53 protein-coding genes and 1 tRNA gene (1 of these 54 only partly in view) are annotated in these 57,671 nt (G+C 65.4%); 35 read left to right on the top strand and 19 right to left on the bottom strand.

The annotated features are described in order from the left end of the window. The 3 genes from ACK4R0_RS05475 to ACK4R0_RS05465 all read right to left on the bottom strand — a co-directional run. On the bottom strand, positions 1-781 hold the 5' portion of the coding sequence (locus ACK4R0_RS05475) for an MFS transporter (protein WP_409671418.1). It extends 437 nt beyond the left edge of the window; 781 of the gene's 1,218 nt are visible here — the first part of the coding sequence; it begins with the start codon at positions 779-781; the stop codon falls past the left edge of the window. 223 nt (positions 782-1,004) lie between these two features. After that, a complete protein-coding gene (locus ACK4R0_RS05470) occupies positions 1,005-1,676 on the bottom strand; it encodes an RlmE family RNA methyltransferase (RefSeq protein ID WP_409671640.1) in 672 nt (223 codons plus the stop codon). A 215-nt stretch (positions 1,677-1,891) separates the two neighbouring features. Beyond that, positions 1,892-3,091, bottom strand: coding sequence for a Ppx/GppA phosphatase family protein (locus tag ACK4R0_RS05465; protein ID WP_409671415.1), 1,200 nt, complete (start codon positions 3,089-3,091; stop codon positions 1,892-1,894). 177 nt (positions 3,092-3,268) lie between these two features. Here ACK4R0_RS05465 and ACK4R0_RS05460 point away from each other — a divergent pair. Then, positions 3,269-3,342 (top strand) — tRNA-Gln (locus tag ACK4R0_RS05460). An 82-nt stretch (positions 3,343-3,424) separates the two neighbouring features. After that, positions 3,425-3,943 (top strand): DNA-deoxyinosine glycosylase, encoded by a 519-nt coding sequence (locus ACK4R0_RS05455; RefSeq protein WP_409671412.1) that lies wholly within the window; start codon positions 3,425-3,427, stop codon positions 3,941-3,943. Positions 3,944-3,945: 2 nt separating this feature from the next. On the opposite strand, the gene ACK4R0_RS05450 is transcribed toward ACK4R0_RS05455, so the two are convergent. Continuing rightward, a complete protein-coding gene (locus ACK4R0_RS05450) occupies positions 3,946-5,784 on the bottom strand; it encodes a cyclic nucleotide-binding and patatin-like phospholipase domain-containing protein (RefSeq protein WP_409671410.1) in 1,839 nt (612 codons plus the stop codon). Between the two features lie 261 nt (positions 5,785-6,045). Here ACK4R0_RS05450 and ACK4R0_RS05445 point away from each other — a divergent pair, with 261 nt between their 5' ends. Next, entirely contained in the window at positions 6,046-6,420 is a 375-nt protein-coding gene (locus tag ACK4R0_RS05445; RefSeq protein ID WP_409671407.1) for a PRC-barrel domain-containing protein, read from the top strand. A gap of 183 nt (positions 6,421-6,603) precedes the next feature. Continuing rightward, positions 6,604-7,185, top strand: coding sequence for a YqaA family protein (locus tag ACK4R0_RS05440; protein ID WP_409671405.1), 582 nt, complete (start codon positions 6,604-6,606; stop codon positions 7,183-7,185). A gap of 10 nt (positions 7,186-7,195) precedes the next feature. On the opposite strand, the gene ACK4R0_RS05435 is transcribed toward ACK4R0_RS05440, so the two are convergent. Next, complete coding sequence (locus ACK4R0_RS05435; protein WP_409671402.1) at positions 7,196-7,630, bottom strand: acyl-CoA thioesterase; 435 nt, start codon at positions 7,628-7,630, stop codon at positions 7,196-7,198. Positions 7,631-7,649: 19 nt separating this feature from the next. Next, positions 7,650-8,804 carry an acyl-CoA dehydrogenase family protein gene (locus ACK4R0_RS05430; RefSeq protein WP_409671399.1) on the bottom strand — a complete coding sequence of 385 codons (1,155 nt, stop codon included), beginning with the start codon at positions 8,802-8,804 and terminating at the stop codon, positions 7,650-7,652. Between the two features lie 266 nt (positions 8,805-9,070). On the opposite strand from ACK4R0_RS05430, the gene ACK4R0_RS05425 reads away from it, so the two are divergent. Continuing rightward, positions 9,071-10,255: a hypothetical protein gene (locus ACK4R0_RS05425; protein ID WP_409671396.1), complete on the top strand. Its 1,185-nt coding sequence runs from the start codon at positions 9,071-9,073 to the stop codon at positions 10,253-10,255. Between the two features lie 230 nt (positions 10,256-10,485). Further along, positions 10,486-12,750 (top strand): NADP-dependent malic enzyme, encoded by a 2,265-nt coding sequence (locus tag ACK4R0_RS05420; protein WP_409671394.1) that lies wholly within the window; start codon positions 10,486-10,488, stop codon positions 12,748-12,750. 75 nt (positions 12,751-12,825) lie between these two features. Here ACK4R0_RS05420 and ACK4R0_RS05415 read toward each other — a convergent pair whose 3' ends face one another. After that, positions 12,826-14,850: an ATP-binding protein gene (locus tag ACK4R0_RS05415; protein WP_409671391.1), complete on the bottom strand. Its 2,025-nt coding sequence runs from the start codon at positions 14,848-14,850 to the stop codon at positions 12,826-12,828. A 178-nt stretch (positions 14,851-15,028) separates the two neighbouring features. Here ACK4R0_RS05415 and ACK4R0_RS05410 point away from each other — a divergent pair, with 178 nt between their 5' ends. The 4 genes from ACK4R0_RS05410 (at position 15,029) to fghA (ending at position 20,051) form a co-directional block, all read left to right on the top strand. Continuing rightward, a complete protein-coding gene (locus ACK4R0_RS05410) occupies positions 15,029-16,867 on the top strand; it encodes a copper resistance system multicopper oxidase (protein ID WP_409671388.1) in 1,839 nt (612 codons plus the stop codon). Then, positions 16,864-17,907: a copper resistance protein B gene (locus ACK4R0_RS05405; protein ID WP_409671385.1), complete on the top strand. Its 1,044-nt coding sequence runs from the start codon at positions 16,864-16,866 to the stop codon at positions 17,905-17,907. Before ACK4R0_RS05410 ends, ACK4R0_RS05405 begins: the two co-directional genes overlap by 4 nt. A 180-nt stretch (positions 17,908-18,087) precedes the next feature. Further along, entirely contained in the window at positions 18,088-19,200 is a 1,113-nt protein-coding gene (locus ACK4R0_RS05400) for an S-(hydroxymethyl)glutathione dehydrogenase/class III alcohol dehydrogenase (RefSeq protein ID WP_409671382.1), read from the top strand. After that, on the top strand, positions 19,200-20,051 hold the full coding sequence (gene fghA, locus ACK4R0_RS05395; RefSeq protein WP_409671379.1) for an S-formylglutathione hydrolase: 852 nt from the start codon (positions 19,200-19,202) through the stop codon (positions 20,049-20,051). The genes ACK4R0_RS05400 and fghA overlap by 1 nt, the downstream gene beginning before the upstream one ends. A gap of 7 nt (positions 20,052-20,058) precedes the next feature. On the opposite strand, the gene ACK4R0_RS05390 is transcribed toward fghA, so the two are convergent. From ACK4R0_RS05390 to ACK4R0_RS05375, 4 genes are all read right to left on the bottom strand, one after another. Then, positions 20,059-21,558 (bottom strand): DUF4403 family protein, encoded by a 1,500-nt coding sequence (locus tag ACK4R0_RS05390; RefSeq protein ID WP_409671376.1) that lies wholly within the window; start codon positions 21,556-21,558, stop codon positions 20,059-20,061. 3 nt (positions 21,559-21,561) lie between these two features. Further along, positions 21,562-22,908, bottom strand: coding sequence for a TldD/PmbA family protein (locus ACK4R0_RS05385; RefSeq protein WP_409671373.1), 1,347 nt, complete (start codon positions 22,906-22,908; stop codon positions 21,562-21,564). A gap of 49 nt (positions 22,909-22,957) precedes the next feature. Next, positions 22,958-23,356, bottom strand: a complete 399-nt coding sequence (locus ACK4R0_RS05380) for a hypothetical protein (protein ID WP_409671370.1) — start codon at positions 23,354-23,356, stop codon at positions 22,958-22,960. A gap of 107 nt (positions 23,357-23,463) precedes the next feature. Then, on the bottom strand, positions 23,464-25,251 hold the full coding sequence (locus tag ACK4R0_RS05375; RefSeq protein ID WP_409671367.1) for an AMP-binding protein: 1,788 nt from the start codon (positions 25,249-25,251) through the stop codon (positions 23,464-23,466). A gap of 147 nt (positions 25,252-25,398) precedes the next feature. On the opposite strand from ACK4R0_RS05375, the gene ACK4R0_RS05370 reads away from it, so the two are divergent. After that, positions 25,399-26,094: a tRNA (guanine(46)-N(7))-methyltransferase TrmB gene (locus ACK4R0_RS05370; protein WP_409671365.1), complete on the top strand. Its 696-nt coding sequence runs from the start codon at positions 25,399-25,401 to the stop codon at positions 26,092-26,094. Positions 26,095-26,305: 211 nt separating this feature from the next. After that, complete coding sequence (locus ACK4R0_RS05365) at positions 26,306-27,799, top strand: hypothetical protein (RefSeq protein WP_409671362.1); 1,494 nt, start codon at positions 26,306-26,308, stop codon at positions 27,797-27,799. A gap of 52 nt (positions 27,800-27,851) precedes the next feature. On the opposite strand, the gene ACK4R0_RS05360 is transcribed toward ACK4R0_RS05365, so the two are convergent. Next, positions 27,852-29,363, bottom strand: coding sequence for a YifB family Mg chelatase-like AAA ATPase (locus ACK4R0_RS05360; protein WP_409671359.1), 1,512 nt, complete (start codon positions 29,361-29,363; stop codon positions 27,852-27,854). Between the two features lie 75 nt (positions 29,364-29,438). Continuing rightward, positions 29,439-30,107 (bottom strand): winged helix-turn-helix transcriptional regulator, encoded by a 669-nt coding sequence (locus ACK4R0_RS05355; RefSeq protein ID WP_409671356.1) that lies wholly within the window; start codon positions 30,105-30,107, stop codon positions 29,439-29,441. A gap of 123 nt (positions 30,108-30,230) precedes the next feature. Here ACK4R0_RS05355 and ACK4R0_RS05350 point away from each other — a divergent pair, with 123 nt between their 5' ends. The 9 genes from ACK4R0_RS05350 (at position 30,231) to ACK4R0_RS05310 (ending at position 35,977) form a co-directional block, all read left to right on the top strand. Beyond that, positions 30,231-30,380: a hypothetical protein gene (locus ACK4R0_RS05350; protein WP_409671353.1), complete on the top strand. Its 150-nt coding sequence runs from the start codon at positions 30,231-30,233 to the stop codon at positions 30,378-30,380. Further along, positions 30,377-30,748: a DUF1428 domain-containing protein gene (locus ACK4R0_RS05345; RefSeq protein WP_409671350.1), complete on the top strand. Its 372-nt coding sequence runs from the start codon at positions 30,377-30,379 to the stop codon at positions 30,746-30,748. Before ACK4R0_RS05350 ends, ACK4R0_RS05345 begins: the two co-directional genes overlap by 4 nt. 12 nt (positions 30,749-30,760) lie before the next feature. Then, entirely contained in the window at positions 30,761-31,552 is a 792-nt protein-coding gene (locus ACK4R0_RS05340) for a VOC family protein (protein WP_409671347.1), read from the top strand. An 80-nt stretch (positions 31,553-31,632) separates the two neighbouring features. Continuing rightward, complete coding sequence (locus ACK4R0_RS05335) at positions 31,633-32,100, top strand: SRPBCC domain-containing protein (RefSeq protein ID WP_409671345.1); 468 nt, start codon at positions 31,633-31,635, stop codon at positions 32,098-32,100. Between the two features lie 290 nt (positions 32,101-32,390). After that, the gene (locus tag ACK4R0_RS05330; protein WP_409671637.1) at positions 32,391-32,570 is read left to right on the top strand and encodes a hypothetical protein; all 180 of its coding nucleotides are present in this window, start codon (positions 32,391-32,393) and stop codon (positions 32,568-32,570) included. Between the two features lie 171 nt (positions 32,571-32,741). Then, entirely contained in the window at positions 32,742-33,629 is an 888-nt protein-coding gene (gene yghU, locus ACK4R0_RS05325; RefSeq protein ID WP_409671340.1) for a glutathione-dependent disulfide-bond oxidoreductase, read from the top strand. Between the two features lie 98 nt (positions 33,630-33,727). Further along, positions 33,728-34,486 carry a head GIN domain-containing protein gene (locus ACK4R0_RS05320; RefSeq protein WP_409671337.1) on the top strand — a complete coding sequence of 253 codons (759 nt, stop codon included), beginning with the start codon at positions 33,728-33,730 and terminating at the stop codon, positions 34,484-34,486. 109 nt (positions 34,487-34,595) lie between these two features. Further along, positions 34,596-35,252, top strand: a complete 657-nt coding sequence (locus tag ACK4R0_RS05315; RefSeq protein WP_409671335.1) for a class I SAM-dependent methyltransferase — start codon at positions 34,596-34,598, stop codon at positions 35,250-35,252. Further along, a complete protein-coding gene (locus ACK4R0_RS05310; protein ID WP_409671332.1) occupies positions 35,249-35,977 on the top strand; it encodes a GIN domain-containing protein in 729 nt (242 codons plus the stop codon). Before ACK4R0_RS05315 ends, ACK4R0_RS05310 begins: the two co-directional genes overlap by 4 nt. A 35-nt stretch (positions 35,978-36,012) precedes the next feature. Here the strand turns inward: ACK4R0_RS05310 and ACK4R0_RS05305 are convergent, their stop codons facing one another. Further along, positions 36,013-36,225 (bottom strand): hypothetical protein, encoded by a 213-nt coding sequence (locus ACK4R0_RS05305; protein WP_409671329.1) that lies wholly within the window; start codon positions 36,223-36,225, stop codon positions 36,013-36,015. 89 nt (positions 36,226-36,314) lie between these two features. Next, entirely contained in the window at positions 36,315-37,904 is a 1,590-nt protein-coding gene (locus ACK4R0_RS05300) for a M23 family metallopeptidase (protein WP_409671326.1), read from the bottom strand. 281 nt (positions 37,905-38,185) lie between these two features. Between ACK4R0_RS05300 and ACK4R0_RS05295 the strand changes: the two genes are divergently transcribed. From ACK4R0_RS05295 to ACK4R0_RS05280, 4 genes are all read left to right on the top strand, one after another. After that, complete coding sequence (locus ACK4R0_RS05295; protein WP_409671323.1) at positions 38,186-40,768, top strand: helicase-related protein; 2,583 nt, start codon at positions 38,186-38,188, stop codon at positions 40,766-40,768. Next, positions 40,761-41,075 (top strand): RNA-binding S4 domain-containing protein, encoded by a 315-nt coding sequence (locus ACK4R0_RS05290; RefSeq protein ID WP_409671320.1) that lies wholly within the window; start codon positions 40,761-40,763, stop codon positions 41,073-41,075. Before ACK4R0_RS05295 ends, ACK4R0_RS05290 begins: the two co-directional genes overlap by 8 nt. Before the next feature lie 157 nt (positions 41,076-41,232). After that, the gene (fdxA, locus tag ACK4R0_RS05285; RefSeq protein WP_409671317.1) at positions 41,233-41,571 is read left to right on the top strand and encodes a ferredoxin FdxA; all 339 of its coding nucleotides are present in this window, start codon (positions 41,233-41,235) and stop codon (positions 41,569-41,571) included. Positions 41,572-41,899: 328 nt separating this feature from the next. Then, positions 41,900-42,427: a CarD family transcriptional regulator gene (locus ACK4R0_RS05280; protein ID WP_017672703.1), complete on the top strand. Its 528-nt coding sequence runs from the start codon at positions 41,900-41,902 to the stop codon at positions 42,425-42,427. A 301-nt stretch (positions 42,428-42,728) separates the two neighbouring features. Here ACK4R0_RS05280 and ACK4R0_RS05275 read toward each other — a convergent pair whose 3' ends face one another. The 4 genes from ACK4R0_RS05275 to ACK4R0_RS05260 all read right to left on the bottom strand — a co-directional run bounded on the left by ACK4R0_RS05275 (position 42,729) and on the right by ACK4R0_RS05260 (position 48,537). After that, complete coding sequence (locus ACK4R0_RS05275; protein ID WP_409671634.1) at positions 42,729-44,498, bottom strand: AMP-dependent synthetase/ligase; 1,770 nt, start codon at positions 44,496-44,498, stop codon at positions 42,729-42,731. Positions 44,499-44,663: 165 nt separating this feature from the next. Continuing rightward, positions 44,664-46,208, bottom strand: a complete 1,545-nt coding sequence (locus tag ACK4R0_RS05270; RefSeq protein ID WP_409671313.1) for a lipopolysaccharide biosynthesis protein — start codon at positions 46,206-46,208, stop codon at positions 44,664-44,666. A 9-nt stretch (positions 46,209-46,217) separates the two neighbouring features. Continuing rightward, entirely contained in the window at positions 46,218-47,315 is a 1,098-nt protein-coding gene (lptG, locus tag ACK4R0_RS05265) for an LPS export ABC transporter permease LptG (protein WP_409671310.1), read from the bottom strand. Between the two features lie 10 nt (positions 47,316-47,325). Next, the gene (locus ACK4R0_RS05260) at positions 47,326-48,537 is read right to left on the bottom strand and encodes an LptF/LptG family permease (RefSeq protein WP_409671305.1); all 1,212 of its coding nucleotides are present in this window, start codon (positions 48,535-48,537) and stop codon (positions 47,326-47,328) included. Positions 48,538-48,665: 128 nt separating this feature from the next. On the opposite strand from ACK4R0_RS05260, the gene ACK4R0_RS05255 reads away from it, so the two are divergent. The 10 genes from ACK4R0_RS05255 to ACK4R0_RS05210 all read left to right on the top strand — a co-directional run bounded on the left by ACK4R0_RS05255 (position 48,666) and on the right by ACK4R0_RS05210 (position 57,558). Next, on the top strand, positions 48,666-49,193 hold the full coding sequence (locus ACK4R0_RS05255; RefSeq protein WP_409671302.1) for a DUF2141 domain-containing protein: 528 nt from the start codon (positions 48,666-48,668) through the stop codon (positions 49,191-49,193). 6 nt (positions 49,194-49,199) lie between these two features. Next, positions 49,200-50,177, top strand: coding sequence for a diacylglycerol/lipid kinase family protein (locus tag ACK4R0_RS05250; protein WP_409671299.1), 978 nt, complete (start codon positions 49,200-49,202; stop codon positions 50,175-50,177). Positions 50,178-50,381: 204 nt separating this feature from the next. After that, complete coding sequence (locus tag ACK4R0_RS05245) at positions 50,382-51,281, top strand: hypothetical protein (protein WP_409671296.1); 900 nt, start codon at positions 50,382-50,384, stop codon at positions 51,279-51,281. A 328-nt stretch (positions 51,282-51,609) separates the two neighbouring features. Next, a complete protein-coding gene (locus ACK4R0_RS05240) occupies positions 51,610-52,080 on the top strand; it encodes an SUF system Fe-S cluster assembly regulator (RefSeq protein ID WP_409671294.1) in 471 nt (156 codons plus the stop codon). Then, positions 52,077-53,573, top strand: a complete 1,497-nt coding sequence (sufB, locus tag ACK4R0_RS05235; protein ID WP_409671291.1) for a Fe-S cluster assembly protein SufB — start codon at positions 52,077-52,079, stop codon at positions 53,571-53,573. The genes ACK4R0_RS05240 and sufB overlap by 4 nt, the downstream gene beginning before the upstream one ends. A gap of 154 nt (positions 53,574-53,727) precedes the next feature. Then, complete coding sequence (locus ACK4R0_RS05230; RefSeq protein ID WP_409671288.1) at positions 53,728-54,015, top strand: hypothetical protein; 288 nt, start codon at positions 53,728-53,730, stop codon at positions 54,013-54,015. Between the two features lies 1 nt (position 54,016). Then, the gene (gene sufC / locus ACK4R0_RS05225) at positions 54,017-54,757 is read left to right on the top strand and encodes a Fe-S cluster assembly ATPase SufC (protein ID WP_409671285.1); all 741 of its coding nucleotides are present in this window, start codon (positions 54,017-54,019) and stop codon (positions 54,755-54,757) included. 223 nt (positions 54,758-54,980) lie between these two features. Then, positions 54,981-55,739 (top strand): SufD family Fe-S cluster assembly protein, encoded by a 759-nt coding sequence (locus ACK4R0_RS05220; protein ID WP_409671631.1) that lies wholly within the window; start codon positions 54,981-54,983, stop codon positions 55,737-55,739. Next, on the top strand, positions 55,739-57,064 hold the full coding sequence (locus ACK4R0_RS05215) for an aminotransferase class V-fold PLP-dependent enzyme (protein ID WP_409671282.1): 1,326 nt from the start codon (positions 55,739-55,741) through the stop codon (positions 57,062-57,064). Before ACK4R0_RS05220 ends, ACK4R0_RS05215 begins: the two co-directional genes overlap by 1 nt. A gap of 5 nt (positions 57,065-57,069) precedes the next feature. Continuing rightward, complete coding sequence (locus tag ACK4R0_RS05210) at positions 57,070-57,558, top strand: DUF59 domain-containing protein (protein WP_409671628.1); 489 nt, start codon at positions 57,070-57,072, stop codon at positions 57,556-57,558. The last annotated feature ends 113 nt before the right edge of the window (positions 57,559-57,671 follow it).

Here is a 57,671-nt window from a genome sequence, read left to right as displayed (position 1 = left end):
GCAACGTTCCGAACAGCGCCACCGTCATCCCCGTGATGGCAGGCGTCCAGCCGAACTTGAGCGTGCCGTAATAGGCCCAGACCGAAAGCTGCGACTGGCTGGCGAGCTGCATCAGGAAGATCGCCGCCAGGCAGCCGATGACCAGCGGGATCCGGGCCATGCGAACAAGCGTTCCAAAGGGGTTGGAGCGGAAGGGATCGAAGCGCCGCCGCCTCGCGACATCGAGCGTCTCCCTGAAATTGAACCAGCCGAACGCCACGCCCAGCGCGCACAGCACCGCTGCGGCGATGAAGGGCAGACGGTCCCCGTACTGGCCGATCAGCCCACCGATCGCCGGGCCGAGCACGAATCCCGCAGCGCCTGCGCCGCCCAGCATTCCGAACGCTGCGCCGCGCCGATCGGGCGCTATGCTGTCGGCGATGCAGCTGTTGGCAGCGGCAAAGCTTGCCCCCATGATGCCCGACACCAGCCGTCCGACGAACAGCCAGGCGAGGCTGGGGGCTGCAGCCATCAGCGCATAATCGATGCCCAGCAGCGCCAGCGTCGCCAGCAGCACGGGCCGCCTGCCGAATCGGTCGCTCAGGCCCCCGATGACGGGCGCGAACAGGAACTGCATGGCGGCATATGTGAACAGCAGCCAGCCACCCCAGGTCGCGGCCCGATCAATGCCCTCGCCGGTCAGGGTCTGGATCAGCGACGGCATGACCGGCACGATCAGACCTATGCCGGCCATGTCGATGAATACAATGGAGGCCAGCACGACGAGGTTGCGATTGATCACGGCGGGCCTTCCTGGTGAAAGACAACACAGGAGCGTGATGGCATCACGCGCTCAAGATCCCGGCAACACCCCAGGCAAAGCCCCGGATTGAGGCGAAATTTCTGCTCAATTCTACTGAATTGCCCCCGGCTATTTGCTGGTCGTACTCGCTTTAAGTATCGCGATCAAGAATGACTTGCTGCAGAGCGCTGAGTGTCGATGCCAGTTAGTACCAGGAAGGGCGTTATTCGGAATCGCAAGTAGCCGCTGCGGCAACGCGCGGCTTGCGGCCCTGGGCGATGACGTACCATTCGCTGCTGCCCTTGCGGCTGGCGGGTGGCTTGGCGTGCTTGACCGACTTGAAGTGCTGCTTGAGCAGGGCAAGCAGCTCGTTGTCGGTCCCGCCGGCCAGCACCTTGGCGACGAACGCGCCGCCCTCGGCGAGATGATCGACCGCGAAGTGCGCCGCCGCCTCGACCAGCCCCATCGTGCGCAGATGGTCGGTCTGCTTGTGGCCCACGGTGTTGGCCGCCATGTCGGACAGGACGAGGTCGGGCTGGGCGCCCAGCGCCTCGATCAATGTGTCGGGCGCATGATCGGCCATGAAGTCCATCTCGAAGATGGTGACGCCCTCGATCGGATCGACCGGCAGCAGGTCGATCCCTACCACGGCGGCCTTGGGGTTGATCCGCCGGATCAGCTGTGCCCAGCCGCCCGGGGCTATGCCCAGATCGATGATGTGCCGCGCCTTGCGCACCAGCGAGAACTTTTCGTCAAGCTCGACCAATTTGTACGCGGCGCGGCTGCGATAGCCATCGGCCTTGGCCTTGCGCACATAGGGGTCGTTGAGCTGGCGCGAGAGCCAACGGTTGGACGATGCGGTGCGCCCCTTGGCGGTCTTGACCCGCTGGTGCAGCGCATCGCCATATCGGCCGACGGGCTTGCGCGCGCTCGAGCCGGGGACCTTCTTGGTGCTGTCGCTGGCAGGGCTGGCGCCATCCTTGCCGGCAGCATCGCTGCCGGTGCCATCCTTGCCGCCGCTATTCTTGGCACCACCTGTCTTGTTGCTGCCCTTTCCACCGCTTTTGGCGCCACCGCTCTTGGTGCCGCCACGCTTGCTGTCGCTACCGCTCATGTCGTGCTTCCGTGCTGTGGCGGTGCCGCCGGGGTGGGTGCCGGTGCGTCGCGGCCCATCAACGCGCGCAAGATGCCCTCGCGGATGCCGCGGTCGGCAACGCCCAGCCGTACCGCAGGCCAGATGTCGAGAATTGATTCGAGGATGGCGCAGCCCGCCACCACCAGATCGGCGCGCTCCTTGCCGATGCACGGCAGTTCGCGGCGCTGCTGCAGGCTGAGCTCGGCAAGGCGCGTGCTGATCGCGCGCATCGAATCGGATGGAACAATCAGCCCGTCGATCGCGTCGCGGTTATAGCAGGGCAGGTCGAGATGCAGGCTGGCCAGCGTGGTCACGGTGCCGCTGGTGCCCAGCAGCCGCCGGTCCTCGTTGGCCATCATCGGCAGCCGCGCGGCAAACGGGGCGAAACCTGCCATCACCCGGTCGCGCATCCGCTGATAGGCCGCCGCGCGCGCGTCGGCATCGTCGGGATCGAACTGCTCGCTCTCGGTCAGCGTCACCACGCCCCACGGCACGCTCATCCAGTCGAGGATGTCGGGCACCGGGCCAGAGCTGTCGACCAGCACCAGTTCGGTCGATCCGCCGCCGATGTCGAAGATCAAGGCGGGGCCGTCACCGGGCTCGAGCAGGATATGGCAGCCCAGCACCGCCAGCCGCGCCTCTTCCTCGGCGGTGATGATGTCGAGCACGATTCCGGTTTCGCGGCGGACGCGTTCGATGAAATCGGGGCCGTTGCTCGCCTTGCGGCACGCCTCGGTCGCGACCGAACGCGCCAATGCGACATGGCGGCGGCGCAATTTGTCGGCGCAGATCGACAGCGCGGCCACCGCGCGGTCCATCGCCGCATCGCTCAGCCGTCCCGACTGGCCCAGCCCCTCGCCCAGCCGCACCACGCGCGAAAACGCATCGACGACGACGAAGCCGTCGGCTGCCGGTTTGGCGATCAAAAGCCTGCAGTTGTTGGTGCCAAGATCGATCGCGGCATAGGCCCGCCTGGCGTTCCAGTTGCTGCGGTCGGCGGCGCGCCCGCGTGCGCCGCTGCCCTGGCCGGAACCTGCCTGTTTTCTGTTGTGATGTTCTGCCGCATGCCGGCCGCTGTTGGCGGTTTCCGCCAATTCGCCCGAGCCTGACGCTGGTTCGGCAGAGTGCGACGCCAACGGGTCAGCCTGCGGCAACGGTGTCGATCGCTCCACCATGCCAAAATGCTCTTTTTTCTCATCCGGTGTTCCCGCGCAGCCAAAACGCCCACGCATCGCCGGTACTTGGCGGCAAGGTTAGCCATTTTGCGACAAACGCGCAAGCATCGCTCCATAGGACGGCGTTTTGGGTCTTGACCGGTTTTGCCGACACGCCTAATTGGCACCCCTTCGTGTTGCCCCTTCGTCTAATGGTAAGACCACGGACTCTGACTCCGTTAATCAAGGTTCGAATCCTTGGGGGGCATCCAACCTTCTCCTTTCAGCATCGCAATACGCCGCGCGCCGGGCTTGAGTGTGGCGCCTCGGCGCGATCGGGCGCATGGTTGCGCAGTGAACACCGCGCCTGTCCCTTTCGTCACCGGACTGCCCCCGGTCATCCCCCAGACCTGCCGGTTGCTGGTGCTCGGCAGCCTGCCGGGCAACCGCTCGCTGGCGGCGCGGCAATATTATGCGCATCCGCAAAACCATTTCTGGCGGCTGATGGACCGCGTGACAGGTGATTCGCTGGCCGGGCTTCCCTATGACGAGCGGCTGGTGCGGCTGGGTCGGCACCACATCGGCCTGTGGGATGTGATCGCCACCGCGCGGCGGGCATCGAGCCTTGATGGCGACATCAAGCAGGCGGTGAGCAACCCGCTGGCCGGTCTGGTGGCGACGCTGCCCGATTTGCGCGCGGTGGCCTGCAACGGCGCATTGGCGACCAAGCTGGCGACGCGCCAGCTGGCGGACCAGCTGGCGGATACGGGGCTTCCCGTTATCGCGCTGCCGTCAACCAGCCCGGCCTATACGCTGGCATTCGCCGCCAAGGCCGAGCGCTGGCAGGTGCTGCGGGACTATCTCGAGCCCTGATCTCAGGCCCGATCGGCGCCTGGCGCGCGCAGCGCCGCTAGCGCAGGATTGGCCGCCACCTGCTCGGCAACATAGCGCGCGGCTTCTTCGGCCTGTTTGCGGCCCAGATGCCAGTCGAGAATCTGCATCCCCTGGACGATCGGCGGGCTGAGCAGGATGTCGCCGTCGCGCAGCATCGATCGCGAGGCGATCCGGCTGGCGACCACCATCGATCGCTGCATGATCTCGACGATCGAGGGGAAATCGCTGTCCGACTTGCGCCGCAGCAGCAGGTCGCGGATCAGCTGTCCGCGCCGGCGCAGCGTCGCATACGCCGCCTTGATCCGCCAGGTCTGGCCTGCTTCTCCCAAGGTCACGACGATGTTTGGGCCGGATTTGAGCGCGCGCATCGTCACCACCGGAACGTTGTCGAGCACGCCGCCATCGACCAGGATATTGCCCTCGGTATCGATGAACGGCGGCAGGATCGTCGGCAGCGAACCCGACGCGCGCACCGCGTGCCACAACGGCCCGCGCCGGTGGACGTGCAGGTCGTTGGTCGACAGGTTGGTCGAGATCGCAAAGAAATTGATCGGCTGGTCGGCAATGTCGGCATTGCCATAGCGGACTTCGAGCTCGGCATCGAACACCGCAGGGTCGAGCAGCGAATGGATCGGCACGGTGAAACGCCGCATCGCCTTGGCATCGATGAACATCGCTTCCATCTGGTCGAGCGTGCGTGGCACGGTTAACCCCTGTGCGATCGCACCGCCCATCGCCGCGCCCGCGCTGGTGCCACCGATCAGGTCGATCGGTATGCCCGCCTCCTGCAGCCCGCGCACGATGCCCAGATGCGCGCAGCCCAGCGCGCCGCCGCCCGCCAGCACCAGCCCGACCGCGCGGCCGGTGAGGAACCGGGCGACCCGCTCGAAGTCGCCTTCGGCGTCGCGCGCGACATGATGGTGCAGATGCGGATCGCGCCCCGCAAGCCAGGCCGCGGTGCCGCCGATCGGCTGCTCGGCCTGCTCGCGCACCACCAGCAGCGTCCGGTTGGGCGATTCGATCGCGGCGCACCCGGCGATCTCCAAAGGTGCCAGCGCCGGGCTCGCCCCGGCTTCGGCGATCATCAGCAGCCCGTCGGCGTTGCGGCAGACCAGCGCCCCCCATTCGGCATCGCCGCTGGCATCGATCAGCAGATAGCCGCGCCGGGCCTCGTGTTCGCGCAGCCACGCCTGATAGGCGCTGGCCGCGCCGGGCGGCACGTCGCTCTCGCGCACCAGCATCACCTGGCGATCATCGGGAATGGTGCGCCGGATGGCACTGGCGAGCCGCTCGAGCAGCGCCGGATCGAGCCGGCTGCTGCCGCACGGTACCACCGCGATCACGCGCGGAAGCCGCGCCTCCATCGGCGGGGTCTTGGCGGTGACGGCGGCAAGCCGCTGGGTGACCGCCGTCAGGATGGCGGGCACGAGCTGCGGATAGGCGCTGACGACGGCATCGTAGCTCTCCCGGTCGAGCGCCATCACCACGCTGTCGCGGCTGGCCTGCAGCGTCGCGGTGCGGGCTCCGCCGCCGAAAAACGCGAGCTCGCCCACCGGCTCGCCCGCTTCGATCTGTGCGACCGCCTTGCTGCCCGTCGGAGTCTCGATCAGCACGCGCAGGCGACCCGTCTCGAGGAAATACAGCGTATCGGCGGTGTCGCCTTGCCTGACCAGAGTGGCGCCGGCGGGGACTTCCTGGCGGCGCGCCTGGTGGCTCAGCGCATCGATCGCAGCCTGATCGACATTGGCAAACAGCCCGGCCTGCATCCAGTCGCGCAACACGCCCTCGGCCTCTTGCTCTTCGGGTGACCCCATTCCCATCGCTGTCGCTCCGTGTGCTGCATCTCGCCGCTCAGCCGGTCAGGCGGTTCGTCGGTCTAGCGCAGCGATCGGCAAAACAGAAGCCTGTCGGCAGGACCGCCCGGCTTTGCGACCAGCCGAGCAACCCTTTGCCGGTTCATCCCTTGGTGAGGGGCTGGCCGGGCCGCCCCCCAAACCGCCTCTTGGCTCGGTCAGCACGCCCCTCGACATCTACAAGAATGCAAGCGGGGCGCGAGGCGGACAGGCAGAAGGAACATTATCATGAACATGCAGGATTCCACCCTCGCGAGCGGCAATGAGACGATTTCCAGCGACCAGGTCGATGGTACCGCTGTCTATGGCAGCGACCGCGAAAAGATCGGTTCGGTGACCAACATGCTGATCAGCAAGCGTCAGGGCAATGTCACCGACGTTATCGTTTCGGTCGGCGGCTTTCTTGGCATCGGCAGCGAACTGCACAGTCTGCCCTGGTCCAAGTTCAGCTATGACACCGAGCTTGGCGGCTATGTCGTCAACGTGACCGCAGACCAGCTGAAGAACGCACCGAGCTTCTCGGATTCGGATCGCGACCGCGCGACCAACCGCGAATACCAGACCAGCGTCTACGACTATTGGGCCGTGAAGCCCTATTGGTGATCGCTTGAGCGACCACGACGTGACCAATGCCGGGCCGGGAAGCACACGCTTTCCGGCCCGGCTGCGTTCGGGCGATCGCAATCTGTGTCTAGGGTACCGGTAAAGGGCTTGCGTTCGCCAAGTGGCTGGTCCTAAGCGGCGCGGTGCCAGTTTGGCGCGACTTGCAGGATCGGCTATTTCCGGATGCTCAAACGGCTTTACCACTGGACGCTCGCCAAGGCAGCGCATGACAAGGCGCCCCGCTGGCTGGCCGCCATCAGCTTCATCGAATCGAGCTTCTTCCCGATCCCGCCCGATGTGATGCTCGCGCCGATGTGTCTGGCGAGGCCGCAAAAGGCGTTCCAGTACGCGCTGATCTGCACCGTCGCCTCTGTGTTCGGCGCGTTGCTGGGCTATGCGATCGGCTTTTTCCTGTTCGAAACCGTGGGCCGCGCCATCCTCGATTTTTACGGACTCGCCGGGCCGTTCGAAGAGTTCAAGACGAGCTTCAACGAACAGGGCTGGCTGATCGTGCTGCTGGCAGGATTTACCCCGCTGCCGTTCAAGGTGATCACCATCGCGGCCGGCGCGACCGCGATGCCGCTGTACGTGCTTGTCGCCGCGTCGATCATCGCACGCTCGGCGAGGTTCTTCGTGGTCGCGACCCTGTTATGGAAGTTCGGCCAGCCGATGCAGGACTGGATCGACCGCAACTTCGCGCTCGCCACGACGCTGGTCGGCGTGCTGTTCGTCGGCGGTTTCGTGGCGCTCAAGTTCGTATTCTGACCCTTTAGGGTCAGCTGCGGCGCACCATCAGCGATTCATAGCGCTTACGCAGCGCGGCAGGGATCGGCTGCGGTCCGGCCTTGTCGGTCAGCACCAGAGTGGTGGTGCAGGTCGCGACGCACACCCCGTTCTGGAACGCAGCCGAACAGATGTCCCAGCTCGACGTGCCGAGCCGCCCGATACCGCTCATCACCTCGACCGGATCGGGAAAATGCGCCTCGGCGACATAATCGATCGCGACCGCAGCGATCAGCCAGCGTTCGCCCTTCTGGCGGCGTTCGAGACCCAGGCTGTGGTTGAACCGCACCCGGCCATTCTCGAACAAGGCCGCCATCGCGACATTGTTGATATGGCCGAGCGGGTCGAGGTCCTGGAACCGGGTTTCGGTGACAGTGCTGAACGGATAGCTTTCCGGATCGCGCTGCCAGGCTTCGGATTTGGGCATAAGGGTTTCCGGGTGCCGCTCAGAGCGAGCGCCCGATCAGCTCCTTCATGATCTCGCTGGTGCCGCCGAAAATGCGCGTCACGCGCGCGCCGCGCCATGCCCGGGCGATGGGATATTCGTTCATGTAACCCGCGCCGCCGTGCAGCTGCAGGCACTTGTCCATGACTTCCCACTGCAGTTCGGTGTGCCACAATTTGGCGGCAGCGCCTTCGACGGCGGTCAGTTCCTTGGTCGCATGGCGGTTCAGCGCCCAGTCGAGATGCGCCCAGCCGACCTGCAGCTTGGTCTTGAGGTCGGCGAGCACGAAGCGGGTGTTCTGGAAATCGAACACGGTCTTGCCGAACGCCTTGCGGTCCTTCACGAATTCGACGGTGTCGTCATAGGCCTTCTGCGCCGAAGCCTGGGCCGAGACCGCGATCGACAGACGTTCCTGCGGAAGCTCGCTCATCAGATAGATGAAGCCCTTGCCTTCTTCGCCCAGGCAGTTGGTCATCGGCACGCGCACGTCGTTGAAGAACAGCTCCGAGGTATCGGCAGCATCCTGGCCGATCTTGTCGAGGTTGCGACCCCGGCTAAAGCCTTCGCGGTCGCCTTCGACGAGGATGATCGACACGCCCTTCCAGGCGGGCTGGATCTCGGTGTCGGTCTTGGCGCAGACCAGGATCAGGTCGGCGTTCTGGCCGTTGGTGATATAGGTCTTCGATCCGTTGATGACGTAGTGGTTGCCGTCCTTCTTGGCGGTGGTGCGGATGCCCTGAAGGTCCGATCCCGTGCCCGGCTCGGTCATCGCGATCGCGGTGATCGTTTCGCCCGAAACCAGACGCGGCAGCCACTTTTGCTTCTGCTCTTCCGAACCGTACTGGACGAGATAGTTGACCACGATGTCCGACTGCAGCGAGAAGCCGAGCGGCGATCCGCCGAAATAGGCCGCTTCCTCGTTGACGATGGCGTTGTAGCCGAAGTCGAGACCAAGCCCGCCATATTCTTCCGGAACGGTGGGGCACAGCATGCCAAGCTCACCGGCCTTGGGCCAGATTTCACGTGGAACAATCTTTTCCTCGTCCCACTTCACCGCATTGGGCGCGACCTCTTCCTGCATGAAGCGGCGGACGGTCTGGCGGAACGCCTCGTGATCGGCATTGTAGGCGGTGCGAGCAAGGGCATCGAGCGACATGAGCATCTCTCCGGTATGATTTGGCGCGCGATTCATGCCGCGCAGCACGTCAGCGGGTCTAGCGCCGCGTTGACGCGAACGTCAATCAGTATTTAATCGACCGGTTAAAAGGGCGGAGCCATCCAGCGCCAGGGCGGCCCATGCTGCAGCTGGCGGCCCGGTCGCGATGTCGCACAACCCTGCTACGAGATGCCCGTGGCGGCCGATTGATTTCGCGCGAAGCTGTGATAGTCTTGCTGCTGGCGCTGCTTTTTGCGGAGTGTGCGATGAACAATCTTCTGTTTGCCGGTGCAGCAGCGCTGCTGCTGGCGTCTCCCGCCTTGGCCCAGACGCCGCGCCCGCTCGATCGTGACGAGATCGTCGTCGTTGGCGCACGGCTTTCCGATCTCGAGGCCGATCTGGCGCGCTGCGTCGCCGGCGAGTGCGGCGTGCGCGAGGATGTCATCGCTTCGGTCCGCTATGCCGAGGCGATGTTCCGCAACGGCGATTACAGGACCGCGCGATCGGTGCTGGCGCGTTCGGTCTCGCGGACCAGAAAGGGCGCGGACAGCGATCCGTTCGCCGTAGCCGAACTCCACACCGCGCGCGCCACCATCGCCTGGCATTATGGCGACCAGCGCGAGGCGCTGCGCGCCACTTCAGCGAGCACCCGGTTGCTCAACAAGCATGTGCCCGATTCGCCCAATGCGCTGATGGCGCGGATGCGGATGATCAGCGCGCAGGCGCAGAACTTCAGTGCCGGGCACACCCGCGACCGGCTCAAGGCCCTGTCCGATGACGCCCAAAGCGCTGGCCAGCCGCTGATCGCGCTGCGTGCCGATCTGGGGCGGGCGTCGATGCTCCACAACCAGGGCCAACCGAAAGAGGCGCAGATGCTGCTCGATGCGGTGGCCGCGAGCACCGCGCCCAACAGCCAGGCCCTTCGGCTGGCGGCGCAGATCCTGCAGATGCGGCTGGCCGCGCGCGGCGGTGACCCCCAGGCCATCGAAACTTTGATCGCCAGCCTGACCGAAAGCCAGAAGCAGCTTGGGCCGGTGCTGGTCTGGTCGCCCGAATTCCCCACCCCCGATGGCGGCGGCAACATCCCGCTCGCTTCGCCCCGCGGGCTCGACGCGCGCTCATCCGATCTGCTGGGGCTGCGCTGGGTGGACATCGGCTTTGCTGTCGGTGCCGACGGGCGGGTCGAGGATGTCGAGGTCCTGCGCGGGTCGCCGCGACCCGACTGGTCCAAGCCGTTGCAGCGCATGATCGCACAGCGACGTTACACGCCATCGGCGAACTTCGACGATATCGCCGGGCGCTACCGCGTCGAACGCTTCACGCTCACCGGCGATTTCCAGGTTCCGACAGGATCGCTCATCCGGCGCCGTGGAGGCCCGGCGCGGTTCGAGCAGATGGACCTTACCGCAGCAGCGCCATTGCCCACCAAGGCGTCTGCGCCGGCCGGCTGACCCACCCCCGCCGCATCGATCCGATGGCGGCCGCATTCGCGCAGAACGTAGCGGCATGACCGGCGATGCTGCGCAACATAAAATGGCGCAAATGCTTGCCCAACCCGGTTCGGCAAGGCTATGCACCTGCGGCAGGGGCGTCTTCAACCAACCAGGCCGGATCCCGGCGCGAAGATAGCGGAAAACCACCAGCGGCCGCAGCTGCGCGTCCGCCAGCCAAGGGCCTGTCGATGACCGATAAGATCAACGTCCAGTTCACCGAGCGCGAGGCGCTGCATTTCCATTCTGCGGGGCGGCCCGGCAAGATCGAGATCATCGCCTCAAAGCCGATGGCGACCCAGCGCGACCTCAGCCTGGCGTATTCGCCCGGCGTCGCGGTGCCGGTACGCGCCATCGCCGAGGACCCGGCCACGGCATATGATTACACCGCCAAGGGCAATCTGGTCGCGGTGATTTCCAACGGCACCGCGATCCTGGGGCTGGGCAATCTGGGCGCGCTGGCCTCCAAGCCGGTGATGGAAGGCAAGGCGGTGCTGTTCAAGCGCTTCGCCGACGTCGATTCGATCGATATCGAGGTCAACACCGAGGACGTCCAGCGTTTCATCGAGTGCGTCGAACTGCTCGAGCCTACCTTCGGCGGCATCAATCTCGAGGACATCGGCGCGCCTGCCTGCTTCATCATCGAACAGGCGCTGAAAGAGCGGATGAACATCCCGGTGATGCACGACGACCAGCATGGCACCGCGATCATCTCGGCGGCCGGGCTGCTCAACGCCTGCTTCCTGACGGGCCGCGATTTTGCCGACGTCAAGATGGTGGTCAACGGCGCAGGCGCAGCGGCGATCGCGTGCACCGAGCTGATCAAGGCGATGGGCGTACGCCACGACAACGTGCTGATGTGCGACCGTTCGGGCGTGATCTATCAGGGCCGCGACGACCTTGACCAGTGGAAGTCGGCGCATGCCGCCAAGACCGACCGCCGGACGCTCGAAGAGGCATTGGACGGCGCGGATATCTTCCTGGGCCTGTCGGCGGCAGGGGCATTGAAGCCCGAGATGGTGATGAAGATGGCGCCGCAGCCGATCATCTTCGCGATGGCCAACCCCGATCCCGAAATCACCCCGCCCGATGCCAAGGCGGCGCGCCCCGATGCGATCATCGCCACCGGCCGGTCGGATTATCCCAACCAGGTCAACAACGTGCTGGGCTTCCCGTTCATCTTCCGCGGCGCGCTCGACGTGCGCGCGACCGCGATCAACGAGGAGATGAAGATCGCGGCTGCCAAGGCGATCGCCGAACTGGCGCGCGAACAGGTGCCCGAGGAGGTCGCTGCGGCCTATGGCGGCGCGACCCAGAAATTCGGCGTCGACTACATCATCCCCGCGCCGTTCGATCCGCGGCTGATGGAGCGCGTGTCGGCTGCGGTCGCACAGGCGGCGATGGACACCGGGGTGGCGCAAAAGCCGATCCTCGACATGGACGAATATCGCCACTCGCTCAAAAGCCGGCTCAACCCGACGACCGCCGTGCTCACCCAGGTCTATGAGGACGCCCGCGCCAATCCCAAGCGCGTGGTGTTTGCCGAGGCCGAGGAAGAGGTGGTGCTGCGCGCCGCGATCCAGTTCCGCGATGGCGGCTACGGCACGCCGGTGCTGGTCGGGCGCGAACACCGCGTGCGCGACAAGCTCAAGGAACTTGCGGTCGACGATCCGATGGCGTTCGAGGTGCACAACAGCGTCAACTCGCCATTGGTCCCGCAGATGGTCGAGATGCTCTACGAGCGGCTGCAGCGGCGGGGCTATCTCAAGCGCGACGTCAAGCGCATGGTCAATCAGGATCGCAACATTTTCGGTTCGGCGCTGCTGCAGCTGGGCGAGGCCGATGCGATGCTCACCGGCATCACCCGCACCTTCGGCCAGTCGATGCGCGAGATCCTGCGCGTGCTCGATCCCAAGCCGGGCGAAACGCCGTTCGGCATCCATCTGATGGTGGGCAAGAGCCACACCGTGTTCCTCGCCGACACCACGGTCAACGAGCGGCCGAGCGCCGAGGAACTGGCGTGCATCGCCGAGAACACCGCGCAGGTCGCCAAACGGCTGGGGCATGAGCCTCGCGTCGCGTTCCTGTCCTATTCCAACTTCGGCAACCCGCCGGGACGCTGGCTCGACAACATCCGCGATGCGGTGACGATCCTCGACCAGAAGGGCGCGAACTTCGAATATGAAGGCGAAATGTCGCCCGACGTTGCGCTGAACCCCAGGCTGATGGCGAAATATCCGTTCTGCCGCCTGTCGGCGCCGGCGAACATCCTGATCATGCCAGGCCTGCAATCGGCCAACCTGTCGGCCAAGCTGCTGCGCGAACTGGGCGGCGATGCGATGATCGGCCCGATGCTGATCGGCATGGAAAAGCCGGTGCAGATCGCCGCGATGTCATCGACCGCAGGCGAGCTGCTGACGCTGGCGCTGCTGGCATCGTCGGGCGTGGTGGGCTGATAGATCGGCAGTACGGCACTCACCCCTCCCGCCTGCGGGAGGGGTGATCAGGTTACCGCTGCGTCGTCGGCCCGATCAGGTCGCCGGCGCTCCAGCCAGGGTCTTGCGGATCAGCGCGATCAGGTCGTCGGGCGCGAATGGCTTGGTGATCAGCAGGTCGTGCGGGCAATCGCTGGTCAGCGCACCGCCGGCATAGCCGGTCATCAGCACGATCGGAATGCCGGGCCAGCTCTTGCGGACTTCGGCTGCCAGCATCTTGCCATCCATGCGCGGCATGGTGATGTCGCTCAGCAGCAGGTCGGGCTGGATGCCACAGGCCGCGACCCGATCGAGCGCCGCCTGGCCGTCCTCGGCCTCGATCACGGTGAAGCCCGCCTCCTGCAGCACGTCGCTGACATGCGCCCGCAGCGCGGCGTTGTCCTCGGCCAGCAGGATGGTGCAATCGTCGCGGCATGCAGGTTCGGTGCCCTCGGTCGCAGTGCTCTCGTCGCGGTCCTGTGGCACTTCCTCTGCGGCCGGCAGCCACAAGATCACCGTGGTGCCTTCGCCCAGCGTCGTGTCGAGCGTCACGAAACCGCCCGATTGCGCGACGAAGCCCTGGACCTGGCTCAAGCCCAGCCCCGTCCCCTTGCCGACATCCTTGGTGGTGAAGAACGGCTCGAAAATGTGCTTGGCAACCTCGGGCGGGATGCCGCTGCCGGTGTCGTTGACGCAAAAGCGGACATAGCGGCCCGGCGGTGCGTCATGCCCGTCGCCTGCATCCTCGGCGGTCCGCTCGGCATTGGTGGCGTGGACGGTGATCTCGCCGCGCTCTTCCATCGCATCGCGCGCATTGACAACCAGGTTGAGCAACGCGTTTTCCAGCTGGCTGGCATCGACCGTGATCGGCCAGAGGCTGTCGGGGCACTCCACCTTGAGCGAATGGCGATCGTCCAGCGCCTGCGAGGCGAGCGGCTCAAGATCGCGGATCAGGTCCGCAGGCTTGATCCGCGTCGGGGTGAGCGACTGGCGGCGCGCATAGGCCAGCAGCCGCTGGGTCAGGTTGGCGGCGCGGTTGGCGCCGTCGCGGGCATTGGCGATCGACAGTTCGGCACGGTCGATCTGGCCTGCGGAAATCCGCTTTTGCGCGATATCGAGGTTGCCCGAGATGATCGTGAGCAGGTTGTTGAAATCGTGCGCGATCCCGCCGGTGAGCTGGCCGATCGATTCGACCCGCTGGACCTGCGCCAGCTGCGCTTCTGCGGCGCGGGCGCGGGTGATGTCGCGGGCGATGCCGAAGATCAGGTCGCCCTCGCGCGCCAGGCTCCAGCTGGCATAGATGGAGCCGCCATCGCGTCCGCGCATCTCGCGCTCGACCTGGACATCGCTCTGGCCGTTCGGCACCTCGATATGCACGCCGTCTTCGGGGTTGGCGAAATAATGGCTGATATGCGCCGAACCATCGGTGGGAACGGTGCCGAACGCCTTTTCCCATGCCGGATTGCCCGCCACCAGCAGGCCATCGGCGGTGGTGATCAGCATCATGTCGAGCGTGGAATCCCACAGCCGGTCGCGCTGGTCGGCGGCAAGATCGGCCGCAAGCTGCTGGTGGATCAGCTGCTTGCGCAATTCGAGCAGCGCAGCAACCTGCCGCGCCAGCGCGGCGAGCAATGCGGCGTGGTCGAAATGGTCGCGCGGGGTGCTGTCGGACAGGCACAGGGTGCCCAGCGCATAGCCATCGGCGTTGATGATCGGCGCGCCGGCATAAAAGCGGATGTGCGGCGGGCCGGTGACCAGCGGATTGTCGGCAAAGCGGGGGTCGGCGGTGGTATCGAGCACCACCATCACCTCGGGCGAGCGGATCGCGTAATCGCACAAGGCGATCGAACGCGGGGTGTGGGTCAGCGCTAGGCCATGCGAGGCCTTGAACCATTGCTGCTCCTCCTCGACGATCGAGATGAAGGCGGATTCGCAGTTCCCTAGCGCCTGCGCGATGGCCACCAGATCGGCATACAGGCTGTTGTCGCCGTCGTCGGGCGAGAGCTGATAGGCGCGCAGCGCTATCAGCCGCGCGGCGTCATCATCGCCCCTGAAATTCGTCGTGCCAAGATTGAGCAGCATGCGCCTGTCCGGTTGCGTGGCGGCAGTCCTCCCCGCCGTTCGAGGGAGTATATAGGCGCCTGTTCCACCAAAGCCAGCACGTCGCGGCCATTGTCGCCGCCAAAAGGGTCGCGCCTGGCCGACATCGACCCTATATGCCGCAGCACGATGCTTGAGCCACGGGATATTCAGGGCGCACATGACTTACACCGTTGATCGGCGAAGGCTTCTGGCTGGCGCGGCTGCAGCCGGTACCGGAATTGCGCTGGCGCCGCTGTTTCCCGCCTGGGCACAAAGCGGCACGGCTGGTCTGGCGCACACGTTGCCCGAGGTTTCCGGCGAGGATATCCGTCTGCGGATCGCGCATCAGATGATCCGTATCGATGGCAAGCCTGCCCACGCGATCGGGATCAACGGCACCGTGCCCGGACCGCTGATCCGGCTGAAGGAAGGGCAGAACGTCCGGCTGCATGTCGAAAACACGCTCGACGAGGACAGCTCGATCCACTGGCACGGGCTGATCCTGCCGTTCCATATGGATGGCGTTCCGGGCATCAGTTTCCCGGGCATCAGGCCGCGTTCGACCTTCACCTATGAATTCCCGATCCGCCAGGCGGGGACATATTGGTACCACAGCCATTCGGGGCTGCAGGAGCAGATGGGGCATTACGGGCCGATCGTGATCGATCCTGTGGGCGTCGACCCGGTGCGGGCCGACCGCGAGCATGTCATCGTGCTGTCCGATTACAGCCCGCTCCACCCGCATACCATCTTCAGGAAGCTCAAGCAGATGGGGGGGTATTTCAACTTCCAGAAGCAGACGCTCGCCGATCAGCTGCGCGGGCAGAACCAGTCGGCCAGCCAGCGTGCCGAATGGGGGGCGATGCGGATGGACCCGACCGACATCGCCGATGTCACCGGATCGACCTATACCTATCTGGTCAACGGCCATGGCCCGCGCGACAACTGGACCGCGCTGTTCGCGCCGGGCGAAAAGGTACGGCTGCGCTTCGTCAACGCATCGGCGATGACGACGTTCAACGTGCGCATCCCGGGGCTCAGGATCACCATCGTCCAGGCGGACGGACTGCCGGTGCGCCCGGTGGCGATCGACGAGTTCCAGATCGCGGTCGCCGAAACCTATGATGCGATCATCGAGCCTGCCGACGACCGGGCCTACACGCTGGTCGCCGAAAGCGTCGATCGTTCAGGGATGGCGGTGGCGACGCTGGCGCCGCGCATCGGGATGGTCGCCGAGGTTCCACCCTTACGCAAACGCCCGCTTGCCGACATGAAGGATATGGGCATGGGCGAGATGGATGGCGCGATGGCCGGGATGGACCATGGCGCGCCGGACGCGTGCACCGCCGAACATGCCGCGATGGGGCATTGCACCCCTGCCGCCGCGATGGACCATGGCGCGATGGATCATGGTGCAATGAATCATGGTGCAATGAACCACGGCGCTGCTGCCATGGACCATTCGATGCGCGATTTTTCGGTGGTGCCCGATAGCGTCAAGAAGACCCCGACGGTGCAGACCATCTCGCCGATGCCGGTCGATCGTACCGGCGAGCCGGGGCAGGGACTCGACAATGCCGGGCACGACGTTCTGGTCTATCGCGATCTGGTCGCGCTGACCCGAAACCCCGATGTCCGCGCGCCGTCCAGAGAGCTCGAGCTGCACCTCACCGGTAATATGGAGCGCTATATGTGGGCGTTCGATGGCGTGAAGTTCTCGCAAGTGAAGGACCCGATTGCGTTCATCGAGGGCGAGCGGGTGCGGGTGAAACTGGTCAACGACACGATGATGGCGCACCCGATCCACCTGCACGGACATTTCTTCGAGCTGGTCACCGGGCATGGCGACCACGCGCCGCGCAAGCACACCGTCAACGTCCAGCCCGGCGGCACCGCGACCTTCGATTTCACCGCCGATGCTCTCGGCGACTGGGCGTTTCACTGCCATATGCTCTATCACATGCACGCCGGGATGATGCAGACCGTGACGGTGCGTCCGCGCGGGGAACAGGCGTGATCGCGCGGATGGCGCTCGCCGCGCTGATAGGGGCGGGGATGGCAGGTCCCGCGCTGGCGCAGCATGCGGGCCATACGGACCACACGGACCACACCGCGACCGATCCTGCGCCGCAGATGCAGTGCACGCCAGAGCACGCGGCGATGGGTCATTGTGCGATGCCGACCGAGGAGCCGCCCGCCGTCTCCACTCCAGCCGCCGCCACAGATCCTGCCTGTCCGCCCGAGCATGCGGCGATGGGTCATTGCACGCCAGCGCCCGCACCGCCCGCCGATCCCACGGCCTCGGGCACGGCGCTTCCTGCTGGTGATTCCCCGCCGCCTCCGCCCCCGCGCGCGGACTATGCCGACCGCATCTGGGGGGCAGAGGCGATGGCGCCGGTGCGCGATGCGCTGCGCCGCGAGCATGGCGGGATGAGCTTCAGCCAGATCATGATCGATATCGCCGAGTTGCAGGTGCGGCAGGGACGCGAAGGCTATCGCTGGGAGGCCGAAGGCTGGTTCGGCGGCGACATTAACCGGCTGGTGATCAAGACCGAGGGCGAGGGCAGCTTCGGCGAGCGAATTGAGGATGCCGAACTGCAGGCGCTCTACAGCCGGGCGATCGGGCCGTATTTCAACCTGCAGGCAGGGGTGCGGCAGGATTTCGAGCCGGCATCGCGCACTTATGCCGCGTTCGGCATCGAGGGGCTGGCGCCGTACTGGTTCGAGGTCGAGGCGCATGGTTTCGTCTCGACGCACGGCGATGTGCTCGCGCGGCTGTCGGCGAGCTATGACCAGCGCATCACCCAGCGGCTGATCCTGCAGCCACGCGCAGAGTTCAACCTCGCCGCGCAGGACGTGCGCGCCAGCGGCATCGGATCGGGGCTGTCGGATGCCGAATTCGACCTGCGGCTGCGCTACGAGATCGTCCGCGAATTCGCGCCTTATGTCGGTATCTCGCACAGCGCCAAGCTTGGCCGCACCGCCGATTTCGCGCGCGCGGCCGGCGAGGATCCGACCGTCACCAGCTTCGTGGTCGGCGTAAGGGCGTGGTTTTGATGCGCTCAGCCATATGCCATTTTTCGTCACCCCCGCGCACGCGGGGGTCCCGCTTTCTTCTAGCGTTTGCGTACAAGCGGGATTCCCGCGTTCGCAGGAATGACGAACTTCAGCCTTAACGTGCCCTCGCCAAGCTGCTAGACCCGTTCATCCCCGCTCCATCACGAAAGCCTCCGCCCCATGAAGACCCGCGCCGCCGTTGCCTTTGAAGCCAAGAAGCCGCTCGAAATCGTCGAACTCGACCTGGAAGGCCCCAAGCAAGGCGAGGTTCTGGTCGAGATCATGGCGACCGGCGTGTGCCATACCGATGCCTATACGCTCAACGGCCTCGACAGCGAGGGGCTGTTCCCCAGCGTGCTGGGGCATGAGGGTGCTGGCATCGTGCGCGAGGTTGGCGCGGGCGTGACCTCGGTCAAGCCCGGCGATCATGTCATCCCGCTCTACACCCCCGAATGCGGAAAGTGCAAAACCTGCCTTTCGGGCAAGTCGAACCTGTGCACCGCGATCCGCGCGACGCAGGGCAAGGGCTTGATGCCCGACGGCACCACGCGGTTCAGCTACAAGGGTCAGCCGATCTATCACTATATGGGCTGCTCGACGTTCAGCAACTTCACCGTGCTGCCCGAAATCGCGGTCGCGAAAATCCGCGAGGACGCGCCGTTCCAATCGGCCTGCTATATCGGCTGCGGCGTCACCACCGGGGTCGGCGCGGTGACCAAGACCGCCAAGGTCCAGCCGGGCGACAACATCGTGGTCTTCGGGCTGGGCGGCATCGGCCTCAACGTGCTGCAAGGGGCAAAGCTCGCCGGCGCCAACAAGATCATCGGCGTCGACATCAACCCCGACCGCGAGGAATGGGGCCGCAGGTTCGGCATGACCGACTTCCTCAACACCAAGGGCATGAGCCGCGAGGACACCGTCGCCAGGATCGTCGAAATGACCGATGGCGGCGCGGACTACACCTTCGATGCCACCGGCAACACCGAGGTGATGCGCACCGCGCTCGAGGCGTGCCATCGCGGCTGGGGCACCTCGATCATCATCGGCGTGGCAGAAGCCGGCAAGGAAATCGCCACCCGTCCGTTCCAGCTCGTCACCGGGCGCAACTGGCGCGGCACTGCGTTCGGCGGCGCCAAGGGCCGCACCGATGTTCCCGAGATCGTCGACATGTACATGACCGGCAAGATCGAGATCGACCCGATGATCACCCATGTGATGGGGCTCGAAGAGATCAACACCGCGTTCGACCTGATGCACGCGGGCAAGTCGATCCGCAGCGTGGTGGTGTTCTGATGCCGGTCGCTGTGGAAACCGTCTCGTCGGTCAGGAGCTTTGGCGGCGAGCAGGCGGTGCTGCGGCACGCGTCCGAGGTCACCGGCACCGACATGACCTTCTCGGTGTTCGTCCCCGATCATGCCGAGGGCACGACGATGCCGGTCGTCTGGTATCTTTCGGGCCTCACCTGCACCCAGGCCAATGTCACCGAAAAGGGCGAGTTTCGCCGTGCGTGTGCCGAGCTCGGGCTGATCTTCGTCGCGCCCGATACCAGCCCGCGCGGCGAAGGCGTGGCCGATGATCCCGATGGCGCCTACGACTTCGGCCTCGGCGCGGGCTTCTATGTCGATGCGACGCGCGAACCGTTCGCGCAGCACTATAAGATGTGGAGCTATGTCACCGAGGAGCTTCCCGAGATCATCGCCGACTGCTTCCCTGCGGACATGGACCGCCAGTCGATCATGGGCCATTCGATGGGTGGCCATGGCGCGCTGACCATAGGGCTGAGCCTGCCCGAGCGCTTCAAGGCGGTGTCGGCGTTCGCGCCGATCGTCGCGCCCTCGCAGGTGCCCTGGGGCCACAAGGCGCTGGGCGGTTATCTGGGCGAGGACCGCGCGGCGTGGCGCGCGCATGATGCGGTCGCGCTGATCGAGGATGGCGCACGGCTGCCCGAACTGCTGGTCGATCAGGGCGAGGCGGACAATTTCCTGAGCGAACAGCTCAAGCCCGATCTGCTGCAGGCCGCGTGCGACAAGGCCGGAATCGACCTGACGCTGCGGATGCAGCCGGGCTATGATCACAGCTATTACTTCATCTCGACCTTCATGGAAGACCATCTGCATTGGCATGCCGAGCGGCTGAAGGCCTGACCCTGCCTTAAGGGACGATGGTGACGCTCGCGGTGCCGCTGGCCCAGACCGGCAGGAACAGCCCTGCGCCTGCCGCCTGCAGCTGGCCGGTCCTGGCGCGGGTCAGCTCCGCCCGGATGATGACATCGCCGGTCTGCTTGTTTTCGATGGCCTGGTCGATCTTGCCGAGCAGTTCGGCGTAGTCGCGCTCGAAGTTCTGCGCGAGCATCTCGGCAATCATCTGCGCGACGCCGGGCGCGTTGACCAGATCGAGGATCAGGTCTCCCCCTGTCATGTCGGTGGTGCCGGTGACGCCGAAATCGGTAAAGCCCACCCGGCGCGAATCTTCGGCATTGACCGGTTTGCCGGTCATCCACACCGTGCCCGAGGTCGGAGAGCTGCTGCCCCGTTCCTGCGCGGAAAATGTCAGCCCCACCGCGATCCGTCCGCCGGTGGTGCCATAGATCGTCGCCGCCTTGAAGCGGGCGTCGACCGGATTGAGCCCCGGCACGATGAACGGCCGCTGCGATCGCCTGCGCAGCGCCCGGATCAGCACCGGCTCGAGCGCGCGATAATCTGCGAACACCGGAACGAAGAAAGCCAGCGCACCAGGCTCGGCATCGAGCGATTGCATCGGTGGCAGCGCGATCGGCGCGCGCGGCTCGGGCCGGTGGCCGACATAGGTTTCGGTCAGCGCGCGCATCCCCAGCCGCAACCGCAGCCTGCCATCGGTGACCTCGTATCCGCCATATTGCAGCGCGCGTGGGGTGATCCGCATCCACACCTCGGGGTTGCGCTCATTGAGCACGACCGAGGTGAAGGCGCTCGCCCAGGCCTGTTCGATCTGCCGCCTGATGCCGATCTGACCCAGCTCGCCGGGCAGTTCGCGCTCGAGCCGCGCGATCACGGGTGCCAGTTCGCGTTCGGCAGGTTCGGTCAGCGTGATCGTCTGCCCCAGAAACGTGATATGCGGTTCGGTCAACCAGTCATAGCTCAGCGACACGCTGCCACGCGGGGTCCAGTCCTGCTCCAGATCCATGCGGACGACGGCGTGCGCCATGGCCCTTGCGGTGGCGGTCTTGCGTTTGAGGATGCCTCCGATGTCCTCGGCGCGCACGACCGCGGTGATCGGGAAGGAAAAGCGCAGCTCCTTGCCCGATCCGCCGACGCGGATCGGACCGCGGGTCACCTCGCCAACGATATTGCACTTGATGGTGGGCGTCTTGACCGTCGCAATGCCAAGGTCAACGCCCGTGCTCTCGACGCAGACCTGATCGGCCTCGTTGATCCGCCACAATTCGCGCGGCACGTGCCGCTCGAGCGCACGGGCCAGATTGCCCAGTTCCGCTTCCACCGGAACGGTGATCAGCGACGGTTGGGGCTGCACCACGATGCTGTCGTCGGTGCGCGGGGGGCGGCCCCGGTCGGTCCACCCTGCGCAATAGGTCAGCAGCAGGGTCGCAGCCAGCACCACCACCGCAAGGACAGCGCCTGCGCCGAGAGCCTTGCGACGGGATAGAGCCGCCATGGGTCAGCTGCTCGCCACCACCATGCCGTCGATGCGCAAAGTGGGCACATTGACCGCATAGCGGAATTCAAGGTCGTTGGCAGGTGTCAGATGGGCGAACATGTCGACAAGATTGCCCGCGATGGTGATCTCGCTGATCGGTTCAGCGAGCTGGCCGTCGCGGATGATGAACCCGCTCGCCCCACGGCTGTAGTCGCCGGTAACCCCGTTGACGCCCATGCCGATCAGTTCGGTGACATAGATGCCGGTGGCGATGCCCGCCATCAGCGCGGCGGGGCTGTCGCTGCCCGGCTCCATGTGCAGGTTGCTCGCCCCGGTCGCAGGCGCGCCGCTGATGCCGCGTGCGGCGTGGCCGGTCGGCTGTTCGCCCAGCTGGCGGCCGGCGGCGCTGTCCATCATCCATCCGGATAGCACGCCCTTGTCGATCACCCGCCAGGCCTTTGTCGGCAGGCCCTCGCCGTCGAAGCTGCGCGAACGCAGGCCGCGCACCCGGTGTGGGTCGTCGAAAATGGTCACCGCGCTGTCGAAGATGGGCTTCCCGCGCTTGTCGAGCAGGAAGCTGGTCCTGCGCGCGATCGCGCCGCCCGAGATCGCGCCGATCAGCGATCCGATCAGCGATCCGCCGGCGCGCGGGTCGTACAATACCGGCATCGGCCCGCTGCTGATCTTGCCCGCGCCCAGCCGCGCAACTGCGCGTTCGCCCGCCCGCCTGCCGATTTCCTCGGGGGATTCGAGATCTTCGAGGAAGCGCACGGTGTGCGATGCCGAATCGCGCTCCATCGTGCCTTCGCCGCCGGCCAGTACGCTGGCGCCGATGCCATAGCGGCTGCCGCCATAGCTGCCGACGAAGCCGTGGCTGGTGGCGAGCGCCATCACCGAGCGCACCGCGCCCGCCGACCCGCCTTCGGAGTTGGTGACGCCGCTGACGCCGCGCGCCGCCGCTTCGCAGCGTTCGGCCAGATCGCGCAAGCATGCAGGGTCGGGGTCCATGCCGTCGTCGAGGTCGAGCGCGGGCAGCGGGCCGCGCGCCAGCAGCTCTTGGGGCGCAAGGCCGGCATACGCGTCTTCCGGCGCCAGCCTCGCCATCGCCACCGCGCGTTCGGCGAGCGTTGCAAGGCCCGCAGGCGTTACATCTGCGCCCGAGACGCTGGCCGATCGCCGGCCATCGAACACGCGCATGCCGATCGCGGCGCTTTCGGAACGCTGGACGTCTTCGAGCGCACCCAGGCGGATCTGAACATCGGTGGAGGCGTCGCAGGCGAAGACGGCATCTGCCGCGCTGGCTCCGGCGGCAATCGCGCGGGCCACAAGGTCTTGCGCCAGGTCTCTGGCTTGGTCGGGGGTTTGCATCAGCAGCGTTTAAGCTGCTGGTGAGGGATGGTCAATCGGACGGGTCGGCTCAGAACAGCGCCGCAAGCCCCTTGATCAGCAGGATGAACGCGAAGGGAAAGCCCAGCGCAAACATCCAGATCCCCAGCCGGTCGCCGCGATAATGCGTCAGCAGCTGCGCCTCGGAAAGGTTGCTGCGCGACAAGCCCTGCCAGCGCCGTTCCATCCGGCGGCACAGCGGAATGACGATGCCGACCAGCGCGACGAGGCCAAGATAGGGCAGGATCGACATGCCCTCGCCCCTAATCGCGCCCATCACCACGAAGATCTGCAGTCCGGTATAGGCAAGCAGCGCATAGGCGACGTGGTTGCTGATCCGTCGGTCCCATATCGTCTCGGGCACCGCAGGCTTGACGAGCGTGGAATTGTAGCGGGCGGCTTCGAACCGCTTTTCGATCGCATTGGTCATCACGACCCCCTTGATTGCCTCGTGCAGACTCCGGTCTGGGCCGACCTACACCAGCATGAGTGTGTCACTGCGATGACAGCTTGGCAAGGGGGGTTAACCTCGGCGCATCAGGCCGCAATTCCTTCGGCTCTGCGCAGCTCCTTGCGGTCGAGCTTGCCGATCAGCGTCTTGGGCAGAGCGTCGCGGATGTCGATCGCCGCGACTCGTTCGTGCTTGCCCAATTGCGGGTTGAGCCACGCCACCAGCGCCGGTCCGTCGATGGTCTCGCCGTCCTGCAGCGCGACGAACGCCTTGGGGCTTTCGCCGCGATAGGGATCGGGAATGCCGATCACCAGCGCCTCCTTGACCGCAGGGTGGGTGTACAGCACCGCCTCGATCTGGCTGGGGAAGACCTTGAACCCGCCCACCGAGATCATGTCCTTGATGCGGTCGACGATGCGGATATAACCATGCTCGTCGATCACCCCGACATCGCCGGTGCGCAGGAATTCGCCGATGAACACCTCTTCGTCGGCATCGGGACGGTTCCAATAGCCGCGCATCACCTGAGGCCCGGCAAAGATGATCTCGCCGGGCTCGCCCGGGGCCACGTCCCTGGTCGGGTCTTCCTTGTCGACCAGCCGCACCGTCGTTCCGGGCAATGGCTGGCCGATCGTGCCGGGCTTGTTCAGCCCCTCATAGGGATTGGTGGAGACGACCCCGCTGCTTTCGGTCAGGCCATAGCCTTCGACGACATTGGCGCCGGTGACCTCCTCGAACCGCGCCTTGACCTCGGCGGCGAGCGGCGCGCCGCCCGAGATGCAGGCGCGCAGGGACGCAAAATCGGTCTTGGCGATCTGCGGATTGTCGAGCAGCGCCTGGTACATCGTCGGCACGCCGGGCAGCGCGGTGACCTTGGTGCGGTTGATCGCCTTCAACGCCGCGACCGCATCGAAGCGCGGCAGCATCACGATCTCGCCGCCGTTGAGCACGGTGCGGTTGAGCACGCAGGTGTTGGCAAAGACATGGAAGAAGGGCAGCACGCCCAGGATGCGGTCGTCCTCATCGTCCTTGCGCGGATCGATCGCGTTGACCTGCCGCGCATTGGCCGAAAGATTCTGGTGGCTCAGCATCGCACCCTTCGGCGTGCCGGTGGTGCCGCCGGTGTATTGGAACAGCGCGATATCGTGCATCGCATCGATCGCCACCGGCGAGAACGCACCGTCATTGTCGATCAGCGAAGAAAAGCTGGTAATCCGCGGGTCGTCGGGCCGCTCGGCAACCTCCTTGCCCTTGAACAGGCGGTAGAACAGCGCCTTACCCGCAGGCAGCGCGCCTGCGACCGATCCGACCACCAGCCGTTCGAGCCCCGACTGGTTGAGCACCCTGACCGCGGTGGGTAGCAAGGCTGCGGCCGACAGGGTGAACAGGATCGTCGTGCCGCTGTCGGCGACCTGATGCGCCAGTTCGTCGGCGGTATACAGCGGCGAGAAATTGACCACCGTCGCGCCCGCCGCCATCGCGCCATAATAGGCCGCGACATAATGCGGCACGTTGGGCAGGAACAGCCCGATCCGGTCGCCCTTGCCGACGCCCAGCGCCTGCAGCCCCTTGGCGACGCGGCGCGCACCCAGCGCGGTTTCGGCATAGCTGTACTTGCGGCCCATGAAATCGAGCAAAGGCGCGTCCCCCTTGCGCTGTGCCGAACCGAACAGCATGTCGGGCAGCGACAGCGGGGGAAATGTCTGGTCCCAGTCGCAAGGGTGATTGTAATGCGTCGCCCAGATCGGCTGATCGGTTGAGGCGGGCACGGGCGAGGTGGGCACGGGCGAGGCGGGCACGGGCGAGGCGGGCACGGGCGAGGCGGGCACGGGCGAGGCGGGCACGGGCGAGGTGGGCAGGGCGCTGTCAGTCATTGACACGACTGTAAATAAGACATGCGCGCCGCACAAGCCGCAAGCCGTTCAGGCCGTCGCAACCGGCCCGCGCCCCTCACCAATGATACCCGCGATCTGCCGATAGCCGCTTGCATCGCAGCCCGCCTTCGCTAAGCGCTTTGCCCCATGACTGCGTACAAACCCGGCGACCCTGTATCCGTGCGGCGGCTTTATGGCCGCCAGCAGAACCACAAACTGCGCCTCGGCCAGGCCGAACTGGTCGAAAAGCTGCTGCCGCAGATCACCGTGCCCGAAGACGGCGAGATCACCTCGCAGCGCCTGTTCGGCGATGATCGTCCGCTGCACTTCGAGATTGGCTTCGGCTCGGGCGAGCACATGGCGTATCGCGCCGACATGCTGCCCGATCACGGCTTCATCGGCGCAGAGCCGTTCCTCAACGGCGTCGTCGGCGCGCTGCAGCATGTGCGGGAGAACACGCTCGCCAACATCCGGCTGCACATGGGCAACGCGATCGACGTGCTCGAGCGCATCCCCGATCGCTCGCTGAGCTTCGTCTATCTGCTCCACCCCGATCCCTGGCCCAAGGCGCGCCACGCCAAGCGGCGGATGATGAACAAGGGACCCGTCGATCTGATCGCGGCCAAGCTCAAACCCGGCGGCGAATTCCGCTTCGGCACCGATCACCCGATCTATGTCGCGCACGCGATGATGGTGATGAACGACCATCCCGCGTTCGACTGGCTGTGCGAGCGCCCCAAGGACTTTCTCGTCCGCCCAGGCGGCTGGCCCGAAACCCGCTACGAAGCCAAGGCCCGCGCGCAGGGGCACGAGGTGTGGTACTTCCGCTACCGGCGCAGATAAGCGCTGCTCTGCCTGGGTCCGATCGTGTCCGCCTGCGACGGCGTCACGGGGGCAAGGGCCGGACTTTCACCTTTCGGTAACCATGATCGGCTTATTTTGCCGGGCACCAGACCAGAACGGCGGACCGCCCATGGCGGACCGTTGGTTACGTTTGTATTCCCGCCGATCAGCTGTTCACTTCGCAAGTGCTGGGCGTTTTCGGAGCTTTCGCATGGCCAGTGACATACAGGCACGCAATGGGCTGATAGCGTTGGCATTGACGGTCGTCGCAGCGGCCCTGTTCTTCCCATGGTTTCCACTCAACCATGATACCAGTTGGTACCTTCTATCGACTGACAAGTGGCTCGACGGTGCAAGCCTGTACCGGGACATTATGGAGATAAGCCCTCCGCTCGTCTTCTATCACACAGTTCCATCGGTGCTGGTTTCACGCTTCCTGGGGGCGTCCCCCGAGTATAGCTTCATCGGCTATTGCATCGTCCTCGCAGCACTGTCTGCCGCGTGGATCATCCGCCTGCTTGCCATGTCGCCAGTGGCGGCGGCGCAACGGACAATGCTGCTTGTGGCGGTACTGGCGGCATTCTTCGTTCTGCCGATCGCCGAGTTCGGCCAGCGCGAGCATCTGATGCTGATGCTGGCGATGCCCTATCTGCTGGTGCTGGCGCTGGGCGATCTGGGACCCCAGGCTGGCCCGGCTGAGAAGATCGCGATCGGGCTGGTGGCGGCGCTGGGGCTGATGCTGAAGCCCTATCTTCTGCTGATCCCCGCAGGCATACTGCTCGCGAGGCTGGCGCGCGACCGGCAGTGGCAACGGCTGTTCGATTGGCCCAATCTGGCGCTCGGCGCCGCGTTGCTCGGTTATGTCGGCCTGATCGCTCTGGCTCACCCCGCCTATCTGGCCGATATCGTTCCGACCGGACGGCTGGTCTATTCCGCGTATGAGACCAACCCCCTCGGCTTGTGGCTGCGGCCGGAAATCGGTGCGGCACTGATCGCCGGGTGGATCGCGCTGCGCCACCGCACCGCGCTCGACCCGGTGTTGACGGCGCTGCTCGGAGGCGCGGCGGGCGCGCTGGCGTGCTATGTCATCCAGCACAAGGGCTGGGACTATCACGTCCTGCCGCTGGCCGCGTTGTTGCTGCTGGTGGTCGCATGGATCGTTCCACAGCGCGAAAGCTGGCGTGGCAATGATCGCCTGCTGGCAGTGCTGCTTGGCGCGGTCGTGCTGCTGGCGCTCGGCCATCAGATCGCCCGTGGTCCCTATCGCAATCCGCTGGCCGACGACCTTGCCGCGTTCGTGCCGGCGCCGGGGATGCGGATCACGGTGCTGAGCGCGGATTTTGCGGCCGCCTTCCCGATGGTCAACCAGGTTTCGGGCCGCTGGGTGAGCCGCTATCCCGTGCCATGGATGGTGCCGGGCGCGCATATCCGCCTGCGGCGCGGCGACTGTGCCGGGCAGGTGTGCCGCGATCTTGCCGGCGTTCTCGACCGGGCACGCGGCAACATGGTTGGCGACCTAATCGCTTACCGGCCCGAGCGGGTGTTCATCGACGAAAACCGGCGCAAGCTGTTCTTCGGCGACGAGCCTTTCGACTATCTCGCCTTCCTGCGCCAGGACGCGCGCTTCGCCCCGGCATGGTCATGCTATGCCCGGATCGGCAGCCGCCGCGGCTATGGGGTGTGGGCAAGGACTTGCGGGGAGTAGCGGCACCCGGGTCGAGCCTTTGCGCCCGACGCAGAGTAAAGCTCAGACGATCTTATCGCACCGGTGCCCGTCGCCGGTAGCTCAGCGCCTCGGCGACGTGCACCCGGCCGACCGTCTCGGCGCCGCTCAGATCCGCGATCGTGCGCGCGACGCGCAGCACCCTTGTATAGCCGCGCGCCGACAGCCGCATCGCTTCGGCGGCGCGGGCGAGCAGCTGGCGGGCGGGCTCGTCGGGGGTGGCGTGGCGTTCGAGCGCCTCGCCGTCGATCTCGGCATTGGTGCGCGCCTTGATGCCCGAATAGCGCGCGGTCTGGAGCGCGCGGGCGGCGGCAACCCGGGCGGCGACCTCGCGCGATCCTTCGGCGGGCGGGGGCAGGGTCAGGTCGGCGGCGGTAACGGCCTCGACCTCGACATGCAGGTCGATCCTGTCGAGCAGTGGCCCCGATACCTTAGCCTGATAGTCCGCCGCGCATCTGGGCGCGCGCGAGCAGCCCAATGCGGGATCGCCCAGATGCCCGCAGCGGCACGGGTTCATCGCCGCGATCATCTGGACGCGCGCGGGGAAGGTGACATGCGCGTTGGCGCGCGCGACGCTGACCTCGCCGGTTTCGAGCGGCTGGCGCAGCGAATCGAGCACGGTGCGCTGGAACTCGGGCAGTTCGTCGAGGAACAGCACGCCCAGATGCGCCATCGAGACCTCGCCCGGGCGCACCTTGAGACCGCCGCCGACAAGCGCTGCCATCGAGGCGCTGTGATGGGGTGCGCGGAACGGACGCGCGCGGCTGATCCGGCCATCGGTCAGCGTGCCTGCGACCGAGGCGACCATGGAGACTTCGAGCGCCTCTTCGGGCGTCAGCGGCGGCAGGATGCCGGGCAGGCACGAGGCCATCAATGATTTGCCCGCGCCCGGCGGACCCACCATCACCATGTTGTGCCCCCCGGCAGCGGCGATCTCGAGCGCGCGCTTGGCGGTCTCCTGCCCCTTGACCTGCTTGAGATCGGGGCCCGGCACGGGCTCTTCGGCGATGCCGGGCTTGGGCGGGCTCAGGCGGCCATTGCCCTTCAAATGGTTGAGCAGGGTGAGCAGATCGGGCGCGGCGATGACGTCGATGCCGCCTCCCCATGCGGCCTCTGCCCCTTGCGCTGCCGGGCAGATCAGCCCGCGCCCGGTCGCCGAGGCGTGCAGCGCGGCGAGCAGCACGCCTGGCGATGCGGCGATCCGCCCATCGAGCGCGAGCTCGCCGACCGCGACATATTCGCTCGCCAGCTCGGCATCGACGATCCCCATCGCCGCGAGCAGCGCGAGCGCGATCGGCAGGTCGTAATGCGAGCCTTCCTTGGGCAGGTCGGCGGGTGACAGGTTGACGGTAATCCGCTTGGGCGGCAGCGACAGGCCCAGCGAGGCGATCGCGGCGCGGACGCGTTCGCGGCTCTCGCCCACCGCCTTGTCGGGCAGGCCGACGACCGCGATGCCCTTGTTGACCCCGGGCGATATCTGCACCTGCGCCTCGACGCTGCGCGCCTCAAGCCCCAGATACGCCACAGTCTGGACGATGGCGACCATAATGCCCCCTGTTTGTTCCCTGCTCAAGAGTGACGCGGGACGCAGGCGGAGTCGAGTGGGAATCGGCGATTGCGGTCATTCCGGAGGCAATTGCACCTTGGGTGGCAGCGGGAACAGGCCGCAGAAACGCGCGAGCAGCGCCGGATCGCCCTCGGCCACCAGCAGGTCCTGATCGGCCAGCGCCTCAAGCGGCACCCCGCCATAGACCGCGCCCGCCAGCGCGTGCGGCGAACCGGTAAAGACGATGTCACAGCCTTCGACCGGACCGCGCGCGACATCGAAACCCTGCGCGGACAGATGCGCGGCATAGGTCATGTCGCCGAACACGAAGCCTGCGCGGATATCGAGGTCGCCGATCCGCGCAGGATCGAGCATTGTGCGGAACGAGAGCATCACCGAGACTCCGCTGATCGGCAGCGTCGGATCGTGCCACGGCGATCGCGCCGCCCAGCGGCCGAGCATCTGGATCAGCGGCTCGGCCTCATAGCCCCATTGCGTCAGTTCATAGACCTGCACCGATGCCGGTGGCGGCAGGCGGCGGCGCACGACCAGCAATCTCGCCTCAAGCCCTTCGAGCCGCTGGGTCAGCACATTCGCGCTGATCCCCGGAAGATCGGCGCGCAACTCGTTGAACCGCCGCGCGCCCAGCATGAGCTCGCGCATCACCAGCAATCCCCAGCGTTCTCCGATCAGTTCCAGGGCGTGTGCGGTACCGCAGGCGTCGTCGTAAAGGCGCTTCGCCAAACCGTGCTCCATTTTGGTTATAATAGATAACTTAGTAGTTGTTTTTTGTAACAGTGTTGGCATCATCGGGCAACAGACAAGCGAGTCGCGCTCGGGCGACCAGGATGTTGCAAGGAGGACCCGATGACCAGGATCGCCCCCTGCCCGAGGTGCGACGGCGATGCCGCGATGACCGCCGTCCGCGATCTGCGCCCGCGCTGGGCGTGCGATGAGATAGGGCTGCCCTCTGCCGATCCGCCTGCATCATTCCCCCAGCAAGGAGAGACCCCATGAGCTATATCGACGGTTTCGTGATTCCCTGCCCCACCGAGAACCGGGAAAAATTCATCGAACATGCGCGCGCCGCCGATGCGATGTTCATCGAAATGGGCGCGCTGCGCATCACCGAATGCTGGGGCGATGACGTGCCCGTGGGCAAGACCACCGATTTTCGCATGGCGGTGAAGGCGCAAGACGGCGAGGCGGTGATCTTCAGCTGGATCGAGTGGCCCGACAAGGCAACGCGCGATGCTGCGATGGCCAGGATGATGGATCCCGCCAACACCGATCCGCGGATGGACCCGGCGAAGAACCCGATGCCTTTCGATGGCAAGCGGATGATCTTCGGCGGGTTTGAAACCGTGGTCGACCTGAAACCCTGAGGAGAGCCGATCGTGACCAACCCGCATGGAGAGTTCGTCTGGTACGAACTGATGACACCCGACGCCGATGGCGCGAGTGCGTTTTACGGCGCATTGCTGGGGTGGACGTTCGCCCCGTCGCAACAGCCCGATATGGACTACCGCATCTTTTCTGCGGGCAGCGAGCAGATCGGCGGCCTATTGGCGCTGACGCCGCAGATGCAGGAGGGCGGCGCGCACCCGGCCTGGCTGGGCTATATAGCGGTCGATGATGTCGATGCTGCGATCACGTCGATCAAGGCAGCGGGCGGCGCGGTGCATATGGACCCGCACGACATTCCCGGTACCGGTCGCTTCGCACTGGTCGCCGATCCGCAGGGCGTGGCGTTCTACATCATGCAGGATATATCGGGCGAAACCAGCCACGCCTTTGCCGCCGACGAACCGCGCGTCGGCCATTGCGCATGGAACGAGCTATCCACCACCGACCAGCCGGGCGCGATGGCGTTCTATACGCAGCAGTTCGGCTGGATGAAGGATGGCGAGATGGATATGGGGGCGATGGGGTCTTACGAATTCCTGCGCCATGGCAGCGTGATCGGCGCGATGATGACCAAGCCGCCCGAGATGCCGGTGGCCTGCTGGTCCTATTATTTCCGCGTCGCCGATATCGACGCGGCGGCGGCCCAGGTGACCGCACACGGCGGGCAGGTGCTGTTCGGGCCGTCCGAAGTGCCCGGCGGCGATTTCATCATCTCGGGTCTCGACCCGCAGGGCGCGATGTTCAACCTGGTCGGCGCGCGCGCGGAGGCAAAGGCATCATGACGCTGCAGGTGTTTGCGCCCACCTTCTTCTTTCCCCTCGGTGCGCCCGATCGCGACTGACACTTTCGGAGAGCATGCAAGATGACCGATCGTCACGAAATCAGCGTCACGCGCTTTATCGCCGCACCGCCAGAGACGGTGTGGCAGGTGATGACCGGGCGGCTGGAGGAATATTGGTGCCCCCGGCCATGGACCACCGAGATCGTCGAGATCGACTGGCGATCGGGCGGGCGGATGGCGACGACCATGCGCGGCCCCGATGGCGCCAGCCATGACGGCGATGGCGTGCTGCTGGAGGTGACGCCGGGGGTGCGGATGGTGTTTACCGATGCGTTCAGCGCGGGGTGGCTGCCGCAAGCGGCATTCATGGTCGGCTGTCTCGAGATCACGGCCGAAGGCGAGGGCACCCGCTATACCGCCACCGCCCGCCACTGGACGCAGGAGGCGTGCGAGCAGCATAAGGCGATGGGCTTTGTCGAAGGCTGGACGACAATGGCCGACCAGTTGGCCGAACTCGCCGAAGCGACCGATGCGCACCCGGCAGGGTGACTGACCGCCGATTCGAACTTGCCCGCGAGCGCGGGCCGAATACTTGCCGACACTGATTCGTGCCGGGGAAATCGCTGTTACGCGTTACACCTGGTGTAACTTCATGCTGCAGCGGACTGTATCTGGCGGGGAAGCGCCTGAAAAGAGCGATGAAATCGCGTGAAATTGCGTTGAACGCATGTTGCATTTGCGAAGCGCGTGTGGAATACGACGAGTGCTAGCAGCATGTCTGAAGGGACAATCTTATGAAACTTGCAAAGACCGCACTGGCTGCGCTTGCTTTGACCGCAATGGTCGGCGCCCCGGTTCTGGCACAGACTGCGTCTTCCGCAGCTCGCGTGACCAGCGCTTCGGGTGAAGAAAGCAACGCAGAAGGCAGCACCGGCATCATCATTGGTGTCGTTGCAGCTGCCGCCGTCATCGGCGGCATCATCATCATCGCTGATGATGATGAGCCCAACAGCCCCTGAGCCCTTCTTTTCGAAGAGATCAGGTACTGATTCGGAAAAGGGCAGCCAGCAATGGCTGCCCTTTTTTGTTGCCCGGCGCATCGATGCTGGTCCATCGTCCGCTCCTGTCCCCTGGCAGGCTTGGAACAACGGCCATGGCCGATCCAGCCCCGTTTGCGAAAGCCCGAACCGATGACCAATTTCCCCGCCGATTACACTCCGCCTGCCGTCTGGACCTGGGACAAGGAAAACGGCGGGGCGTTCGCCAGCATCAACCGCCCCATCGCGGGCGCAACGCATGATGCGGCGCTGCCGGTGGGCAAGCACCCGCTCCAGCTCTATTCGATGGCGACGCCGAACGGCCAGAAGGTCACCATCATGCTCGAAGAGCTGCTGGCAGCCGGGCATTCGGGGGCGGAATATGACGCCTGGCTGATCGATATCCGCGAGGGGGGCCAGTTCGGCAGCGATTTTGTCGGCATCAACCCCAACAGCAAGATCCCCGCCTTGATGGACCACAGCGCTGCCGAGCCGGTGCGGCTGTTCGAATCGGGATCGATGCTGCTGTATCTTGCCGAAAAATTCGGTGCGTTCTTGCCCACCGATCCGGCCAAGCGGGTCGAAGGGATCAACTGGCTGTTCTGGCAGATGGGAAGCGCGCCTTATCTCGGCGGTGGCTTCGGGCATTTCTACGCCTATGCGCCGATCAAGATCGAATATTGCATCGACCGGTTCACCATGGAGACCAAGCGCCAGCTCGATGTGCTCGACCGGCACCTGGCGAACAACGAGTACATGGCGGGCGGAGAATATTCGGTCGCCGATATCGCGATCTGGCCGTGGTATGGCGGCGTGGCGAGCGGCGCGACTTACGACGCGGCCGAGTTTCTGCAGGCACAGCAGTATCCGAACCTGCTGCGCTGGACCGACCAGATCGCCAAGCGCCCTGCGGTGCAGCGCGGCAGGATCGTCAACCGCACCTGGGGCGATGACCTGAGCCAGCAGCTGCACGAACGCCACGATGCCAGCGACTTCGACCTGCGCACGCAGGACAAGCTTGCGGCTGCCGACGCGACCTGAGCGCTTCGACCATCAAGGAGCGACAAAGCGGAACCGCTTGCACGGCAACCTCCATGTGTGTATTAATACGGCAACACACATGCTGAGGAGATATCGCCATGCCGCTGAACTGGAAGCCTTTGCCTGTCCTGGTCGCCGGTGCCGCCCTGGTCGCCGCGTGCGGCATGACCGATGGTACCAGTTTCACCTTCGACAGCGACAGGGACTCCGAGGGGTCGAACAGCGAAGGCTGGGCCAGCAGCTGGTCGGGTGAGCCGTTCGACCGGATCACGCTGGCCGGGCCCGACAACCTGACCTTCGTCACCCGGGGCGAGCACGCGGTCAGCGCCACCGGCGATGCCAAGGCGCTGGAAAAGCTGCAATACAAGGTTCGCAACGGCGAACTGCGCATCCGGCGCAAGTCCTCGAACTGGGGCCTGGGCGGCAGCAGCGGCGAGGCGACGATCGCGGTCAATGCTCCGGCGCTGCGCGGCTTCATGGTGGCAGGCTCGGGCTCTGCCAAGATCGACAGGATGGAAGGCGACAAGGTCAAGCTGTCGATTGCAGGCTCGGGCGATGCCGATATCGCCAGCCTCAGCGCCAAGTCGCTCGAAGGGTCGATCGCGGGCAGCGGATCGATGAGACTGGCGGGAAGCGCCGATTCGTCGGAAATCTCGATCGCCGGCTCGGGCAGCGTGCTGGGTGAGCGCTTTCGCAGCGAATCGGTGGAAATCTCGATCGCGGGATCGGGCGATGTCACGATGGCATCGGACGGTTCGGTCGACGCCAGTCTGATGGGATCGGGCGATGTCACGATCAAGGGCAATGCCAAGTGCAAGAGCAGCGCGATGGGATCGGGCAGCATCACCTGCGGTTGATCGAATCGCGGGAAGGCGGATCGCTGCAAAACCCGTTGCGCCCCGCGCAAGCATGCTAAACACTCTCCCTAGTGCGGTGCACCGATGCAGCCGCGCGGGGGAGATGGACTTGAGCGTTCCGCAAGCCGCCGGCGGCCACCATGACGATCCGAATTTCTGGGACCGGCATATCATGCCGCGTCTCATCACCTTTTGCTGCGGCCAGCCCGCGGTTGCCAAGGCACGCAGCCGCATCGTCCCGCGCGCGAGCGGCGACGTGCTCGAGCTGGGTTGCGGCGGGGGTATCAACCTCGATCATTACGACCGCGCCCGGATCACCCGGCTTGCAGGTGTCGATCCCTCGCCGCAGTTGCTCGAGACGGCGCGCGGCAAGGCCAAGGTGCGCGGCTTCGATGCCGATTTTCGCGCCGGAATCGCCGAAGCGCTGCCGTTTGCCGATGCCAGCTTCGATACGGTGCTGACCACGTTCACTTTGTGCTCGGTGCAGGATCCCGATGCGGTGCTGGGCGAGATGCGCCGCGTGCTCAAGCCCGGCGGCCGCATCCTGTTTCTGGAACACGGCGCGGCGCCCGATTCCGGCCCGGCGCGCTGGCAGCAGCGGATCGAGCCCGTATGGAAGAAGATCGCAGGCGGCTGTCATCTCACCCGCCCGGTCGGCGATGCTTTCCGCGCGCGCGGGTTCAGCCTGGGTGAATGCCACAGCCGCTATCTGCCCAGGACCCCGCGTTTTCTGGGGTGGATCGAAATGGGAGAGGCGCGCGCATGAAAGCGGCGATGATCATCACGGCGTTGGTACTGGGCAGTGGCATGGCCAACGCCGCCGAAGCTGCGGAGCGCAAGTTCACCCTGTCGGCGTTTGACAAGGTGCGGATCGAGGGCGACGTCGCGGTCGAGATCGTCTCGGACAGCGCGCCGTTCGCGCTGGCCAGCGGCGACCCGCGCGCGCTCGAGGCGCTCAGCGTCCGGGTGCAGGGTGGCACGGTCTATATCCGCCGCGCACGCCGCAATATTCCGACCGAGGCGCGCAACCGCCAGGCAGGTTCGGGCGCCCTGCCGTTGGTGCGGCTGAACGCGCGTACGGTCCAGTCGCTGTCCGTGCTCGGCCATGGCAGCGCGCGTCTCGACCGGCTGGCAGGGGCAAAGCCCAGCGCGACCATCGACGGCAACGGCTCGGTCGAGATCGGCGCGGTGAACGCCGACGCTGTCGCGATCAACGTCAACGGCAGCGGCAGCCTCAAGATCGGCGGCACGGCCGGCACCGCGCGCGCGGTGATGCTGGGCGACGGGCTGATCGAGGGCAGCGGCCTGACATTGGGCGCGATCGATTTCACCGGAGAAGGCCCGGTTCGCGCCAGCCTTACCGTCAACGGTCCGGCACGGATTGCGGTCAAGGGCGACGCCGATGTGCAGATCGGCGGCAGCCCGGTCTGCACCGTCCGGCAGAGTGGAACCAACGCCATCATCTGCGGCACTGGGGCGCCGGTGCGATAGGTCAGCCTCTCACATCAGCCCCGGCCCGATCACCCTCATTCCTTGGGTTCGGGAACTCTCGGGCCTTCTTCCGGATGCACGGCGGCGCCGGTCCAGCGGCCATCTTCGACGACGGCAGTGCCGGTCACGTTGCGCGAGTCCTTGGGGACGAGGCCGCCTTCCTGGCGTTTCGGGGTCTTCTCGCCGCTGGGCCGGGTGTCGCGGTCCTCGGGTCCGTTCGGGTCTTCGATAGGGGGAATGTCGTTCATAGTCCGTCTCCATCCTGGCCGCGTTTGCGCGATGCCTTGAAGGATTACCGTCCGATGCCGTGATCGGTTCCGGGACGTCTGATGCCGCGTCAGGCGATCGTCGTGCTGGCGATCCGTTCGATCTCACGCTTGGGCTCTGCGCTGGTGTCCGCGGACGGAGGCGTGATCGACTGAAGCGCGGCGCCGGGTGATACGGCGAGCAACTGCTTGAGCCGCGCGCGGAAACTGGCCAGCTCGCTGCCCGAAAGCTGGGCGCGGGTGGTGAACTTGACCGAACCGGGGTCGACCGCACGGCCGCCGCGATACAGTTCGTAGTGCAGATGTGGCCCGGTCGAAAGCCCGGTCGATCCGACATAGCCGATCACCTGGCCGCGCCGCACGCGCGTGCCGTTGCTCACCGCGATCCGGCTCATATGGCCATAGCCGCTGGCGATGTTGCCGCCATGCGCGATCCGCACGAAGTTGCCGTATCCGCCCTTGCGGCCCGAATAGTTCACCACGCCGTCGGCTGTCGCATAGATCGGGGTGCCGCTGCGCGCGCGGAAATCGATGCCGCTGTGCATCCGGCGGAAGCCCAGGATCGGATGGCGGCGATAGCCATAGCCCGAGGTGACCGCTCCGTTGACCGGCCGCGCGAACTCGCCGCGCTCCTCGCCGACGCCCGAGGCCTCGAACCACTGCATGCCGCTCCCGGCCTTCCAGCGCAGCATCTGCGCTTGCGGCTTGCCGCCGCGTTCGAGCCCGGCATAGAGCAGTTCGCCCATCTCGACCTCGCCGGTGGCGGCGCGTTTGTAATCGACGATGATGTCGAATTCGTCGGTGGCGCGGATGTCGCTGCCGATCGACAGCTGGCTGCCCAAGGTCTGCAGATACGCCTGGATTGCGCGCGGCGGGGCGCCTGCGGCGCGTGCCGAGCGATACAGGCTCGAGCCGACGGTGCCGCGAATGCGCAACGGGGTGGCATCGACCAGGATCGGCTTTTGCACCAGATCGAGCGTCGATCCGGCGCGGACGATCTCGACGTTCATGTCGAAGCGTGCGCGGAAGGCGATGCTCTCGACCGGGCGCGGCTGGTTGCGCGCGAAGCGGCGACCCAGGGTGATGTCGATGCGGGTGCCGTCGCGGATGTCGCTCAGCGGCACCACCGAGGACACCAGGTTGGCGACCGATTGTGCATCGCCGCTGCCCACGCCCGCGCGCTGCATCACACGCATGAAGCTGTCGCCGCGGCCGATGACGGCGGCAAGCTCGATCGTCGGACGCTCGGGCGCCTGGGCCAGCGCGACCACGGCATCGGTTGCCGCCATCGCGCGCCCGGAATCGCTGCCGAATGCCAGCGGCATGATCATCTGGCTGCGCAGTTCTTCGAGCGCAACCGGCGCGGGCGCCGTCGCCGCAGCGCCCAGCGGATGAATGCCCGGCCACACGGCATACGCGCCGGTGAGCAGCAGGCAGAGCGTGGCAAGCCCGCGGAACCACTCGGCGCTGCCGATTGCGGTGCCAAGATCCGGGGTCCAGTTGGTGTCGCGAACAAACGCAAGCGCGCGGGTCCAGCTATCGCGTGCAGCATCGGGCCCGCCGCCGGGACGGATGGTCGCAGGCGCCGGCAGCGCATCGGCCATCGACAGTCTGGCGGTGGCTGCACCTGCCCCGAAAAGCTGTTCGCGTTGCTGAAACAAGTCCGACCCTTTATCGCCATGTTCTCTCGCGACGAGCCTTGCGACCCCCACGCTGGCGATTTCCCTCGCCCGGAAATCTTGTGGAGAACGCCGGTTAAAGTCAAATTAACCCGCCGCAAATCGGTGTGCCTGCGGGACGAGTGGTGCACTATCCCCGATCAGCGGCGGAACCCTGGCATTGCTGATCGGTCTGCGGTGACAATGGGCTTGCATATGGGCTGCCGGGTGCTGATGTAGGGACAAGAGCCCTGAGACATCAGGCTTTTGAAGGCAGGCCGATCATGACCCGTTTTTCGCCCCGGTTTCCGCGCCACTCTTCGCAGGAGTTCTCGCAAGGGACTGTCACCGCCGTGCTCGGGCCGACCAACACCGGCAAGACCCATCTCGCCATCGAGCGGATGAGCGCGCATTCGAGCGGCCTGATCGGCTTTCCGCTGCGCCTGCTGGCGCGCGAGGTCTACGACCGGGTGGTGGCGATCAAGGGGCCCAAAGAGGTCGCTTTGGTGACCGGCGAAGAGCGCATCGTCCCCCCCGGCGCACGCTGGTTCCTTTCCACCGCAGAGAGCATGCCGCTGCAGGACGGGCGCGACTTTGCGTTTGTCGCCATCGACGAGGCGCAGCTGGGCGCGCATCCCGAGCGCGGCCATGTGTTCACCGATCGCATCTTGAACGCGCGCGGGCGCGACGAGACGATGATCCTGGGATCGGAGGCGCTGGCGCCGATGGTGCGCGCATTGGTCCCCGATGCCGAGATCACCACCCGCCCGCGCTTTTCGACGTTGAGCTATGCCGGGATCAAGAAGCTCTCGCGCCTGCCCCCGCGCAGCGCGATCGTCGCGTTTTCGGCCGAAGAGGTTTACGCCGTTGCCGAGATGCTGCGCCGGTTCCGTGGCGGCGCGGCGGTGGTGATGGGGGCATTGAGCCCCGCCACCCGCAACGCGCAGGTCGCGATGTATCAGGCGGGCGAGGTCGATTATCTCGTCGCGACCGATGCGATCGGCATGGGGCTCAACATGGATGTCGAGCATGTCGCGTTCGCTTCGCTGTACAAATATGATGGCGCGCGCAGGCGGCGGCTGACCTTGCCCGAAATGGCGCAGATCGCCGGGCGCGCAGGGCGGCATCAGCGCGATGGCACCTTCGGTTCGGTCGCGGGCCGTGCGGATTCGCAGTTCACCGACGAAGAGATCGAGCGGATCGAACAGCACCAGTTCCCGCCGCTCAAGTCCTTGTTCTGGCGCGATTCGGCGCCGCGCTTCGACAGCCTGGGGCATCTGATCGCCGATCTTGAGCAAGCGCCTTCGAGCCCGGTGCTCAAGCCCGCGCCCGAGGCGATCGACTTGGCCGTGCTGAAGCGGCTGGCCGATGATCCGAACATTGGCGCGAGTGTGCGCGGCACGGCGGCGGTGCGTCGCTTCTGGTCGGTGTGCGGCCTGCCCGATTTTCAGCATCGCGGCGCCGAGCACCATGCCAGCTTCGTGCACCAGCTCTGGCAGCATCTGGGGCAGGGCAAAGGCCATCTCCCGGTCGATTTCATCGCGCGGCGGATCGCCGATCTCGATCAGGTGCAGGGCGATGTCGAGAAACTGGGCGCGCGGATCGCGGCGATCCGCACCTGGTCCTATGTCGCGCAGCGTCGTGACTGGGTTGCAGATCCTGCCGAGATGGCGGGCCGCGCGCGCAGCGTCGAGGAGCGTTTGTCCGATGCGCTGCACAAGGCGCTGGCGCAAAGGTTCGTCGACAGGCGCACCGCGGTGCTGCTGCGCGGGCTGGGCGGCGATGCGTCGCTGCTGCCGGTGACGCTCGAAGAGGGCGATGCGATCTGCGTCGATGGCGAACCGATCGGCAAGTTGAACGGCTTTGCCTTCGTCGTCGATGCGCAGGCGCGGCTGGCCGATCGCAAGTTGCTGCTCGCCGCTGCCGACCGCCACCTGCCCGGGCTGCTCGCCAAGCGCGCGCGCGAGCTCGTCGCCGATGCGCCCGAGTCGCTTGCGATTCTGGCGGACGACAAGGGGCGGCCCGCATTGATGTGGCACGGCCAGCGGATTGGCCAGATCGTGCGCGGGACCTCGGTCGCTTTCCCGAGGTTCCAGCCCGACCGCGCGCTCGAGGCTTTGCCGCGTGCCGAGCACGAGGCGCTGCTGGCGCATGTCGCCGCGTGGCTGGAGGCGCAATTGGGTGTGCCGCTGGCCCCGGTGCGGGCGCTGACCAAGGCGGCTCAGGATCGCCGCTGCTCTGGCCCGCTGCGCGCGCTGCTGGTGCAGCTGATCGATGCAGGCGGAGCGATTCCCCGGGTCGCGGCCGATGGGTTGATCCACGCGCTCGACCCCGCTGCCCGGCAGATCCTGCAGCGGCTGGGGGTGCGGCTGGGCAGCCTCGATGTGTTCTGTGCCGCGATGATCCGGCCCGAATGCCAGCGCGTGCTGGCAATCGCACGCGCGGTACACGCTGCCGCCCCGATGCCTGCTGATCCAGATTTGCAGGTGGCTGCGCTGCGCACTGTCATTCCAGCCAGCGTGCTGCCGCCTGCCGGGCATCCGGCCTACCGGCTGGTGGGCGACCAGGCGCTGCGCGTCGACATGGCCGAAAAGCTGATCCGCGCCGCGCACGACCGGCGCGGGCAGGCGGCAAGCTTTGCGATCGATCCGGCGCTGGCGGTGTCGATGGGGCTTACGCCGGCCAATGCCGAGCGGCTGATGCGCGCCGCAGGGTTCCGCCGCGCGGCGGCGAAGACCAGCGATACCGCCCCCGCATTGTGGCGGTGGCGCGGCCTGGGCCGAAGGAAAGCTGCGCAAGCATCGCAGCCGCCCCGGCGCGATGGGCATTTTGCGGCACTGGCGGATTGGAAGGTGGCGATTGGCTGAAACAGGTGGTGGTCCAACGGGCTCGCAGGCAGGCGGGCATCTGCGGATGGATGTGCTGTTGTGGTACCTGCGGCTGGTGCGCAGCCGCTCGCAGGGCAAGATGCTGGCCGAACAGGGCGTGATCCGCAGCAACGGCACCCGCGTCGTCAAGGCGCACCATGCGGTGCGCAGCGGCGACGTGCTCACCGTGCCGCAGGGGTCGCGCGTCCTGGTGCTCCAGATCAACCATCTGCCCTGGCGCCGGGGACCTGCCGAAGAGGCGCTGGCGTGCTATCGCGAACCCGAAGACCGGCGCGCCGCCGGATAAAGCTGGGCTTTGCGTCCCCATGGCAGCGCGATATTGACGCACCGGGCCGATGGCAATAGCAAGGCGCCCAGAATCACTAAGCTGCCATCACCAAGCTATCATCATGCAATGCGGGCCCGAAATGCCCGGCCAGCCATCCAGGGAGCGATCACAGCCGATGACCTATGTAGTCACCGACGCCTGCATCAAGTGCAAATACATGGACTGCGTGGAAGTGTGCCCCGTGGACTGCTTCTACGAAGGCGACAATATGCTGGTGATCAACCCCAGCGAATGCATCGACTGCGGCGTGTGCGAACCCGAATGCCCCGCCGAAGCGATTCTGCCCGATACCGAAGACGGCCTCGAGAAGTGGCTCGAGCTCAACACCAAGTTCAGCGCCGAATGGCCCAACATCACCCAAAAGCGCGACTCTCCGCCTGACGCGGACGAGTACAAGGGCAAGGAAGGCAAATACGAAGCCTATTTCTCGCCCGAACCTGGCGAAGGCGACTGACCTCTTCCCATCCATCCCTTCGGGGGTGGATCGGCCGGGCCATCGCATCGGCCACACGCGATCGCTCCAACATTCCGTAACGGCAGGCGCGCCTCAGCGCCTGCCGACGCTTGTTTTTCGGCGTTTCAAACCCCATTTGGGTCCGGAATGGCCATTACAGGGTGGCTATTTTGTGACGAATCTGTTAAGGGCTTCCTTGTCAGTGCTGCAGCGCAGCGTTGAGATGGGTGTCCCGCTTTCGGCACATGCTTGAGGAGATCTGGTTCGGACGGCAGGATCGCAGGTTCGAAAACACTCCCGCTTCCCCTGAAATTAGAAAGGTTTTTGAATGGCCGCCAAAGCGCTGTCTTTTGATGTAGGCGATTATGTGGTGTACCCCAAGCACGGTGTCGGCCGTGTCGTGGAGCTTCAGAAAGAGGAAATTGCCGGCATGCAGCTCGAGCTGTACGTGCTGCGCTTCGAAAAGGAACGCATGACCCTTCGCGTTCCGGTGAACAAGGTCGAAAGCATCGGCATGCGCAAGCTGTCGTCCGACAAGACACTGCGTGAAGCCATGGAAACGCTCAAGAGCAAGCCCAAGGTCAAGCGCACCATGTGGTCGCGCCGCGCCCAGGAATACGAAGCCAAGATCAACTCGGGCGACCTCGTGTCGATCGCCGAAGTGACCCGCGACCTGTTCCGCCCCGACGACCAGCCCGAGCAGAGCTATTCCGAACGCCAGATCTTCGAAGCGGCCTCGAGCCGCCTCGCGCGCGAACTGGCAGCGATGGAAAAGACCGACGAGCCTGCAGCGCTCAAGAAGATCCTCGAGATCCTCAACGAAGCCGCACCGCAATATTACGAGGCAGCTGAATAAGGCAGCCTTGTCGCCGAGCGACTGTTACCCAAAACCCCGGATCGGCGTTAGGCCGCTCCGGGGTTTTTGTTATTTGGCGAACAACGGACTCAAAAGTCGCGGGCTATCCGCATAGCATTGCGCATACGTCCCTCGACTTCGCTCGGGACAGACGGCGAGGGGAGAGCGAACCACATTCTGTTTGTTATACCCATGGCTCCGTATTGGCCGTCGCGGGTTTGCACCCACCTCCCGTGTTCCCGAGCGAAGTCGAGGGACGTTGTGCACCAAATACGTCAATACACTGCCGGAGAACGCGCCCTTACGACTTGTACAGCCCGTCGAGCCGGTCCTGATAGCGCGCGCGGATGACGTGGCGGCGGATCTTCATCGAGGGGGTCATTTCGCCGTTCTCGATTCCGAAAGGCTCGTCGGAAAAGGCGAACTGCCGCACTTTCTCGATCACCGACAGATCGGCGTTGACCCGGTCGATCGCCGCGCGGACCGCGGACTTGAACGCCGGGTTGGCCTGCAGCTCGGCGAAATCCACCTTCACGCCTTGCGCGGTCGCCCATTCGAGCGCCCATTCGGGATCGGGCACGACCAGCCCGACGAGATAGGGCCGCCGGTCGCCCATCACCATCGCCTGATGGATTTCGGGCTGCAGCGTCAGCATGCCCTCGACCTTCTGGGGCGAGACGTTGTCGCCCTTGTCGTTGACGATCAGATCTTTCTTGCGGTCCGTGATCGCGATGCGGCCTGCGGCATCGATATGACCGATGTCGCCGGTGTGCAGCCAGCCGTCGATCAGCACCCGCGAGGTCTCTTCGGGGTTCTGCCAATATCCGTGCATCACCAGTTCGCCGCGCACCAGAATCTCGCCATCCTCGGCGATGCGCACCTCGGTATCGGCGAGCGGCGGACCGACGGTGTCCATCTTGACGCCCACCGAGGGGCGGTTGCAGGCGATGATCGGCGCCGCCTCGGTCTGGCCATAGCCCTGCAGCAGCGTGAGGCCGAGCGAATGGAAGAAAACGCCGATCTCGGGATTGAGCGGCGCGCCGCCCGAGACCATCGCCTTGATCCGCCCGCCGAACCGCGCCTGAATCTTGGGCCGCAGGCTTTTCGACAGGATGAAGTCCATCGGCTTGTCGATCAGCCCGGCGCGGCCGCCCAGCTGCTTCTCGCCGAGCGCCATCGCGCGTTCGAACAGGAAGTTGGCGACCTTGCCCTGCTTCTGGATCTGCTTGAGGATGCGCGCGCGCAGCACCTCGAACAATCGCGGCACCACGACCATCAGCGTGGGGCGGACTTCCTCGATATTGCTGGCAAGCTTTTCCAGCCCTTCGGAATAATAGATCTGCGCGCCCAGCCCGATCGGGAAGAACTGGCCGGCGCTGTGTTCATAGGCGTGGCTGAGCGGCAGGAACGAGAGGAACACCTCGTCTTCCCAGCCGAAATCCTCGGCGATGACGCGGGTGGGCCCTGCGATGTTGTGCAGGATCGCGCCATGGTGCTGCATCACCCCGCGCGGCGCGCCGCCGGTGCCGCTGGTGTAGATGATGCACGCGGTGTCGGTGCGGGTGAGCGAGGCTGCATCGGCGCGCACCTGTGCCATCCGCTCGGCCTGGCGCGCGGGATCGCCGGTGACCAGATCGGTCCAGTTGTGGGTGCGGAAGCGGCTGGCCTGGCCGACCTTCATCGCATCCATGCCGATCACGTGCCAGGCATTGCCCGCGCGCAGCACCGCAGGCAGCAGCGTCTTGGCGAGCTTGGCATTGGAGACGATCACTGCGCGCGCGCCCGAATTGTCGAGGATGTGCTGGTGGTCGCGCTCGGTGTTGGTGGTGTAGGTCGGCACGGTGATGCAGCCGGCGGCCATGATCGCAAGGTCGGCGATACACCATTCGGGCCGGTTCTCGCTGACCAGCATCACCCGGTCGCCGCGTGCCAGCCCCATGTCCTTGAGCGCATAAGCGAGCTCGGCCACCTGCCCTGCTGCCTGTTTCCAGCTGATCGAGGTCCAGACACCTTCGCGCTTGGCCCACAGGAACGGCTTGTCGCCCAGCTCGTCGGCACGGGCAAAGAACATCGCGACCAGATTGTCGAATGTCTTGAACTGGTCGAGGGATGTGTTGGCGATCACCGGTATCAGGCTCCTGAATAAGCCGCGCTTTCGTGTGCGGTCTGGTGACCACGGGTCTAGCGGGCTTTGGTTGCAGGAGCAATCAGTGGCGAAGGCCGAAATCCGCGGGCGTCAGACCCTCAAGACCCGCCCCGCCTTGCCGAGCGCGGCCTTGTCCTCGGCATCGAGGCCCAGTTTCAGCCCCAGCCAGACCAGCGGAAAGAACAGCGAAAACTGCAGCGCCGCGCGCACGGCCATGTGCCAGTGGCCGAACGCAACCCCGATAAGCCACAGCACCGCCAGCCCGGCGACGCCGCAGGCCAGCGCACGCAGGAAATGGCTGTCGAAGGGTCCCAGCTTTTCGCTCCACCACAATTCGGCCACCGCCGACCAGCTCGAGACGATGACGCCCGCGCTCACCGCCAGCGCCATGCCGGTGGCGCCGAGCCCGGGGATGGCGAGCCAGCCGACCAGGGCGGCGATCGCGATGCCGGCCAGCGAATTGGCGAGCGGCAGCATGCGGTGGCCGGTCATCTCGACGATCGGGGTGGCCGCGCCCAGGATCGTCTCGCCCGCACGACCCACCAGCAGCACCACCAGCACCGGCAGCGCGGCTGCGGCCTGCGGAGAAAACAACATCAGCAGCGCATCGCCGGCAGCGATCATCACCCCGGTCAGCGGCAGCACGATGATCGCCGCGAGACGGTTGGCAAAGCGGTACAAGGGCGCGATCTCGGCGCGGTCGGCAGCGCCCTGCGCCGCGCTTAACGGGGCGAGAACGTAGAGGAAGGTCTGACGGACGATCAGCGGGACCGAGGCGATCTTGCGCGCGATGCCGAACAGCCCGGCGGCCACCGCGCCGCCCGCGCCGCTCAACGCCAGCCCCAGCAGCACCGGCGGAAGATCGTTGAACGCGCGCCGGGCCAGATTGGGGGGCATCGTCGCGAGCCCGCTCTTGAGCGTGTCGCGGCGCAACGCCTGCGGCATCGGTGCGCGCCACAGCAGCGCGAGGTCGTAATAGCGTCCCAGCAGCCGCACCGACAGCCAGGCGGTGATCGCGAGCGAGACCAGATGCGCGAGGAACAGCCCGAACAGCCGCACGCCCAGCGCATAAAGCGCGACCGCGACGATCAACCGCGCGATCTGCTCCCAGAAAATCCGCAACCGGATTTCGGGGCCAAAGGCGCGCTTGGCGCGCGCGGCAGCGGTCGCGATCTCCAGCGCGACGGTCATCGGCAAGGTCCAGACGAACAGCGCGATCATCTGCGGCAGCGCGGCGCGCATGTCCGGGCCGACGGCAAAGGCGGGCGCGATCCACGGCGCTGCCAGACTGATCGCCAGCGCCAGCAGGCTGGATGGGATCACCGTGACCAGCAGCGCATAACGCACCGCGCCGTGCTCTGCCTCGCGGCTGGTCGCGGCGGGGACCGAGCGCTGCAGCCCTTGCGCCAGCGAAAGCGTGGTCAGCGTCGCAAGCAGGTTCACCGCCGCCCACAGCACGATATAGGTGCCGTACGTCGCCAGTCCGAACATCCACACGAACGCCGGCTGGGTGACGATCTCGATCACCGCGCCGGCGCGCGCCAGGCCGCTGAGCGCAGCCCCGCTCGCGACATCGGCGCGGGTGACGGCAGGTGCGTTTGCAGGAGCGACAGGATCGGCGGGCTGGTCCGCCACGGCTGCGGCCTATTCCTCGGTGCGGATCAGCACGGTTTCGCCCACCATCAGGAACAGCAGGAACGGCGACCATGCGGCAAGAAATGGCGGATAGGCACCCAGATTGCCCATCGCCAGCGCAAAATTGTCGGCGACGAAATAGGCAAAGCCCAGCCCCATGCCGATCACCGCGCGGATGAACAATTGGCCCGAGCGCGCCAGCCCGAACGCGGCGACCGCGCCGAGCAGCGGCATCAGCAGCGCCGACAAGGGCCCGGACAATTTGTGCCACAGGTTGGATTCGAGCGAGGCGGTCGGACGGCCTGCCTCTTTGAGCTCCTCGATCGCCGACCACAATTGCAGGAACGACATGCCCTCGGGATTGACCTTGCTCAAGGTGAACTGGTCGGGCCGCACGCCGCCTGCGGTGGTGATGTTGCCGAGCGTCTGCTTCTGCCCGGTGGCGACATCGAACTGGTTGGCATCGGTCAGCTGCCAGCCGCTGCCGGTATAAACGCCCTCGGTCGCGGTGACGATGCGCGCAAGCCCGCCTTCCTTGTCGCGGACATAGACCGAAATCCCGGTCAGCCGGGTCTCAGGGCCGGTGCCCTCGACCGTATCGGCCTGGATGATGTTGACGCCATCGCGCACCCAGACGTTGGCCTTGACGTTGGAATCGCGCGGGATCGGGCCGAACTCGGCTTGCTCCCAGGCGCTCAGCGTCGCGGTTGCGCGGCTCAATATGCGCTCGGAAAACACGAAGGTGATCAGCGAGACGCCCAGCGCCGCGATCAGCAGCGGAGCCAGCACCTGGTGTGCCGAGAGCCCGGAGGCCTTCATCGCCACGACTTCGCTGTTCTGGTTCAATGTCGCCAGCGTGATGATCGTCGCCAGCAGCACCGAAAACGGCAGCACCAGATCGATGATCTGCGGTGCGCGCAGCGAGATATAGGTCAGAAGCTGCGCCTGGCCATTGCCGGGATAGGCAAGGATCTTGCCGCTTTCGCCCAACAGGTCGAGCGATTGCAGCACCAGGAACAGCAACGCCACCACCGCCAGGATGCTGGTGAGGAACTTGCGCGCCATATAGATGGCCACGGTCCGCGAAGGGAAGAATTCAAGCTGCATCTGGCCGCACCTATTCCTGGAACGACCGTTTGCGGCCAAAGCTGAACAGCCCCTTGATCGCCGCGCCCGATTTGGCGAACAGCTTTTCGAGCGTGCCGATCGGCTGGCCGCCGGGGACGAACGCGACCTGATAATACATCCAGCCGATCAGCGCGGCAAACAGCGAGAACGGCAGCCACAGGGCGATGATCGGATCGACCAGCCCAAGCGCGCCCACATCCTCGCCATATTCGTTGATCTTGTGATAGGTCACGATCATCACGATCGACAGGAACACGCCGAGTGCCGATGTCGATCTTTTCGGCGGAATCGCCAGCGCCAGCGCCAGCAGCGGCATCAGCAGCATCATCACCACCTCGACCATGCGGAAATGGAAGTTGGCGCGGGTCTGATTGCGCTGCTCTACCGGGATATTGGCATCGCCGCCGATGCGGACCAGTTCGGGAATGGTGTATTCGCGGTCCTTGCCGCCGCCACGCCGCCGGAAGGATTCGATCTTGGGCAGGTCGATCGGCAGATCGTGGTTGGAGAAGGTCAGCACCCGCGGGGTCTGATAGCTGGGCGCATCGTGGATCAAGGTGCCGCTGGTCAGGCGCAGGATGATGACGTTGGGGTCGTCGGTGGCGAGGAACTTGCCCTGTTCGGCGCTGACCGACAGCGATGTGCCCGAGCTGTTTTCTGCCCGCACGAAGATGCCGAAAAGCTCGCGCCCGCCATCGCGGCTCTGCTCGATCCGCATCGTCATCCGGTCGCCCAATTGGGTGAATTCGCCGACCTTGATCGATGCCCCCAGCGCGCCCGAGCGCAGCTCGAAGCCCAGCTCTTCATAGGCATAGCGCGCCTTGGGCTGGATATAGCCGACCAGCGCCAGATTGACGAGCATCAGCGCGACCGCGAACAGATAGGGCACGCGCAGCAGCCGGGTGTAGCTGAGGCCCACCGCGCGGAACACGTCGAGCTCGGACGACAGCGCAAGCTTGCGGAAGGCGAGCAATATGCCGAGCAGCAGGCCGATCGGAATGCCGAGCGAGAGATATTCGGGGATCAGGTTGGCGAGCATGCGCCACACCACGCTCACCGGGCCGCCTTCGGCCGCGACGAAATCGAACAATCGCAGCATCTTGTCCAGCACCAGCAGCATGGCCGCAATGACCAGCGTACCCACCAGCGGAAAGAACACGAGACGGGCGATATAAGCGTCTGTGGCGGTTATGAATTTCAACTTATTGTCGCCCTGTCACCATGATTTGGCCGCAAACGCTTCCCATAAGCAGACGGGTAAAGGGGGCTCATCAGCCAAACCGCGCCATCCGGAGCGGTCCGGCTATAGCTTCTGGGATTGATTACGTCATGTTCAAAATTGCGGCAAAATCACTGGCCATCGCGGCTGCAGGCACTCTTGCCTTTGCAGTGGGCGTGCCTGTGGCCAGCGCGCAGCGGCAGGAAATCTCCAACGACATGCGCAAATGCGGCGCCGGCGCGCCCGGTCCTGCGGTGCATGTCGAGGTGAGCGGGTTCAAGGCCGCGACCGGCCGCGTTCGCGTGCAGGCCTATCCTGCGACCAAGAGCAGCTGGCTGGAAAAGGGTGCGTGGATCAACCGCATCGATGCCCCCGTCGCGCCGCGAAACGGCAAGATGGCCTTCTGCGTTCCCGTGCCCGAGGCCGGAGCCTATGGCATTGCCGTGCGCCACGATGTCGATGGCAGCGGCAAATCGGGCTGGGACGATGGCGGCGGGTTCTCCAACAACCCTTCGCTCTCGCTGCTCAGCCTCAAGCCTTCTGCAGACAAGACCGCTATCCGGGTCGGTTCCGGCGTAACGCGTATCCAGGTGGTGTTGAATTACCGCCAGGGCATGACGATCAAGCCGATAGGATAAACTTCGATGACCCTCGTTGCGCTCATTTCCAATCCACGTTCCACCGGCAACAAGGCGCTGTTGCCGGCGGTGCGTGACTATTGCGCGCGTAATCCGGACATTTTCCATTACGAGGTCGAAGAGGTCCACCAGATCGCCGACGCGCTGCGCGCCATCGCCTTGGTCAAGCCCAAGGTGCTGGTGATCAACGGCGGCGACGGCACGGTGCAGGCAACGCTGACCGAGCTGTATCATGGCAGCCATTTCGGCAAGAACCCGCCGCCGGTCGCGGTGCTGCCCAACGGCAAGACCAACCTGATCGCGCTCGATCTGGGCGCGAGCGGCAAGCCGCTGGCGACGCTCGACCGGATTATCGACATTGCGCGCAACGATCTGGAAAGCCACATCGTGGTGCGCCAGCTGATCGCGCTGACCGATGGCGAGGATGGCCGCCCGGTGCTGGGCATGTTCATGGGCGGCGCTGGCCTGGCCGAGATCATCCTGTACTGCCGCCAGAAGATCTATCCTTTGGGCCTGCCCAATTCGGTGAGCCATTTCATCGCGGCGATCGCGGGCCTGTTCACCATGCTGTTCGGGCTTACCGCCAAGTTCCTGCCGATCACCCGCTCGGCGCTGCGCATCTCGTATTTCCAAAAGGGGGAGCTCAACGGCAGCTTCCTGGTGGTGATGGTGACGACGCTGGAAAAGCTGCTGCTGGGCAGCAGGGCGGAAAGCGGGACTTCGCCCACCGGGCATCTGAAGTTCATCGCGGTCGAACACAACCGGGCAGGGCTGACCACATTGCTGATCGACACGCTGATGGGCCGCTTCGGCACCCGGCGCGGGCGCGGCGTGCATCTGGCGCGCGAGGACATGATCCGCATCGACAGCGATCGCAGCCGCAGCCGCGTCGTGCTCGATGGCGAAATCTTCGAGGCCAGCGCGGGCAAGCCGATCATCCTGCGCTCGACCGACCCGGTGCCGTTCCTGCGCCTGGCGGCTTGATTTTCTCCCCTCCCGCAGGCGGGAGGGGCAGGGCTGGCGCAGCCAGGCCGGGGTGGGCCTGAACCTTGATTCTCGCCAGATGGTGTAACACGTACAAAACATCGTCACCCCCGCGAAGGCGGGGGTCCCGCTTCTGCTGGCGGGGCGCGCAGTTTAGCGGGATTCCCGCTTTCGCGGGAATGACGATAAAGCTTGGACGGTAGTGTGAACTCTCTCAAATCCCTGATCGCTGCCGAGATCGACCAGCCGGTCGACCCACGCGTCAGCGCCTTTGCCGCCGAGATCGCCCGCCCGTTCGGCGATACCGCGCGCGCGGTGATCTTCTATGGATCGTGCCTGCGCGAGGCGCAGCTCGATGGGCTGATGCTCGATTTCTACGTGATCGTGTCGGACTATGCGGCGGCCTATCGCCAGGCAGGCAAGGCCGGGTGGATGGCGCGCGCCAATGCACTGATCCCGCCCAATGTGTTTCCGGCAGCTTATGCCAATCTGGCCGCCAAATACGCCGTGCTGTCCGAAGCCGACCTTGCCCGTGCGTGCTCGATGCAGGCGCGCGATGTCTCGGTCTGGGCGCGGTTTGCCCAGCCGGTGCGGCTGGTGTGGAGCGCGGACGATGCCGCGCGGGATGCTGCGCTGAATGCGCTGTGCGATGCGCCGGTCACGCTGCTGCGCCATGCCGCGCCGCTCACCGATGCCGCTTCGCCCGATCCGCTGGCCGCATGGCGCACTGGCTTCACCCGCACCTATGGCGCCGAACTGCGCGCAGAGCGCGGCGACCGGCCAGACAAGGTGGTCGACTTCGCGCCTGAACATTACCGCCGTGCGGGCGAGGCGATCATGCGCGAACATCCCGATATCGCCGCGATGCCCCGCGCCGAGGCCGAGTCCCGATGGGCCGCGCTCAGGCGCCGCAGCAAGCGAATGACCGTGGCGCGGCTTGCCAAGGCGAGCTTCACCTTTGCCGGCGGGATCGATTACCTCGCCTGGAAGATCAACCGGCATGCAGGCACGCAGATCGCGATCAAGCCCTGGCAGCGCAAATGGCCATTGGTGGCGGCGGTGTTCCTGGTGCCGAAGTTGTTGAGAAGCGGCGCGGTGAAGTAGGCTAAGTTTTGATGCGCGAGCAGCGCTGCCGGCCATCCAACTTGCCTCTCCCTTGATGGGAGAGGCAGCGAGACTTGGCAGCTTGCTGCCTTAGTCGCAGCGGTGAGGGTGATGGTGCGGCTGGGTACCGCGGCGTCGGGTCGCGTCCTTCGCACAATCCGGAGAGATCACCCCCACCCAACCCTCCCCCATCAAGGGGGAGGGCTTTAGCGGCCTTCCCGCAAGCGAGAGGGGAGAGATTTGTGCTTCCATCTTCACCCTTGATTTTCCAGCCCAAAACCGCCATCTCGTAATCGGAACGATTCACTCCGATTAACGGGCCAGCCTTATGCGCATGTCCAGTCTTGCCGATTATGCCGTGGTGCTGATGAGCGCCGCTGCGCGCCATTGCGGTGGTATCCGCTGCAATGCGCGGGTTCTGGCGACCGAAACCGGTCTGCCCTTGCCCACCGCGCAGAAGCTGGTGAGCAAGCTGTCGGCAGCCGGCCTGATCGAATCGGTGCGCGGCGCTGGCGGCGGATTCCGCCTGTCGCGCCCACCCGCTGCGATCACGCTCGCCGATATCGTCGAGGCGGTGGACGGCCCGATCGAGATCACGGTATGCGCAGGCGAGCACGCCAGCGATTGCGCGATGGAGGGCAGCTGCCATGTCCGCCCGCACTGGCAGATCGTCAACCGCACCATCCGCTCGGCACTGGCCGGCGTGACCCTGGCCAGCCTCGGCCAGCATATCCCCGATCCCAGACGCCCCGAACATGCGCTCGACCTCAAGAAGGTCGGCGAAAGGACCTCAACGTGACCGACGACAGCACCCCTGCAGACACCAAGACGCGCGACGCCGATGCCTGGGCGGCGGCGGAAAAGGCGAGCACCTATGAATGGGGCTTTTCGTCCGCGATCGAGCAGGAAATGGCGCCCAAGGGGCTGACCGAAGACACCGTGCGCTATATCAGCGCCAAGAAGAACGAGCCCGAATGGATGCTCGAGTGGCGGCTGAAGGCGTTCCGCATCTGGCAGACGCTGGAGACTCCCGACTGGGCCAAGCTCCAAGTCCCGCCGATCGACTATCAGGACGCCTATTATTACGCCGAGCCCAAGGCCAAGCCCAAGCTGGGCTCATTGGACGAGGTCGATCCTGAAATCCTCGAGGTCTACAAGAAGCTCGGCATTCCGATCGAGGAGCAGAAGGTGCTCGCCAATGTCGAGGGCGCGCGCCGCGTCGCGGTCGATGCGGTGTTTGACTCGGTCTCGGTCGCGACCACGTTCCGCGAGGAACTGAGCCGTGCCGGCGTGATCTTCATGTCGATCAGCGAGGCGATCCGCGAATATCCCGATCTGGTCAGGAAGTGGCTGGGCAAGGTCGTGCCGGTGCGCGACAACTATTTCGCGACATTGAACTGCGCGGTCTTTTCGGACGGCACCTTCGTCTACATCCCCGAAGGCGTGCGCTGTCCGATGGAGCTGTCGACCTATTTCCGCATCAACGCCGAGAACACCGGCCAGTTCGAGCGCACGCTGATCATCGCCGACAAGGGCAGCTATGTGAGCTACCTCGAAGGCTGCACCGCACCGCAGCGCGACGAGAACCAGTTGCACGCCGCGGTGGTCGAACTGGTCGCGATGGACGATGCCGAGATCAAATATTCGACCGTGCAGAACTGGTATCCCGGCGACGCCGAGGGCAAGGGCGGCATCTACAATTTCGTCACCAAGCGCGGGCTGGCCCAAGGCGCGCGCTCGAAGGTCAGCTGGACGCAGGTCGAGACCGGTAGCGCGGTGACCTGGAAATACCCGTCGTGCGTGCTCAACGGCGAGGACAGCGTCGGCGAGTTCTATTCGGTCGCGGTCACCAACAATTACCAGCAGGCCGATACCGGCACCAAGATGATCCACAACGGCAAGGGCACCCGCTCGACGATCGTGTCGAAGGGGATCAGCGCGGGGCGCAGCAACAACACCTATCGCGGACTGGTGCGCGTCGCTCCGGGCGCGGAGGGCGTGCGCAACTTCACCCAGTGCGATTCGCTGCTTCTCGGCGACCAGTGCGGCGCGCACACCGTGCCGTATATCGAGGTGCGCAATCCATCCGCGCAGATCGAGCACGAGGCGACCACCAGCAAGATCAGCGACGACCAGTTGTTCTACGCGATGCAGCGGGGACTGAGCGCCGAGGAAGCGGTGGCGCTGATCGTCAACGGCTTCGCACGCGAAGTGCTCAAGCAGCTGCCGATGGAGTTCGCGGTTGAAGCGCAGAAGCTGCTGGGGATCAGCCTGGAAGGTTCGGTCGGATGATTACGCAAACCCAAATCCTCCCCTGCAAGGGGAGGTGGCAGGCCGCAGGCCTGACGGAGGGGTATCACCCTCTCGATAGCGCGACACCCCTCCACCGCTTCGCGGTCCCCCTCCCCTTGCAGGGGAGGATTTCGCCTAAGGGGAGCGTGGGGTGATGATGAACGACCTCCTTTGGCTTGTCATTATCGTCGGGCTGCCCGTCGCTGTTGCATGGAGGGTGTTCGCAAATGAGCCGCCAAAGCGGCACTTCATGGCCTCTTGGGTTCTCTCCGTGATTGGCACTCAGGTCATTTTCTTCGGATTTCTGCTTACGCTGACATTAGCAGGGATAAGCCCTTTCGGTATGTTCGAAGGATTTATCTTGCTGCCGGTTTCGGTATTTACCGCAACGATAATTGGATTGGTTGTCAGAAAACAACGTCAATCCAGCTTGGAAAGCTAAAATGCTCAACATAAACAACCTCCACGCCACCATCGGTGGCACCGAAATCCTCAAGGGCCTTTCGCTCACCATCAACGCGGGCGAGATCCATGCGATCATGGGGCCGAACGGCGCGGGCAAGTCGACGCTGGCCTATACGCTGGGCGGACGGCCCGGGTACGAGGTCACCGACGGCTCCGCGACATTCGACGGGCAGGATCTGCTCGCCCTCGAACCGCATGAGCGCGCCGCGGCGGGCCTGTTCCTCGGCTTCCAGTATCCGGTCGAAATCCCCGGCGTTTCCAACCTGCAGTTCCTGCGCGAGAGCCTCAATGCGCAGCGCCGTTCGCGCGGCGAAGAGCCGCTTTCCGGTGCGGAGTTCATCCGGCTCGCCAAGGAAAAGGCCGCGCTGCTCAAGATGGACATGGACATGCTCAAGCGGCCGGTGAACGTCGGCTTTTCGGGCGGCGAGAAGAAGCGCAACGAGATGGTGCAGATGGGGATCATCGACCCCAGGCTCGCCCTGCTCGACGAGACCGACTCCGGCCTCGACATCGACGCGCTGCGCATCGTCGGCGAAGGCATCAACACGATCATGCGCAAGCCCGACCGCGCGGTGCTGCTGATTACGCATTATCAGCGGCTGCTCGATCTGGTGAAGCCCGATTTCGTCCACGTGCTCGCGGGTGGCCGTATCGTGCGCACCGGCGGCGCGGAACTGGCGCTCGAGCTCGAAGAGCAGGGCTATGAGGCGGCGGCGTGATGAGTGCGCAAACCCAAACCTTCCCCCTCGAGGGGGAAGGATACGCAGCCTTGGCGACGCAGTCGCCTAGGCGCAGTTGGATGAGGGGGGCTGCGCTAACGGCGGCCGTTGCTTTGCAGCCGCGCTACCCTCATCCAGCTTCGCCTAAATTCGCTGCGCTCATTAAGGCTTCGCAGCCCTCTCCCTCCACGGGAGAGGGATTGATGGGAGAGGGGTCATGAGCGTGCATGCTCTCCCGCTCCCCACGCGCCGTGACGAAGCCTGGCGCTATGCCGATCTCGATGCGCTGGCGCGGGTCTGGGGCGATGTGCCGCAGGGGCCCGAGCGGATTACCGTGGCGGCTGGCGAGACCTTGGCCAAGCAGATCGTGCTGCCGGTAGCGATGTCGGGGGTGTCGATCACCGATCTCGATGTCGTGATCGAGGCGGGTGCGACCTTCGCGCTGCACCTGCTCGCCACCGATAGTGATTATGGCCGGATGAGCGTCAATGTGCTGTTGCACGAAGGCGCGCATTTCGAGATGGGCGGCGCGATCCTGGGCAATGGCGACCAGACGCTCGAGGTCGTCACCCAGGTCAACCACGCGCACCCCAATGCGACCAGCAACCAGGTTGTGCGCAGCGTCCTTGCTGGCCATGCGACCGGGTCGTTCCTCGGTAAGGTCGCGGTCGCGCGGCATGCGCAGAAGACCGATGCGTCGCAGTCGGTGAAAGCGATGCTGCTCGACCGCACCGCGACCGCCAATGCCAAGCCCGAGCTCGAGATCTATGCCGACGACGTCAAATGCGCGCACGGCGCGACGGTGGGCGAGCTCGACAAGCAGGCGCTGTTCTACATGGCCGCGCGCGGCCTGCCGCCGCAGCTGGCGCGCAAGCTCATGCTGCAGGCGTTCATCGCCGATGCGTTCGTATCGCTTGAGGATGATGCCGCGCGCGAAGTGATCGAGACGCGCGCGCTGGCTGCGCTTGAGGGGCTGGTGTGATGGATATCGATACGAAAAAGCCCTCTCCCCTTCAGGGGAGAGGGTTGGGAGAGGGGAATGTCACTAACATTGACATTGCATCCCCCTCCCCTAACCCCTCCCCTAAAGGAGAGGGGGACTTTAGCCTCCTCGACCACCGCACAGACTTCCCCGGGCTGTTCACCGCCGAGGGCAAGCCCTGGCACTATCTCGATACGGCCGCCACCGCGCAGAAGCCGCAATATGTCATCGATGCCATCGCGCGGGCTTATGGCGACGATTACGCGACCGTGCACCGCGGCGTCTACGCGCGCTCGGCGAACATGACGGTGTCGTACGAGGGTGCGCGGCGCAAGGCGGCCGCATTCATCGGTGGGCGCGAGGACGAGACGATTTTCGTGCGCGGCGCGACCGAGGGGATCAACCTCGTCGCATCGAGCTGGGGCGGGGCCAACCTCAAGCCCGGCGATCGCATCATGCTCAGCCAGCTCGAGCATCACAGCAACATCGTGCCATGGCAGATGGTGGCAGAGCGCACCGGGGCCGAGATCGATGTCGCCCCGTTGACCGACGATGGCCAGATCGATCTGGACGCGATGCAAAAGATGCTGACCGAGCGCCACAAGATGGTCGCGCTGGCGCATGTCTCGAACGTGCTCGGCAGCGTGCTCGATGCGAAGGGTGCGGCGAAGCTTGCGCACGATGTCGGCGCGTTGCTGCTGCTCGATGGTTGCCAGGCCGTGCCGCGGCTGCCGGTCGATGTCGCCGCGCTCGATTGCGATTTCTATGTCTACTCCGCGCACAAGCTCTACGGCCCGACCGGTATCGGCGTGCTCTGGGGCAGGGCGACGTTGCTCGACGCGATGCCGCCCTGGCAAGGCGGCGGCGCGATGATCGACCGCGTGACCTTTGCGCGCACCACTTATGCCCCGCCGCCGCAGCGCTTCGAGGCAGGCACGCCGCACATCGTCGGCGCCGCCGGGCTCGCAGCGGCGATCGATTATGTCGAAAGCATCGGGGTCGAGACGATCCACGCGCATGAATGCGCGCTGGTTGCCGAGGCGCAGGACGCGCTTGCAGGTATCAACACGATCCGTGTGTTCGGGCCGAAGGACAGCGCGGGCATCCTGTCGTTCGAGATGCAGGGGGTTCACCCGCACGACATCGGCACCATATTGGATGAAGCGAACGTCGCGATCCGCGCCGGGCACCATTGCGCGCAGCCGCTGATGGATCATCTGGGCGTTCCCGCGACCGCCCGCGCCAGCTTTGGCGTCTACAGCAACAGCGATGATGTCGAGGCGCTGGTGCGCGGGCTCGACCGGGTACGCAGGATTTTCGGATGAGTGATATGAACGAGACGGGAAAGATCATGTCGGAACAGGTTGATGCGGTCGAAAAGCCGCGCAAGGCGCGCGTCGATATGGCGATCGATACCACTGGGCCGGAGAGCGCGGGCGAGCGCTATGCGCGCAAACGCGATTATCTCGACGGGTTCCTCGCCGAAAAGCCACAGGACGTCGCTGTCGGCGAGCCGGGCGGCGAAGTCTACGAGGCGGTGATCGATACGCTCAAGAGCATCTACGATCCCGAAATCCCGGTGAACATCTATGATCTGGGGCTGATCTATGGCGTCGAGGTCAACGATGGCCATGCGATCATCACGATGACGCTGACCACGCCGCATTGCCCGGTGGCCGAATCGATGCCTGGCGAGATCGAACTTCAGGTTGGCAGCGTGCCGGGTGTCGGCCACGCCGAGGTCAATCTGGTCTGGGATCCGCCCTGGGATCCGGGCAAGATGACCGACGAGGCCAAGCTCGAGATGGGGATGCTGTAATTTTCCCCTCTCCCCTCCGAGGGGTAGACAGAGTCACGTGCCTCTGTCCACGATTGCGAAGACTTATGAGCGAAGCGAATTAGTCGTAGCTGGGTGAGGGGGAGCGGTCGCCG

The organism is Blastomonas sp. (assembly GCF_046294995.1).
Taxonomy (GTDB): domain Bacteria; phylum Pseudomonadota; class Alphaproteobacteria; order Sphingomonadales; family Sphingomonadaceae; genus Blastomonas.
This window is presented reverse-complemented; position numbering and strand designations above follow the sequence as displayed.

Coding starts and splice junctions, on each gene's coding strand:
- ACK4R0_RS05465 (WP_409671415.1), bottom strand. CDS start 3,091: ATGGTGGAGCGATCGACACCGTTGCCGCAGGCTGACCCGTTGGCGTCG.
- ACK4R0_RS05450 (WP_409671410.1), bottom strand. CDS start 5,784: ATGGGAATGGGGTCACCCGAAGAGCAAGAGGCCGAGGGCGTGTTGCGC.
- ACK4R0_RS05445 (WP_409671407.1), top strand. CDS start 6,046: ATGAACATGCAGGATTCCACCCTCGCGAGCGGCAATGAGACGATTTCC.
- ACK4R0_RS05440 (WP_409671405.1), top strand. CDS start 6,604: ATGCTCAAACGGCTTTACCACTGGACGCTCGCCAAGGCAGCGCATGAC.
- ACK4R0_RS05435 (WP_409671402.1), bottom strand. CDS start 7,630: ATGCCCAAATCCGAAGCCTGGCAGCGCGATCCGGAAAGCTATCCGTTC.
- ACK4R0_RS05430 (WP_409671399.1), bottom strand. CDS start 8,804: ATGTCGCTCGATGCCCTTGCTCGCACCGCCTACAATGCCGATCACGAG.
- ACK4R0_RS05425 (WP_409671396.1), top strand. CDS start 9,071: ATGAACAATCTTCTGTTTGCCGGTGCAGCAGCGCTGCTGCTGGCGTCT.
- ACK4R0_RS05420 (WP_409671394.1), top strand. CDS start 10,486: ATGACCGATAAGATCAACGTCCAGTTCACCGAGCGCGAGGCGCTGCAT.
- ACK4R0_RS05415 (WP_409671391.1), bottom strand. CDS start 14,850: ATGCTGCTCAATCTTGGCACGACGAATTTCAGGGGCGATGATGACGCC.
- ACK4R0_RS05410 (WP_409671388.1), top strand. CDS start 15,029: ATGACTTACACCGTTGATCGGCGAAGGCTTCTGGCTGGCGCGGCTGCA.
- ACK4R0_RS05400 (WP_409671382.1), top strand. CDS start 18,088: ATGAAGACCCGCGCCGCCGTTGCCTTTGAAGCCAAGAAGCCGCTCGAA.
- fghA (WP_409671379.1), top strand. CDS start 19,200: ATGCCGGTCGCTGTGGAAACCGTCTCGTCGGTCAGGAGCTTTGGCGGC.
- ACK4R0_RS05390 (WP_409671376.1), bottom strand. CDS start 21,558: ATGGCGGCTCTATCCCGTCGCAAGGCTCTCGGCGCAGGCGCTGTCCTT.
- ACK4R0_RS05385 (WP_409671373.1), bottom strand. CDS start 22,908: ATGCAAACCCCCGACCAAGCCAGAGACCTGGCGCAAGACCTTGTGGCC.
- ACK4R0_RS05380 (WP_409671370.1), bottom strand. CDS start 23,356: ATGACCAATGCGATCGAAAAGCGGTTCGAAGCCGCCCGCTACAATTCC.
- ACK4R0_RS05375 (WP_409671367.1), bottom strand. CDS start 25,251: ATGACTGACAGCGCCCTGCCCACCTCGCCCGTGCCCGCCTCGCCCGTG.
- ACK4R0_RS05370 (WP_409671365.1), top strand. CDS start 25,399: ATGACTGCGTACAAACCCGGCGACCCTGTATCCGTGCGGCGGCTTTAT.
- ACK4R0_RS05365 (WP_409671362.1), top strand. CDS start 26,306: ATGGCCAGTGACATACAGGCACGCAATGGGCTGATAGCGTTGGCATTG.
- ACK4R0_RS05360 (WP_409671359.1), bottom strand. CDS start 29,363: ATGGTCGCCATCGTCCAGACTGTGGCGTATCTGGGGCTTGAGGCGCGC.
- ACK4R0_RS05350 (WP_409671353.1), top strand. CDS start 30,231: ATGACCAGGATCGCCCCCTGCCCGAGGTGCGACGGCGATGCCGCGATG.
- ACK4R0_RS05345 (WP_409671350.1), top strand. CDS start 30,377: ATGAGCTATATCGACGGTTTCGTGATTCCCTGCCCCACCGAGAACCGG.
- ACK4R0_RS05335 (WP_409671345.1), top strand. CDS start 31,633: ATGACCGATCGTCACGAAATCAGCGTCACGCGCTTTATCGCCGCACCG.
- ACK4R0_RS05330 (WP_409671637.1), top strand. CDS start 32,391: ATGGTCGGCGCCCCGGTTCTGGCACAGACTGCGTCTTCCGCAGCTCGC.
- yghU (WP_409671340.1), top strand. CDS start 32,742: ATGACCAATTTCCCCGCCGATTACACTCCGCCTGCCGTCTGGACCTGG.
- ACK4R0_RS05320 (WP_409671337.1), top strand. CDS start 33,728: ATGCCGCTGAACTGGAAGCCTTTGCCTGTCCTGGTCGCCGGTGCCGCC.
- ACK4R0_RS05310 (WP_409671332.1), top strand. CDS start 35,249: ATGAAAGCGGCGATGATCATCACGGCGTTGGTACTGGGCAGTGGCATG.
- ACK4R0_RS05305 (WP_409671329.1), bottom strand. CDS start 36,225: ATGAACGACATTCCCCCTATCGAAGACCCGAACGGACCCGAGGACCGC.
- ACK4R0_RS05295 (WP_409671323.1), top strand. CDS start 38,186: ATGACCCGTTTTTCGCCCCGGTTTCCGCGCCACTCTTCGCAGGAGTTC.
- fdxA (WP_409671317.1), top strand. CDS start 41,233: ATGACCTATGTAGTCACCGACGCCTGCATCAAGTGCAAATACATGGAC.
- ACK4R0_RS05280 (WP_017672703.1), top strand. CDS start 41,900: ATGGCCGCCAAAGCGCTGTCTTTTGATGTAGGCGATTATGTGGTGTAC.
- ACK4R0_RS05275 (WP_409671634.1), bottom strand. CDS start 44,498: ATGTTCTTTGCCCGTGCCGACGAGCTGGGCGACAAGCCGTTCCTGTGG.
- lptG (WP_409671310.1), bottom strand. CDS start 47,315: ATGCAGCTTGAATTCTTCCCTTCGCGGACCGTGGCCATCTATATGGCG.
- ACK4R0_RS05255 (WP_409671302.1), top strand. CDS start 48,666: ATGTTCAAAATTGCGGCAAAATCACTGGCCATCGCGGCTGCAGGCACT.
- ACK4R0_RS05250 (WP_409671299.1), top strand. CDS start 49,200: ATGACCCTCGTTGCGCTCATTTCCAATCCACGTTCCACCGGCAACAAG.
- ACK4R0_RS05240 (WP_409671294.1), top strand. CDS start 51,610: ATGCGCATGTCCAGTCTTGCCGATTATGCCGTGGTGCTGATGAGCGCC.
- ACK4R0_RS05230 (WP_409671288.1), top strand. CDS start 53,728: ATGATGAACGACCTCCTTTGGCTTGTCATTATCGTCGGGCTGCCCGTC.
- sufC (WP_409671285.1), top strand. CDS start 54,017: ATGCTCAACATAAACAACCTCCACGCCACCATCGGTGGCACCGAAATC.
- ACK4R0_RS05215 (WP_409671282.1), top strand. CDS start 55,739: ATGGATATCGATACGAAAAAGCCCTCTCCCCTTCAGGGGAGAGGGTTG.
- ACK4R0_RS05210 (WP_409671628.1), top strand. CDS start 57,070: ATGAACGAGACGGGAAAGATCATGTCGGAACAGGTTGATGCGGTCGAA.